The organism is Streptomyces melanogenes, from assembly GCF_014649795.1.
Classification (GTDB): Bacteria; Actinomycetota; Actinomycetes; order Streptomycetales; family Streptomycetaceae; genus Streptomyces; species Streptomyces noboritoensis.
Window position 1 is genome coordinate 178,897 of sequence record NZ_BMTS01000009.1, and the last position, 57,671, is coordinate 236,567.

The following is a 57,671-nucleotide window of genomic DNA, read 5'->3' on the forward strand; positions in this document are numbered from 1 at the left end:
GCCGTCGTTCTCGTCGTACATCAGCAGGAAGACGGTGTGCTTCCACACCTCGGGGTTGGCGAACAGCGACTGGAGGGCGGTGTTCACCCAGTGCGCGCCGTAGTCGGGGCTCGCGGCCGGGTGCTCGCAGAAGAGGTACGGCGCCACCAGCCACGACACCGTCGGCAGCGTGCCGTCCTTGCAGTGCTGGTCGAACGCGGTGAGGTCGAACTTCGTCATCGCGTTGACGTACCGGGGGTCGTCCTCGGGGAAGGCGTGGAACTGCTTGAAGTACGAGAGCCCGTTGTCGTCGTAGTCGCCGGTCCGGTCGTCCTTGCTGGGGTTGTGGTAGACGCGCCAGCTCACCCCGGCCTTCTGGAGGCGCTCGGCGTACGTCGTCCAGTCCGCGACCGGGTTGTCGGTGACCGGGGTGTTGTCCGTCCAGGGGCCGGTCGTGCCGTCCTTGCCGGGGCCGCAGGTGCCCGACCACAGATACAGCCGGTTGGGGTCGGTGGGCCCGGCCTGCGAGCAGAAGTAGCCGTCGCAGAGCGTGAACGCGTCGGCGAGGGCGTACTGGTAGGGGATGTCCTCGCGGGTGAAGTAGCCCATGGTGCGCTCGCCCTTGGCGGCCACCCACTTGTTCATCGCGCCGCCGTTGATCGCGGTGTGGCCGGTGCCCCAGTCGTGCGGCAGGCCGCCCGCGTTCTGCGCGTTGTACTTGGTGGTGTCCATCCGGAACGGCAGGACGAAGCCGTCGGCGCGGCCCGGGCTCGGCTGGCGGAAGACGGAGTCGCCGCCGGGGAGGGTCAGCGCCTGGCGGTCGTCGAAGCCGCGGACGCCGGAGAGGGTGCCGAAGTAGTGGTCGAAGCTGCGGTTCTCCTGCATCAGGATCACTACGTGCTTCACGTCCTCGACACTGCCCTCGGGACGCGCCCCGGTGGCAGCGGCGGCGGTCTCGGGCAGGCCGACGGCAGCGGCGGCGGCGGTCGCGGCGGACGCGCCCACGAAGGCGCGGCGGCTCAGCGGAGTCATGTCAGCGGTGTCCTTCGAAAGCTGGGGCGAAGAGCTCAGTGGAGGGTGAAGGTGACGGCCGGGGCGGCGTGGTCGGACGGCCAGCCGTTGGCGGCGGTGTCCGGCACCGGCCGGGGCCAGCCCGTGCAGAGCGTGTGCGCGGCCTCGACCTGGAGCGGCCCGGCGTACTGGACCTGGTCGATCCGGTCCTGCGGCTCATCGGGCCGCACCGGCGACCAGGTGGCCGCCGGTTCGCGCGCGGGGCGGGGGTGCGCCTCGCGGTGGGCGTCGCGCAGCCCGGCGGCGGCGAGCGCCACCGTGACCGGCCAGCGCAGCCGGGCGCCCCGGTCGAGGTGCGAGGGCGAGGCGAGCCCGGCGGCGAGGACGAGGGGGGTCCGCCGGGACGCCAGGTCCTTCTTCATCGCGGCGAGCAGCGCCGTGGCCTGCCGGTAGCGCGTGCTCTTCAGCTCGGCCGCCTCGACCTCGGCGGGCGAGCGCCCGTCGCGCAGCGCGTACGGGCCGTACCCGGCCTCGTCGAGCTGCGCGGCCCACACCCGTACCGCCCGGTCTCCGGGCAGCCGCAGGGTGGCGGCGACCGCCGGGACGTCCGCGACCGGCGCCGAGGCGTCGTCGAGCGGGAAGCGGCTGAGCAGCCCGACCCCGGCGGCCGTGTCATAGGCGTGCCAGCCCAGGGCGCGGGCGAGCGTGTCGGCCGAGGACGCGGCGGACTCCTGGAGCGCCACCACGTCGAGCCGCTGCCCGAGGACGAGCCGCAGCAGCTTCTCGTGCGGGTCGGCGGTGTGCGCGCCCGCGTCCCACAGGTTGAGCGACGCCACGGTCAGGCTCGGCCCCGCCCAGGCGCGCCGCACCGGCACCTGGACGGTGACCGTGTCGGAGCCGCCCGCGCTGTCCCTGACCGCGACCGTGACCCGGCCGGGGTGCGCGCCGGGCCGGGCGGGTGCGGTGCCGGTGACCGTCCCGTCGGCGGCCACGTTCAGCCAGGAGTCGCCGGAGAGGCGGCGGAAGGACGGGGTGCCGGACGGGTTGCCCGCCGGGCGGATCCACAGCGGGGCCAGCGCCACCGAGACGCGCTCGCCCGGCCCGTACGCGCCGGTCGTGAAGGCGTCGGTGACCGCGTGCGGCCGCACGACGGGCGGCCGGGCGGCGACGGTGAAGGGCGCGGTCCGGGCGAGGATCCCGTAGCCGTCCTTGGCCAGCAGGTAGGCGGTGTAGACGCCCTCGCCGAGGCCGGAGGTGTCGAGCGTGATGTCGCCGGACGCGACCGGCACGTACGACCAGACCAGGGAGGAGCCGGTGCCGGGGCGGCGGTCGCCGTCGTAGATCCCGATCCAGTTCTTCGGGTCGGGCGCGTCGGTGGCCCAGTGGAAGGCGAGCCGGTCGCCCTCGCGGGGCGAGGTGGGCGCGGTGAGGGTCAGGGTGGCGGCGGGGGCCGCGGCCGTTCTGAGGGGGGACACGGGGGGTCTGGTCCTCTCGGGCTGAGTTGGCTGGACAACTTCGCCCAGTCAGCCAGGACTTCCCGCCCGTGACGTGAACGGGACATGACCGGCGGCCGCAGATCCGGGGACGCGTCGGCGGGCACGCGCGCGTGGCCGCGGCGAGGGTGGAGAGGGCCGCGCGGACGGTGATCGGCGTCCGCCCCACAAACCGTTTAGTCGAGTGGCGACCCGGCCCCATAGGATTGGGCCCAAACCACACACACCCGAACCCCTGAGGATCGCTGCATGCCTGGCATTACGCGCGAGGAGGTCGCCCACCTCGCCCGGCTGGCGCGTCTGGAGCTGAAGAGCGAAGAGCTGGACCACTTCGCCGGACAGCTCGACGACATCATCGGCGCGGTCGCCCGCGTCTCCGAGGTCGCCGACCAAGACGTACCCCCGACCTCCCACCCGTTGCCGCTGACCAACGTCATGCGCGCGGACGAGGTCCGTCCGTCGCTCACCCCCGAGCAGGCGCTCTCCGGCGCCCCGGCCCAGGAGCAGCAGCGTTTCAAGGTGCCGCAGATCCTGGGGGAGGACTAATCACATGACGGACATCATCAAGCTCACCGCCGCCGAGATCGCCGCGAAGATCGCGTCCGGCGAGCTCACTGCCGTCGAGGTCACCGAGGCCCACCTGGCCCGCATCGAGGCCGTCGACGAGAAGGTGCACGCCTTCCTGCACGTCGACCGCGAGGGCGCGCTGGCGCAGGCCCGTGCCGTCGACGCCAAGCGCGCGGCGGGCGAGAAGCTCGGCCCGCTGGCCGGCGTCCCGCTGGCGCTGAAGGACATCTTCACCACCGAGGGCATCCCGACCACGGTCGGCTCGAAGATCCTCGAAGGCTGGATCCCGCCGTACGACGCGACGCTCACCAAGCGGCTGAAGGCCGCCGACGTCGTCATCCTCGGCAAGACCAACATGGACGAGTTCGCCATGGGGTCCTCCACCGAGAACAGCGCGTACGGCCCGACCGGCAACCCGTGGGACCTCACCCGGATCCCCGGCGGCTCCGGCGGCGGCTCCTCCGCGGCGCTCGCCTCCTACGAGGCCCCGCTCGCCATCGGCACGGACACCGGCGGCTCCATCCGCCAGCCCGCCGCCGTCACCGGCACCGTCGGCGTCAAGCCGACCTACGGCGCGGTCTCCCGCTACGGCATGGTCGCCTTCTCGTCCTCCCTCGACCAGGGCGGGCCCTGCGCCCGTACGGTCCTGGACGCGGCGCTCCTGCACGAGGTCATCGCCGGACACGACCCGCTCGACTCGACGTCCATCGACGCGCCGGTCCCGCCGGTCGTCGAGGCCGCCCGCAACGGCAGCGTCGAGGGCATGCGCGTCGGCGTCGTCAAGCAGTTCTCCGGCGAGGGCTACCAGGCCGGCGTCGTCCAGCGCTTCAACGAGTCGGTCGAGCTGCTCAAGTCGCTCGGCGCCGAGATCGTCGAGCTGGACTGCCCGTCCTTCGACCTGGCGCTCTCCGCGTACTACCTGATCGCGCCCTCGGAGTGCTCCTCCAACCTGGCCCGCTTCGACGCCATGCGCTACGGCCTGCGGGTCGGCGACGACGGCACGAAGTCGGCCGAGGACGTCACCGCCCTGACCCGCGAGGCGGGCTTCGGCGACGAGGTCAAGCGCCGGATCATCCTCGGTACGTACGCGCTGAGCTCCGGCTACTACGACGCGTACTACGGCAGCGCCCAGAAGGTCCGCACGCTCATCACGCGGGACTTCGAGAAGGCCTTCGAGCAGGTCGACGTGATCGTCTCCCCGACGACCCCGACCACCGCCTTCCCGATCGGCGAGCGCGCCGACGACCCGATGGCGATGTACCTCGCGGACCTGTGCACCATCCCGACCAACATGGCGGGCAACGCCGCCATGTCGCTGCCCTGCGGCCTCGCGCCGGAGGACGGCCTGCCGGTCGGCCTGCAGATCATCGCCCCCGCCCTGAAGGACGACCGCCTGTACAAGGTGGGAGCCGCCGTCGAGGCCGCCTTCGTGGAAAAGTGGGGCCACCCGCTGCTTGAGGAGGCTCCGTCGCTGTGAGCAAGGCACTGTCCAAGGCCAAGGGCTTCAAGAAGTCCAAGTCCGGTACGTACCTGTCCATCGGAACCACCGCCTTCGGCGCGTTCAGCGTGATCAAGCAGGCCAAGAAGGCCCGTCTGGAGCACGACACGCTGAAGCTGGTCGACGCTGCCGTGTCCGCCGCCGCCATCGTGACCGGCCTCGCGATCCTGTACCGCGAGCTGAAGCGCCTCGGCGACGACGACGTCCTGCTGGGCTGAGAGGGAAAGTTTCACCGTGACCGTCACTGAACTCCTGTCGTACGACGCGGCGCTCGCCGCGTACGACCCCGTCATGGGCCTCGAGGTCCATGTCGAGCTCGGCACCAAGACGAAGATGTTCTGCGGGTGCTCCACCGAGCTGGGCGCCGAGCCCAACTCGCAGACCTGCCCCACCTGCCTCGGCCTGCCCGGCTCGCTCCCGGTCGTCAACGCGATCGGCGTCGAGTCGGCCATCAAGATCGGCCTCGCGCTGAACTGCGAGATCGCCGAGTGGTGCCGCTTCGCCCGGAAGAACTACTTCTATCCGGACATGCCGAAGAACTTCCAGACCTCGCAGTACGACGAGCCGATCGCCTTCAACGGCTATCTGGACGTCCAGCTGGAGGACGGCGAGATCTTCCGCGTGGAGATCGAGCGCGCCCACATGGAGGAGGACACCGGCAAGTCGACGCACGTCGGCGGTGCCACCGGCCGCATCCACGGCGCCTCGCACTCGCTCCTGGACTACAACCGCGCGGGCATCCCGCTCATCGAGATCGTCACCAAGCCGATCGAGGGCGCGGGCGAGCGGGCCCCCGAGGTCGCCAAGGCGTACGTCGCCGAGCTGCGCGAGCTCATCAAGGCGCTCGGCGTCTCCGAGGCCCGGATGGACAAGGGCCAGATGCGCTGCGACGTGAACCTGTCGCTGCGCCCGAACGGCACCGAGAAGTTCGGCACCCGCAGCGAGACGAAGAACGTCAACTCGCTGCGCTCGGTCGAGCGCGCGGCCCGCTTCGAGATCCAGCGCCACGCGGCGGTGCTCTCGTCCGGCGGCACGATCGTGCAGGAGACCCGTCACTTCCACGAGGAGGACGGCTCCACCACCTCGGGCCGCATCAAGGACAACGCCGAGGACTACCGGTACTTCCCGGAGCCCGACCTCGTCCCGGTCGCCCCGGCCCGCGAGTGGGTCGAGGAGCTCCGCAAGGGGCTGCCCGAGCTGCCCCGGGTGCGCCGCAACCGGCTCCGCGAGGAGTGGGGCGTGTCCGAGCACGACATGCAGTCGATCCTCAACGCGGGCGCGGTCGAGCCGATCGTCGCCACCATCGAGGCGGGCGCGGACGCCGCGGCCGCCCGCAAGTGGTGGATGGGCGAGCTGGCCCGTAACGCCAACGAGCAGGGCGTGGCCCTGGACGAGCTGCCCGTGACCCCGGCGCAGGTCGCCCGGGTGGCGGCGCTGGTGGCCGCCGGCGACCTCAACGACAAGCTGGCGCGCCAGGTCATCGAGGGCGTCCTCGCGGGCGAGGGCGACCCGGACGCGGTCGTCGAGAAGCGCGGCCTGAAGGTCGTCTCGGACGAGGGCGCGCTCGGCGCGGCCGTCGACGAGGCCATCGCGGGCAACGCGGCCATCGCGGACAAGATCCGCGGCGGCAAGGTGCAGGCCGTCGGCGCCCTGGTCGGCGCGGTCATGAAGACCACCCGCGGCCAGGCGGACGCGGCCCGCGTCAAGGAGCTCATCCTGGAGAAGCTGGGCGTCAGCGAGGGCTGACCCCCGGCGGCTTCCCCACGTACGTAGTACGTGGACGAGTCGGCCCCCGTATCCAAGGGATGCGGGGGCCGAGTCATATGCCACGGTGGCGCGGAATCAAACCCTCCTGCCGGGTGACCTCGTTCCGGAACGTCTATAGGGTGCCGAGCGTGGACGGGCGAGAAGCGGTGAGAGTGCTCGGGCGCCGGACGGCGCTGCGGTATCTGGCGCTGGGGACGGCGGCCAGTGCGGTGTCCGCGTGCACCGGCGCGGGCGCGGCGGAGGGGCCCCGCAAGCAGGCGCTGAAGGCGTTCGTGAAGGGCGAGTGGGCCTACCGCTCGAACCAGAACCACCAGGGCGTCCTGACGGTCAATCCCGACGGGCACTGGTCTGTCACCCAATGGGGTGGAATGTCCGGTCAGTGGATGCTTGACGGTGCCGTCCTCTCGGTGAGCACCGACGCCCCGACGGGCGACGCGGAGTCCGAGGAGCAGGAGGCCTTCACGCTGACCAGCATGCCGGAGAAGGTCTCCCGGTCGTTCTCCGAGCTCTTCACGCTCTCCGGCGGCTGGTCGAGCATCGGCACCGCCGTCGAGGCGGGCTACAGCAAGGGCGTGCTGACCCTCGCCTTCCGGGGCGACGGCGCCGAGGACCTGCTCGTCACCTGCACCCGCCGCAAGTGACGCGAGGGGCCGCTGAGACTCCTGTTCGCACGGGCTCGGGCCTGCCCCTGTGCCCGCCCTGTGAGTAACCCCACGAAACGGGCAAACGATCACTATTCGCTGTCAGAGTTGCAGCGCGTAGAGGTCATGCGTTCTTTGCGGGCTGTTCAAGTCGTACGTCGTACCGGCTGTGGCTGTTCCCGGGCAAAGATCCACGAACCATCCAGGGAGCACATTCGTTGGCAGCCATCGCACGGTGGTGCATCAGGCACCGCCTCGTCGCCGTCCTGCTCTGGCTCCTCGCGTTCGGCGGCGCCACGGCCGCCACCGCCGTCGCCGGCTCCGCGTACTCCAACGACTACGAGGTCCCGGGCACCGAGTCCGGCCGTGCCACCGCCCTGCTGGACGCCGGATTCCACGGCGGCCGCGGCGGCGACACCGACACGGTCGTCTGGCGCACCGACGCCGGCTCCGTGCGCGCCCCCGACATCCAGCAGCGCATGTCCAAGGCCCTCGGCACGGTCGCGAAGCTCCCCGGCGTGGCCTCCGTGACCGGCCCGTACGGCCGTGACGGCGGCGCGCAGATCAGCGCGGACGGGCACACGGCCTACGCCACCGTCACCTTCGACCGGCCCGCCGACGAGATCCCCGAGGCCCAGGCGCGGGCCGTCGTCGACACCGCGCGCGCCGCCTCCGCCGACGGACTCCAGGTCGCGGTCGGCGGCAGCGCCGCAGCCCTCACCGAGACCAGCTCCGCGCACCTCAGTGAGATCGTCGGTGTGGTCGTCGCGGCCGTCGTCCTCTTCCTCGCCTTCGGCTCGCTCGCCGCCAGCATCCTGCCGATCGTCACCGCCGTGGTCTCCGTCGGCACCGCGTACGCCGGCATCGGGCTGCTCAGCCACGCCATGACCGTCGCCGACTTCGCGCCCATGCTCGGCCTGCTCATCGGCCTGGGCGTCGGCATCGACTACGCCCTGTTCATCGTCACCCGGCACCGCCGCGGCCTGCGCCAGGGGCTCTCGGTCGACGAGGCCGCGACCCGGGCCGTGGCGACGACCGGTCGGGCGGTGGTCTTCGCGGGCGCGACCGTCTGCATCGCGCTGCTCGGCATGCTCATCCTGCGGCTCGGCTTCCTCAACGGGGTCGCCGTCGCCGCCTCGCTGACCGTCGTCCTCACCGTCGCCGCGTCCGTGACGCTGCTGCCCGCGCTGCTCTCCCTCATCGGGACGCGGGCGCTCAGCCGCCGCGAGCGGCGCCGACTGGCCGAGCACGGGCCGCAGCCGGAGCTGCCCACCGGCTTCGCGGCCCGCTGGTCCGCCTTCGTGGAGCGCCGCCCCAAGCTGCTCGGCGCGGTCGCCGCCGTGGTGATGCTGGTGCTCGCCCTGCCCACGTTCTCGCTCCACCTGGGCACCTCCGACCAGGGCAACAACCCGGCGAAGTCCACCACCCGCACCGCCTACGACCTGCTCGCCGACGGCTTCGGGCCCGGCGTCAACGGGCCGCTCACCCTCGCCGCCAAGCTCGACGGCGCCGACGACCGGCTCGCCATGGAGCGGCTGCCCGACCTGCTGCGGTCGAGCCGGGGCGTCGCCTCGGTGGGCCCGGTGACGTACAACGCCAGCGGTGACACGGCCGTCCTGACCGTGGTGCCGGACTCGGCGCCGCAGTCCCAGGACACCAGCGCCCTCGTCGACCGGCTGCGCCACGAGGTGCTGCCGGGCGCCGAGAAGGGCACCTCGCTCGACGTCCACGTGGGCGGGGTGACCGCGAGCTACGACGACTTCGCGGGCGTGATCGTCGGGAAGCTGCCGCTCTTCGTCGGCGTGGTGATCACCCTCGGCTGCGTCCTGCTGCTCCTCGCCTTCCGCTCGATCGGCATCCCGCTCAAGGCCGCCGCGATGAACGTGGCGGCGGTGGCCTCCGCGTTCGGGATCGTCGTCGCGGTCTTCCAGCGGGGGTGGGGGAGCGAACTCCTCGGCCTCGGGGCGTCCGGCCCGATCGAGCCCTTCCTGCCGGTGATCATGGTCTCGGTGCTCTTCGGGCTCTCCATGGACTACCAGGTGTTCCTGGTCAGCCGGATGTACGAGGAGTGGCTGGAGACCGGCGACAACCGGCGGGCGGTCCGGGTCGGCCTCGCCGAGACCAGCCGGGTGATCAACTCGGCTGCCGTGATCATGATTTCGGTCTTCCTGGCGTTCGTGCTCAGCGGCGAGCGGGTGATCGCGATGTTCGGCATCGCCCTCGCGGCGGCCGTCGCCCTCGACGCGTTCGTGCTGCGCACCCTGCTCGTACCGGCCCTGATGCACCTGCTCGGCGGCGCCAACTGGTGGCTGCCCGGCTGGCTGGACCGGCGGCTGCCGCGGATCAGCATCGAGCCGCCCGAGTGCCGCCGTGCGACGATTCCGGTGCAGCGCACGAGCGAGCAGGTCGACGAGCTCGTGGGCTAGCCGTACGGGACCACGCACGACATACGAGGGAGCAGCGGGATGTTCGCGATATCGCTGGGGGACGACGGCGCGGAGCTGCGGCCACTGGAGCCGCACCACGCCGAGGAGTACCTCGCGCACATCGACCGGGGGCGTGACTTCATCGGGCAGTTCATCATGCTCGCCGAGGTCAGCAAGGACCTCGAAGCGGCGCGGGCGTTCCTCCAGGGGTACGCGGACAAGGCGGCCGCCGACACCGGGCGCGTCTACGGCATCTGGTCCAAGGGCACGCTCGTCGGCGGTGTCCTCTTCCGCACGTTCGACGCCCGGCTCGGCACCGCGGAGGCGGGCTGCTGGCTGGAGGAGTCGGCGGTCGGGCGCGGGCTCGTCACGCGCGCGGTCCGGGTGCTGATCGACTGGGCCGTCGACGCGCGCGGCATCGAGCGCGTGGAGTGGCTGGCCGCCTCCGGCAACACGGCGAGCATCAACGTGGCCAAGCGGCTGGGGATGTCGCGGGACGGGGTCCTGCGGTCGAACTACCCGTACCGGGGTGTACGGCAGGACACGGAGGTGTGGTCGGTGCTGGCACCGGAGTGGCGTGCGGCCCGGGAGGCGCACGCCGCGCGTTAAGGCGCCTCTCAGAAACGCCGCCTACCGTCCCCGGCATGACTGCCACCCCCGCCACCACCAAGACCGACAACGAAGCCGACGTCGAGGCGACGGCTGCCGAGGAGTCGGTGGCCGTCGTCACTGACGCGGCCACCGACACCGCCGCACCGACCCCGGACGGCGACGAGCTCGACGACGAGCTCGGCGACGACCTTCCGCCCGCCTCTCCCGTCCGTACCGCCATCGGCGCCGGTGCCGCCGCCGTCGTCTCCGGGGCGCTCGGCCTCGCCTCGCTCACCGGCACCTGGACGGGCAAGGTCCTCTCCGAGCGCGAGACCCTGCTCGGCCAGATCAAGACCGCCCAGGGCGGCTCGGCCTCCGCGCAGATCCACGAGATCTACGCCGACTCCTGGCACACCACCGCCGCCGTCAACGGCGGCTTCGCGCTGCTCGCCCTGCTCGTCGGCGCGTTCGTGCTCGCCCGCCCCGCGTTCGGCGCCCCCAACGCCCACCCGCAGCCCGGCTGGGTGCGGGCGGTCGCGCTCGGCGGCCTCGTCCTCGGCGCGATCGGCCTGCTGCTCTCCGTCGGGATGTTCTTCGACCTGTTCGCGACCCTGCCCTCGACCGGCTCCTGACGGCCCTGACTGCTCAGAGCGACGGGGGCGCCATCGTGAAGCGGGCGAGGACGGCGGCGCGCACGGTCTGGCGCTGAGGCTCCAGATCGAGCGCCGGAACACTCTCCGGCGCTCCGCCGCCGTACCCCGCCGCGCGCATCATCCCGGGCGCCGCCACCGGGTACGGCCGCGCCTCCTCGGCGCCCTCGTCGGCCAGTTCGAGCAGCGCCACCAGCTCGCTGCCGAGCGCCGTCGCGTACTCGCGGGCGCGCTCCACCGCCTGCTCGACGGCCCGCCGCCGGGCCTTCCCGTACGCGGGCGAGGCCGGGCGCAGGCCCCACCAGGGGCCGTCCACCCGGGTCAGTTCGAGCGAGGCCAGGCGCGAGGCGAGTTCGCCGAGCACCGTGAAGTCACCGAGCTCCACCGTCACCCGCACCTGCCCGTGGTACGCGCGCACCCGCTCGCCCCGGCCGAACTTGCCGAGTTCCGGGCTGACCGAGAACGAGCCCGTCTCCAGTTGCTCCACCGCCTCCCCGTACGACTTGACCAGGTCGAGGACGGCCGTGTTGCGGCGGGTGAGGTCTTCGAGCGCGGTACGGCGGTCGGTGCCGCGTGCGGTCACCGTCACGCCGAGCCGGGCGATCTCCGGGTCGACGTCGAGCACGGCCTCGCCCCGGACCGCGATCCGGGGGGCGTCGGGGGTGCCGTAGGGCAGGTGCGGGGACGGATCGGTCATCTCGGCTCCATGGGTCGGCTGGGTGCGCCCCACTCTTCCACCGGCCCGCCCCGTAAGGCATCCACTAAGGCATCCGCCCGGCATCCGAGCCCCCCTCCTTACGTCTAAGCACACCACCCCGCCGACCTGGGCGGATCTAAGGCCCCGCCGCCCTACGGATGCGGCACTCTCCCGATGTGCCGGGACCCCCTGGGAAGCGAGAGTTGAGGCATCGCAGGAAGCGATGGACCACCAACTCAAGCCCCACCAGGGGCACCAGGGAGCCCGAGATGTTCGAGTACGAGATGCACAAGGTGAACCAGGCCGAGCTTCTCCGCGAGGCCACCGCCCAGCGCCTGGTCCGCCAGGCCCGCCTCGCCCGCCGGGCCCGGCGGAACGCCGACCACGAAGGCGAAGGGCGGGTGACCCACCTCCGGGACCTGCGCGACCGTTTCGCGCACGCCGCCTGAGCGCCGCGGGACGTGCGATGACCTTGATCGTCACAACGGGTGCCGCGAGACCGGACGGCTGTGCGATGCTCGGCGACGTGGAGACCAGGTCTTTCAGCCCCGTGTTCGTCGGCCGCGCCGGTGAACTGACCGCCTTGACCGAAGCGCTCGCCCGCGCCACCGCGGGCGAGCCGCAGGCGTTGCTGGTGGGCGGTGAGGCCGGGGTGGGCAAGACCCGGCTCATCGAGGAGTTCACCAACGCCGCCTGCGACGCCGGAGCCGTGGTCGCGGTCGGCGGCTGTGTCGAGATCGGCGCCGACGGCCTTCCGTTCGCCCCCTTCTCCACCGCCCTGCGCACCCTGCGCCGTCGACTGCCCGACGAGCTCGCCGCGGCCGCCGACGGCCAGGAGGAGGAGCTGGCCCGGCTGCTGCCGGAGCTCGGCGAGGCCAGCCGGGAGACCGGCGAGGACGGCACCGCCCGCCTCTTCGAACTCACCGTGCGGCTCCTGGAGCGGACCGCCGCCGACCGCACGGTCGTCCTGGTCCTGGAGGACCTGCACTGGGCGGACGCCTCCACCCGCCATCTGCTCGCCTACCTCCTGCGCACCCTGCGGCGCGGCCGCCTGGTCGTCGTCGCCACCTACCGCGCCGACGACATCCACCGCCGCCACCCGCTGCGCCCCCTGATCGCCGAACTCGACCGGCTGCGCACCGTCCGGCGCATCGAGCTGTCCCGCTTCAACCGGGACGAGGTCCACCGCCAGCTCACCGGGATCCTTGCCGCCGAACCCGAACAGGCGCTGGTGGACGAGATCTTCGCGCGCTCCGACGGCAACGCCTTCTTCGTGGAGGAGCTGAGCGTCTGCCACGAGTCGGGCTGCGTCCCCGGCGGCGGCCTCAGCGAGTCCCTGCGCGACCTGCTGCTCGTACGGGTCGAGGCGCTGTCCGAGAACGCCCAGCTCGTCGTGCGCATCCTCGCCGAAGGCGGCTCCACCGTGGAGCACCCGCTGCTCGCCGCGGTCTGCGGGCTCGCCGAGGACGACCTCATCATCGCGCTGCGGGCGGCCGTCGGCGCCAACATCCTGCTGCCGACCGAGGACGGCGACGGCTACCGGTTCCGGCACTCGCTGGTCCGCGAGGCCGTCAGCGACGACCTGCTGCCCGGCGAGCGCTCCCGCCTCAACCGCCGTTACGCCCAGGCCCTGGAGGCCGACCCCGCGCTGGTCCGCGCCGACGTCCACGCCACCCGCCTGGCCAGCTACTGGTACTGCGCGAACGATGCCGCCAAGGCGCTGCCCGTCGTGCTGCGCGCCGCCGTCGAGGCCCGCAAGCGGCACGCCTACTCCGAGCAGCTGCGCCTGCTCGAACGCGGCATGGAGCTGTGGGACTCGGTCCCCGCCGACGTCCGCACCGACCTGCGCCCGCTGGACTACGCGGGCGCCTACCCCTCGTGCGGCACCTGCGACCCCGCCACCACCCCGCTCGGCTACCTCGACCTGCTCGCCGAGGCGGCCGTCGCGGCCCGCTTCAGCGGCGAGCGCGAGCGCGCCGTGAAGACGGCCAAGCGCGCGCTGCGGCTCATCGAGTCCGAGGAGAACGACGCCCCGCCGGGCACCCCCCACGGCGACCCGCTGCGCGCCGCCTGGTTCTGGACCGAGCTCGCCAAGCTGGTGCAGAGCCTCGGGCGCGGCGACGGCTGGGACGAGATCGCCACCGCCCAGGAGCTGGTGCGCGGACTGCCGCCGTCCGCCGTGCACGCGGCGGTCCTGGCCACCGCCGCGGGCTGGGGCATGCTGCACCGCCCCGGCCCCGAGTCGCTCGCCGCCGCCGAACGCGCCGTGGAGTACGCCCAGCTCGTCGACGCCGAGGAGATCGAACTCAACGCCCGGCTCACCCTCGGCAGCCTGATGGTCGACGCGGGCGACATCGAGGGCGGCCTCGCCGCGATGCGCGGCGTCATCGACCGCTCGCTCGAACTCGGCCTCGTCGGCGAGGCGGGCCGCGGCTATGTGAACCTCTCCTCCAGTCTCGAATCGGTCGGCCGCTCCCAGGAGGCCGCTCGGACCGCGGCCCAGGGCGTACAGGTCTCGCGCAAGTTCGGCCTCCTCGACAACGAGGCCTGGGCCGCCACCAACGAGTCCGACGCCCTGCTCAGCCTCGGCCGCTGGGAGGAGGCCACCGAGCGCGTCGAGTGGGTCCGGCGCTCCGGGGTGATGGGCAAGCCCAGGGGCTACTCCGCACTCCGCCTCGCCCAACTCTCCTTGCTGCGCGGCGAGTTGGAGCTCGCCGCCACCCGCCTCACCGACGCCGTCGGCCACTTCGGCGCCCGCGATCTGCTCCCGCAGAACGCCTTGCAGGTGGCCCGGGCCGAGCTCACCGTCGCCGCCGGGCAGGGCCGGTTCGCCTACGCGCGCGCCGTGCTCGCCCGCGCCGCCGAGGCCGGCTTCCCGCCCGGCACCCAGCGGTACGGCTGGCCGCTGCTGATCACCGCCGCCGCCGTGGAGGCCGATCTGCGCGGGCTGCCCGCCGCCGCTCCCGGCCGGGACGAGGCGGTGGCCCTGATCCGCTCGGCGGCCCGGACGATGCCCACCCCCAGCCCGGTCGCCAAGGCCTACGCCCTGTGCGTCGAGGCGGAGCTGGCCCGCGCCGACGGCCGGGACGACGCGGCCCGCTGGGAGGCGGCGGCCACCGCGCTCCAGCCCCTTGAGCGCCCGTACGAACTCGCCCGGGTCTGCCACCGGTGGGCCGCCGCGCTGCTCGCCGAGGGCAACCAGCGCGACAAGGTTGGCACACTGCTGCGGCAGTCGCACTCCGCCGCCGTACGCCTCGGGGCCCGCCCGCTGGTGGAGGAGCTGGAGCTGCTGGCCCGCCGGGCCCGGCTGCCGCTCACCGCGCCGGATCCCGCCGTCCCGGACGAGCCCGCCGACCCGGCCGGGGCGCTCGGGCTGACCAGCCGGGAGCAGGACGTCCTGCGCCTGGTCGCCGCGGGGCACAGCAACCGGCAGATCGCCGAGGAGCTGTACATCTCCCCGAAGACGGCCAGCGTGCACGTCTCCAACATCCTGGCCAAGCTGGGCGTCTCGGGCCGCGGCGAGGCCGCGGCGCTGGCCCACCGGCTCAACCTCTTCACGGAGAAGGTGGCCTGAGCGGGGGCGTGGGGTGCGGGGTGTGGCTTGGCGCGCCCCGTCCCCTGCACCAACGGCACCCCTTCGCCTACGTCACCTCCAGTTCCAGGATCTTGTCGTCGCCCGGCTTCGGGGTGCCCCGGCCGTCGGTCTCGCTGGTGACCAGGAGCAGGGTGTGCGGCCCCGTCGCTATCACCGTGCGCAGCCGTCCGTACGTGGACGTCAGGAACGCCTCGGGCTTCGCCAGCGCTTTGGTGCCGTCGAGCGGGATGCGCCACAGCCGTTCGCCGCGCAGGGACGCCATCCAGATGCTGCCCGCCGCGTACGCCACACCGCTCGGTGAGGCGTCCGAGGTCTTCCACTGCTCCACCGGGTCCACGAACCCCGGCTTGTTCCCCTTGCCCTCGACCAGCGGCCAGCCGTCGTTGTCGCCCGGCCCGATCACATTGAGCTCGTCCCAGGTGTCCTGGCCGAACTCCGAGGCCCACAGCCGCTTCGCGCCGTCCCAGGCGAGGCCCTGCACATTGCGGTGACCGTACGAGTACACCACCGAGTCCGCCTCGGGGTTGCCGTGCACCGGCTGGCCGTCCGGCGTCATCCGCAGGATCTTGCCGCCCAGCGACTTCTTGTCCTGGGCCAGGCCCCGGTCGCCCGTCTCGCCCGTGCCCGCGTACAGCATCTTGTCCGGGCCGAAGGCGATCCGGCCGCCGTTGTGGATGGTGCCCTTGGGGATGCCCCGCAGGATGGTGTCGGGCGCGCCGAGCTGCTCGCCCGCCGGGCGCTTCTCGTCGTAGATCATGCGGGCGATGCGGTTGTCGGACTCGGTGGTGAAGTACGCGTACACCTGGTGGTCCGAGGCGAACGCGGGGGAGAGCGCGAGGCCGAGCAGGCCGCCCTCGCCGCCCGGTTTCACCCCCGGCACGCTGCCGATCACCGTCTGTTTGCCGGCCGCGTCGATCCGGCTCACCGTGCCCTCGTCGCGCGAGGCGACAAGGAGGCCCCCGTCGGGCAGCGGGGCCACGCCCCAGGGCGACTTGAGGCCCTGGGCCACGGTTCTGGTGACCTTCACCGAGCCCTTCGGGGGTGGCAGATCGGCGGCGGGCGCGGAGGTGGACGCTCCCGGGGAGCCGGTCGCGGGCGTCGAGCGGGCGCCGCCGTCGGGCCGCGGTGCGGTCCCGGACGAGCACCCGGCCGCGAGCACCAGCGCGGCAGCGGCCAACAGGGCCGTCACAGCAGGACGTTGCACGGTACGCATTCCTTTCGAGCGGCTGCGGTCTCTACGGTACTTACACCGCCCGAGCCGCCCAGGTTCCCGATTCCCGATCGCCTTTCCCGGCCCCGGCCCTGCGGACCCTCAGTCCCACGACCCCCGGGCCCCCGGCAGCCGTTCGATCTCCGCCTCGTCCCGGTCCGTCAGCGCGAGCCCGGCCGCCGCCGCGTTCTCGCGGGCCCACTCCTCGCGCTTGGTGCCCGGGAGCGGGACCACGTGCGGGCCCCGGCCGAGCAGCCACGCCAGCGCGACCTGGGCCGGGGTCACCCCGTCCCCGTGGCGCGCCGCGACCCGGCGCAGCCCCGCCACCACGGGCTGGTTGGCCGCCATCATCTCGGCGGTGAAGCGGGGGTGCCGGGCCCGTACGTCGTCCGGCTCGAAGCCCTGGCCCGGGGTGAGCGTGCCGGTGAGGAAGCCGTTGCCGAGCGGCATCGCGGCCAGGAAGCCCACGCCCCGCGCCGCGCACCACGGCAGCAGCGCGTCCAGCGCCTCGCGCGCCCACACCGACAGCTCCGCCTGGACGGCGCTGACCGGGAAGACCTGCTGCACGCGCTCCAGTTGACGTATCGTCACTTCATAAGGGGCGCCGGACCGGCGGGCCGTCAGCGGGGCACCCGTGGCGCACACGCCGAGCGCCCGCACCTTGCCCGCCGTCACCAGCTCCGCCATCGCGCCCCAGGTCTCCTCGACCGGCACCTCGGGGTCCGCCCGGTGCAGCTGGTAGAGGTCGATGACATCGGTCTGGAGCCGCCGCAGCGAGGCGTCGCAGGCGCGCTTCACATAGCCGGGCCGCCCATTGGCCACCACATGCGCGTCGCCGCCCATCAGCAGGCCGCACTTGGTGGCGACGAAGGCGTCGGCGCGGCGCTCCTTCAGGGCCCGGCCCACCAGCAGCTCGTTCTTGAACGGGCCGTACATGTCCGCCGTGTCGAGCAGGGTGGACCCGGCGTCGAGCGCGGCGTGCACGGCGCGCAGCGAGCGGTCCCCGCGCTGCTGCGACGTGGTGTAACCCCAGCTCATCGGCATGCAGCCGAGGCCGATCGCGCCCACCTCCAGGGCTGCCGCACCGATAGTCCTGCGCTCCAACTCCCCGTACCCCTCCGAACAGCCCTGGGTGTGGCCCCCAAACTAACCTCTGGCCGCCGCCGGTCCTGACATAGCCTCCCGGCATGACTGCAGACGTGTGGCTCCCCCTCCCGGCCGACGAGGTCCCGGGCCTGCCCGACGGCCTCTCCTACCGCCTCTGGGACGGCGGCCCCGACTACCCCGCCGACCCCGCCGACTGCGCCTTCTACGTGGTCCCGTACATGAAGGGATCGGAGATCGCGGTGCGGCCGCTCGCCGCCATGACCGGCGTACGGGTCGTACAGACCCTGTCGGCGGGCATCGACCACGTACAGCCGGGCCTCGGCGCGCTGCCGACCGGCGTGCGGCTCTGCAACGCGCGCGGTGTGCACGAGGCGTCCACCGCCGAACTCACCCTCGCGCTGATCCTGGCCTCGCTGCGGGGGATTCCCTCGTTCGTCGCGGGGCAGGAGAAGGAGGAGTGGCGGTCCGGGTTCTATCCGGCGCTCGCCGACAAGTCGGTGCTGATCGTCGGGTACGGATCGATCGGCGCGGCCATCGAGGACCGGCTCGCGCCGTTCGAGTGCGCCCGGGTGGCGAGGGTGGCGCGCTCCTGGCGCACGACTGCGCGCGGTCCAGTGCATCCCCTCACCGAACTGCCCACACTCCTCCCGGAAGCCGACGTGGTGGTCCTCTCCACGCCCCTCACGGAGCAGACGAAGGGTCTGGCGGGCGCAGAGTTCCTGGGCCGCATGAAGGACGGGGCGCTCCTGGTGAACGTGGCCCGGGGCCCCGTCGTGGACACCAAGGCGCTCCTCGCGGAGCTGGAGAGCGGCCGCATCCGGGCCGCGCTGGACGTCACCGATCCCGAGCCGCTGCCCGCCGGACACCCGCTGTGGCATGCGCCGAACGTTCTGATCAGCCCTCATGTCGGGGGCTCCACTTCGGCGTTCCTGCCGCGCGCGAAGGCGCTGATCGCCCGCCAGGTGACCAAGTACGCGGCCGGGCAGCCGCTGGACAACATCGTCCTGACGACCGGGTAGGGCCGCCCCGCCTTCGATTCGCGACTCTGCGCACCGGTCCAAGTGCGGTCCGTGTCCGCAACTCCCGCGGTGGTCACGGAGCGTAGAGGAACTATGTCCCTGAGTGACGAGACTGGTGTATCGTCCCGACCGGGGGCTGCGCCGCGTGTCTGGCGGCGCGGGGGAGCGAATGTCACAGCGAGGGGGGCGACGGGCGATGCACGGCCAATGGACGAACGATCCGACGCGGCGGAGCCGCCGACGGCTACCCCGAGGCGCACGGGCGGGGCTCCCGAGGGGCCGCACCCGGCCCAGGATCCCGGTCCGGGCCCGCACCCGGATGCCGGCCAGGCCCCGGCCGCCGGCCAGGGCGGCCCGGCCGCCCTCCCCGACCGCCCGCCCGGCGGCCGCGAGGGCCCACCCGCCGGGCCGGGCGAGCGGTTCCGGAGTGCCCCGCACCCGTATCGCGTGTGGACCCGGAGGGGCCCGGTGAGCGCCGGTGCGGTGCTGCCCCACCGGCCCGTCCCCGGCGGCGGGACGGGTCTGGTCTCCCAGCTCGTCCTCGCGGTGGTCTGCGCGGGGTACGCGACGGGGGCGGCGCTCGGCTGGGGATCCTCGGAAGTCGCCGATGTGATGGGGGACTTCGGGCTCAGCGCCGCGGCGACGGCGGCCTCGGTCTCCTGCTTCCTCTACGCGCGCGGAGGCGCCGGGGAGGGGGAGAGCCGCTTTCGGCCCGCATGGCTCCTCTTCTCGTTCTCCTCCGCCATGGCGGCGAGCGGCAACGGAGTCTGGGGGTGGTACCAGGTGGTGCTCGAGCACCCGGTCCCCTCGCCCTCCATGGCCGACCTGTTCTTCCTGCTCTTCGCGCCGCCCGCGATCGTCGGTCTCCTCGTCCTGGCCAAGCGTCCGGTGACCCGGGCGGGCTGGGTCTGCCTGGCCCTCGACTCCTGGCTGATCGGCGGCTCGCTGCTGACCCTCTCGTGGAGCCTGGCGCTGGCGCACACCGCGCACTTCGAGGGCGCGAGCGTCGCCCGCGCCGCGCTGGCGCTGGCGTACCCGCTGCTCGACATCGTGCTCGTGAGCATGGTGCTCGCGCTGCACTTCCGGCGCTCCTCCGCCAACCGGTCGGCGATCAACACGGCCATCGCCGCGCTCGCCCTGACCGTGCTGTGCGACGCGCTGTACACCTCACCGCTGCTGCGCGCGCACTACCGCTCGGGCCAGCTCCTGGACGCGGGCTGGTTCGCCGCCTCGCTGCTGCTCGCCTACGCGCCGTGGGGCGCCCGCAGGCTCGCCCCGGGCCCTGCCGTGCCGCCACCGCCGCCGCCCCGGCGGCCGGGCGCGCTCCCGGCCAGCAGGCCGATTGCGGGCTCGCTGGGGGCGCTCACGCCGTACCTCGCGGCCGCCGTGTGCACCCTGGGGATCCTCTACAACGTGATCGAGGGCCGCCGGGTCGACCGCGTGGTGGTCTTCACCGGGTGCACGGTGGTGCTCGCGCTCGTCGTACGCCAGGGGATCATGCTCGTCGACAACATCGCGCTGACCCACGAACTGGCCCAGAAGGAGAACCACTTCCGCTCCCTGGTGCAGGGCTCCAGCGACGTCATCATGATCGCCGCGCCCACCGGGATACTGCGCTACGTCAGCCCCGCCGCCGCGGGCGTCTACGGACGGGATGCGGAGGACCTGGTCGGCTCCGAGCTGGCCTCCCTCATCCATCCCGAGGACCTGGGCCGGGTCGTGCACGAGGTGCGGCGCTTCCTGGCCGCGCCCCCGCTGGAGGAGCCGGCCGGCCGGATCGAGTGCCGCTTCCGCTCGGGCACCGGCGAGTGGCTGAACGTGGAGTCGACCATCAACCGCCACCAGGGCGGCCTCATCCTCAACAGCCGGGACGTCACCGAACGGGTGCGCCTGCAGGCCCAGTTGCAGCACAACGCCGAGCACGACCCGCTCACCGACCTGCCCAACCGGGCGCTGTTCACCGAGCGCGTCCGCCAGGCGCTGAGCGGCCGCCGCGCCTCCGACCCGGGCACGGCGGTGCTCTTCATCGACCTCGACGGCTTCAAGCAGGTCAACGACACCATCGGCCACCAGGCCGGCGACGAGCTGCTGATCCAGGCGGCCCGCCGCCTCCAGGACTCGGTGCGCGCCGGCGACACCGCGGCCCGCCTCGGCGGCGACGAGTTCGCCGCCCTGATCCTGGGCGACGGCAGCCGCGACCGGGCGGCCCGCCAGCGCCAGGTGCACGAGATCGCCGACCGGCTGCGCCTCACCCTCTCGCAGCCGTACCAGATCGACGGCAACGAGGTGCGGGTCGCCGCCTCCATCGGCGTCGCCTTCGCCGAGCGCGACGTCAGCGCCCGCGAGCTGATGCGCAACGCCGACCTCGCGATGTACCGGGCCAAGTCCGGCGGCAAGAACCGCGTCGAGATGTACGCGCCGCAGATGCAGGCCGAGGTCGTCCGCAAAACCGAGCTGGCCGCCCGGCTGCGCACCGCGCTGCACGAGGGCGAGTTCGCGCTGCTGCACCAGCCGGTGGTCAACCTCACCACCGGGCGGGTGGCCGCCGTGGCCGCGCAGGCGCGCTGGAGATCGGCCCAGGGCATCCTGTTCACCCCGGCCGAATTCCTCCGGGTCGCCGACGACAGCGAGCGGACCGCGGAGCTGGGCCGCTGGCTCCTCGAAGAGGCCGTCGAGCAGGCCGCCGAGCGCGGCAGGGCCGGGCACGACACCCCGGTCGCGGTCCGTCTCCCGGCCCGTCGCCTGCTCGACAAGTCGATGCCGCTGGGATCTGTGGAAGCCCTGCTGACCAGGCACGGACTGCCGTCGGGCGCCCTGGTGATCGAGCTGTCCGACAGCGACCCCAGGATCTCCTTCGACGACCTGGAGCGGCGGCTGGTGAGCCTGCGCCGGCTCGGCGTGCGGATCGCCCTGGACGGCTTCGGCAGCGGGTACGCGGCGATCAACGCCCTGCGCCGGCTCCCCATCGACGTACTGAAACTGGACAGGGGGCTGGTCGAGGGCGTGGTCGAGTCCGCCCGGCTGCACAAGATCACCAGCGGGCTGCTGCGGATCGCCTGCGACCTCGGGATGCAGTCCGTGGCCGACGGCGTGGACGTGCCGGAGCAGGTGCTGGCGCTGCGGGCCATGGGGTGCACCCACGGGCAGGGCATGGCCTTCTCCGGGCCGCTCGACGAGTACCGGCTGCGCAGGGCGCTGGTGCGGGGCACCTTCCCGGTGCCGGGCGGGGCCGCGTTGCCCGTGCTCAGCGGCCGGGCGCTGCCCTCCGTCCGGGTCAATCACTCAAATAGTGAGACACCCGTCCCACCCACTTGACACTACCGGGGCGCCGGGGGGAGGGTCATTGCCATGCGCACCCGAATTCTCGTACTTGGAAAGCGCGTCGGCTGAAGCCGGGCCCCCACGTGGGCCCAGTGGACCACACCCGACGCGCTCCCCTCGCTTGCCTCACGGCACGAGGGGTTTTTTGTTGCACCGGCACCCCTGAAGCACGACAGCGATCCCGACCAAACCCCCGCAAAAACCCTCAGCTTCGAGAAGAGAATGCGATGACCGAGCAGGCCACCGGGGCCCACCATCCGCAGCCGCGGGCCCGTAACGGCGGACACCAGGCCGCCACCGTCGAGCACGTCACGGGCGCGCAGTCCCTCATCCGCTCTCTCGAGGAAGTCGGGGCCGAGACCGTATTCGGCATTCCGGGCGGTGCCATCCTCCCGGCGTACGACCCGATGATGGACTCCACCCGGGTCCGCCACGTCCTGGTCCGCCACGAGCAGGGCGCGGGCCACGCCGCCACCGGTTACGCGCAGGCCACCGGCAAGGTCGGCGTCTGCATGGCGACCTCCGGCCCCGGCGCCACCAACCTGGTCACGCCGATCGCCGACGCCCACATGGACTCCGTCCCGCTGGTCGCGATCACCGGGCAGGTCTCCTCCAAGGCGATCGGCACCGACGCCTTCCAGGAGGCGGACATCGTCGGCATCACCATGCCGATCACCAAGCACAACTTCCTGGTCACCAAGGCCGAGGACATCCCGAGGACGATCGCGGAGGCCTTCCACATCGCCTCCACCGGCCGCCCGGGCCCGGTCCTGGTCGACATCGCCAAGGACGCCCTCCAGGCGCGCACCACCTTCTCCTGGCCGCCGCACATGGACCTGCCGGGCTACCGCCCGGTCACCAAGCCGCACGCCAAGCAGATCCGCGAGGCCGCCAAGCTGATCGTCCAGGCCAAGCGCCCGGTCCTGTATGTCGGTGGCGGCGTCCTGAAGGCCGGCGCCACCGCCGAGCTGAAGGTCCTCGCGGAGCTCACCGGAGCGCCCGTCACCACCACCCTGATGGCGCTCGGCGCCTTCCCCGACAGCCACCCGCTGCACGTGGGGATGCCCGGCATGCACGGTGCGGTCACCGCCGTCACCGCGCTGCAGAAGTCGGACCTGCTGATCGCGCTCGGCACCCGCTTCGACGACCGGGTCACCGGCAAGCTGGACAGCTTCGCCCCGTACGCGAAGATCATCCACGCGGACATCGACCCGGCCGAGATCGGCAAGAACCGCGAGGTCGACGTGCCGATCGTGGGCGACGCCCGCGAGGTCATCGCCGATCTGGTGCAGGCCGTCCAGGCCGAGCACACCGAGGGCCACACCGGTGACTACAGCGCCTGGTGGAACGACCTGAACCGGTGGCGCGAGACCTACCCGCTCGGCTACGACCAGCCGGACGACGGCAGCCTCTCGCCGCAGCAGGTCATCCAGCGCATCGGCGAGCTCGCCCCCGCCGACACCATCTACGCGGCCGGCGTCGGCCAGCACCAGATGTGGGCCGCCCACTTCATCAACTACGAGCGCCCGGCCACCTGGCTGAACTCCGGCGGCGCCGGAACGATGGGGTACGCGGTCCCGGCGGCCATGGGCGCCAAGGCCGGCATGCCGGACCGCCCGGTCTGGGCGATCGACGGCGACGGCTGCTTCCAGATGACCAACCAGGAGCTCACCACCTGTGCGCTCAACAACATCCCGATCAAGGTCGCCATCATCAACAACGGCGCCCTCGGGATGGTCCGCCAGTGGCAGACCCTCTTCTACAACCAGCGCTACTCCAACACCGTGCTGCACAGCGGCCCGGAGGCCACCGGCCTGGAGCCCAGCGCCGGCACCCGCGTGCCGGACTTCGTGAAGCTGTCCGAGGCCATGGGCTGCTACGCGATCCGCTGCGAGCGCCCGGAGGACCTGGACAAGGCCATCGAAGAGGCCAACTCCATCAACGACCGCCCGGTCGTCATCGACTTCATCGTCCACGAGGACGCCCAGGTGTGGCCGATGGTCGCCGCCGGCACCTCCAACGACGAGGTCATGGCCGCCCGCGGCGTCCGTCCCGACTTCGGCGACAACGAAGACGACTGAGAGAGCAGAGAGAGACCGTCACCATGTCGACCAAGCACACGCTCTCCGTCCTGGTGGAGAACACGCCCGGCATCCTCGCCCGGATCGCCGCGCTCTTCTCCCGCCGCGGCTTCAACATCGACTCGCTCGCCGTCGGTGTCACCGAACACCCCGACATCTCCCGCATCACCATCGTGGTCAATGTCGAGGACCTGCCCCTGGAGCAGGTGACGAAACAGCTCAACAAGCTGGTCAACGTCCTGAAGATCGTCGAACTCGAGCCCAGCGCTGCGATCCAGCGCGAGCTCGTCCTGGTGAAGGTGCGTGCCGACAACGAAACGCGCTCCCAGATCGTCGAGATCGTCCAGCTGTTCCGCGCCAAGACCGTCGACGTCTCGCCCGAGGCCGTGACCATCGAGGCCACCGGCGGCGCCGACAAGCTGGAGGCGATGCTCAAGATGCTGGAGCAGTTCGGCATCAAGGAGCTCGTCCAGTCCGGGACGATCGCCATAGGGCGCGGCTCGCGGTCCATCACCGACCGCAGCCTGCGGGCCCTGGACCGCACGGCCTGAACCCGCCCCCTCGCGGTTCCGTATCGCGAGACTTAAAACTTCCCGACGCATCCCCGCCGTACGGTGGGACGCAACACCAGCACACCAAGGAGATATCCCAGTGGCCGAGCTGTTCTACGACGACGACGCCGACCTGTCCATCATCCAGGGCCGCAAGGTCGCGGTGATCGGTTACGGCAGCCAGGGCCACGCCCACGCGCTGTCGCTCCGTGACTCGGGTGTCGACGTCCGCGTCGGTCTGCACGAGGGCTCCAAGTCCAAGGCCAAGGCCGAGGAGCAGGGCCTGCGCGTGGTCACGCCCGCCGAGGCCGCCGCCGAGGCCGACGTCATCATGATCCTGGTCCCGGACCCGATCCAGGCCCAGGTCTACGAGGAGTCCATCAAGGACAACCTGAAGGACGGCGACGCGCTGTTCTTCGGCCACGGCCTCAACATCCGCTTCGGCTTCATCAAGGCCCCCGAGGGCGTCGACGTCTGCATGGTCGCCCCCAAGGGTCCGGGCCACCTGGTCCGCCGTCAGTACGAGGAGGGCCGCGGCGTCCCGTGCATCGCGGCCGTCGAGCAGGACGCGACCGGCAACGGCTTCGCGCTCGCGCTCTCGTACGCCAAGGGCATCGGCGGCACCCGGGCGGGCGTCATCAAGACGACCTTCACCGAGGAGACCGAGACCGACCTGTTCGGCGAGCAGGCCGTGCTCTGCGGCGGTACGTCCGCGCTGGTCAAGGCGGGCTTCGAGACCCTCGTCGAGGCGGGCTACCAGCCGGAGATCGCCTACTTCGAGTGCCTCCACGAGCTGAAGCTCATCGTCGACCTGATGTACGAGGGCGGCCTGGAGAAGATGCGCTGGTCGGTCTCCGAGACCGCCGAGTGGGGCGACTACATCACCGGCCCCCGCATCATCACCGCCGACACCAAGGCCGAGATGAAGAAGGTCCTCACCGAGATCCAGGACGGCACCTTCGCCAAGAACTGGATGGACGAGTACCACGGCGGTCTGAAGAAGTACAACGAGTACAAGACCCAGGACGAGAACCACCTCCTGGAGACCACCGGCAAGGAGCTGCGCAAGCTCATGAGCTGGGTGAACGACGAGGAGGCGTAAGCCTTCACAAGGGGCCGCGGCGATGCGCCGCGGCCCCTTGTCCATCCCGTCCACACCCGGACGGGTGACATTCCGCCACGGCGGAAAACCCCGACTTGAGCACCACTACACTGCTGCTCAATACATCGCGTCAGGCCCACAGCGTCGTGCGTCTTCCACGCGGCTAGCACCCTCCACCGCCTGCGGCCGTCGGGACGGCCGTCCGCATTGGACTTGTGAGGACTCACGTGAGCTCGAAACCTGTCGTACTCATCGCTGAAGAGCTGTCGCCCGCCACCGTCGACGCCCTCGGTCCGGACTTCGAGATCCGGCACTGCAACGGAGCCGACCGCGCCGAACTGCTGCCCGCCATCGCCGACGTGGACGCGATCCTGATCCGCTCCGCGACCAAGGTCGACGCCGAGGCCATCGCCGCCGCGAAGAAGCTGAGGGTCGTCGCCCGCGCGGGCGTCGGCCTCGACAACGTGGACGTCTCCGCCGCCACCAAGGCCGGCGTGATGGTCGTCAACGCCCCGACCTCCAACATCGTCACCGCCGCCGAGCTCGCCTGCGGTCTGCTGGTCGCCACCGCGCGCAACATCCCGCAGGCCAACACCGCGCTGAAGAACGGCGAGTGGAAGCGGAACAAGTACACCGGCGTCGAGCTGAGCGAGAAGACCCTCGGCGTCGTCGGCCTCGGCCGCATCGGAGTCCTGGTCGCCCAGCGCATGTCGGCCTTCGGCATGAAGATCGTCGCGTACGACCCCTATGTGCAGCCCGCGCGCGCCGCGCAGATGGGCGTCAAGCTCCTCACCCTCGACGAGCTGCTCCAGGTCGCGGACTTCATCACCGTGCACCTGCCCAAGACCCCCGAGACCCTCGGCCTCATCGGCGACGAGGCGCTCCACAAGGTCCAGCCGCACGTGCGGATCGTGAACGCGGCGCGCGGCGGCATCGTCGACGAGGCCGCGCTGTACTCGGCGCTCAAGGAGGGCCGCGTCGCGGGCGCGGGCCTCGACGTGTACGCGAAGGAGCCCTGCACGGACTCCCCGCTCTTCGAGCTCGACCAGGTCGTCTGCACCCCGCACCTGGGCGCCTCCACCGACGAGGCCCAGGAGAAGGCGGGCATCGCGGTCGCCCGCTCGGTGCGCCTGGCGCTCGCCGGCGAGCTGGTGCCGGACGCGGTCAACGTCCAGGGCGGCGTCATCGCCGAGGACGTCAAGCCGGGTCTGCCGCTCGCCGAGCGCCTGGGCCGGATCTTCACCGCGCTCGCGGGCGAGGTGGCGGTCCGCCTCGACGTCGAGGTGTACGGCGAGATCACCCAGCACGACGTGAAGGTGCTCGAACTCAGCGCGCTCAAGGGTGTGTTCGAGGACGTGGTCGACGAGACCGTCTCGTACGTGAACGCCCCGCTGTTCGCGCAGGAGCGCGGCGTCGAGGTCCGCCTCACCACGAGCTCGGAGTCGCCGGACCACCGCAACGTGGTCACCGTGCGCGGCACGCTCTCGGGCGGCGAGGAGGTGGCGGTCTCCGGCACGCTGGCGGGCCCCAAGCACCTCCAGAAGATCGTGGCGATCGGCGACTACGACGTGGACCTGGCGCTCGCCGACCACATGGTCGTGCTGCGTTACGAGGACCGCCCGGGCGTCGTCGGCACGGTCGGCCAGATCCTCGGCGAGGCCGGGCTGAACATCGCCGGAATGCAGGTCGCTCGCGCGGAGGAGGGCGGCGAGGCCCTCGCGGTCCTGACGGTCGACGACAGCGTGCCGCAGCCGGTGCTGACGGAGGTCGCGGACGCGATCGGCGCGACGTCGGCGCGGTCGGTGAACCTGGTCTGAGACGGTTGCCCGCGCCCCTGACTACCTAGGGGCGCGGGGAACTGCGCGAGCAACCCAGCACGGTCCCCAGACGAACCCCGAAGTCCGTATACGCTTGTCTTAGACATCCGTCTGCGGGCCTAGTACGCTGCCCGCATGGGACACCGTGAGGATCTACTGGACGGCGCCAAGCGCTGCCTGCTGGAGAAGGGCTTCGCGCGCACGACCGCGCGGGACATCGTCAAGGAGTCGGGGACGAATCTCGCGTCCATCGGCTACCACTACGGATCCAAGGACGCGCTGCTCGCGCAGGCCTACATCGCCCTGGTCGAAGGGGTCTCGGACGCCTTCGACGCCCCCGAGCAGGTCGCGGCCACCGAGCCCGGCTCCCTGGAGCGCTTCCAGGAAGTCTGGTCGAACATCATCGCCACCATGGAGCAGCCCGGCTCGATGTGGCACCTCAGCATGGAGATCGTCGTCATGGGCGACCAGCTGCCGGGGGTCCGCGACCATCTGGCACAGGCCCAGCGCGAGGGCGCGCGCGGCATCATCCCCATGTTCATGGGGGGCGAGGAGGCCGAGGTCGGCGACGACGAGGTCGACACGCTCGGCAAGCTCTACATGACGATGATGATGGGGCTCATCGCCCAGTGGACCTTCGACCCCGGCACCGCGTCGAGCGCGGCCGAGCTGACCGAGGGCCTGCGGCGGCTCATCGCGGCGGCCGGACCCGCCAAGCCCTCACAGGCGTGACGCCTTCAGCGCCATGTGCAGCAGCAGCCGGTCCTCGCCCTCGTCGAGGTCGAGGCCGGTGAGCTGCTCGACCCGGGAGAGCCGGTAGTAGAGGGTCTGGCGGTGGATGCCGAGCGCCGCCGCCGTACGGCCCGCCTGGCCCGCGCAGTCGAGGAACACCTCGGCGGTGCGGGCCAGTTCGGTGTGCGAAGGGGTGAGCAGGGCGCGGACCGCCACGTCCTGGGGCGCGGTGTCGGGGAGCGCGGTCAGCAGCCGGTACGGGCCGATCGCCGCCCACTCCGCGACCGGGCCGAGCCCGGGCTCGGCAAGCGCCGCCCGGGCCGCCGAGGTGGCCTCGTGCCAGGAGGCGGGCAGCTCGCCCAGGCCCCGGCGGGCCAGCGCGACCCCGGCGGCGGCGCCCGGCCCCGCCGTGGCGCGCAGCCGTTCGGCGGCGGTCAGCGCGGGCGCGAGCGCGTCGGCCGAGCGGAGCCGGACGAGCGCGCCCAGCGCCTGGGCGGGCGGGGCCGGTGAGGGCTCGCCCTCCTCGCCGTGCGCCCCCCATGGCACCGCGCACAGCGCCGCCGTCCCGGGGACGGTCCGTACCGACGGGGTCTCCTGGGGCCAGGGGCTGACGCAGACCACCGCGTGCAGGCCGTCCGCGTCCGGGCCGAGCGCCGCGCGCAGGGCCGCCGTCGCCATGTCGCGCTGCCAGCCCCGCCCGGCGGTCAGCGCCGCCCGGAACTCGCGCGAGAGGTCGGCGCCCGCCTGGGTCTCGTCGGCGAGCAGCCCGCCGATCCGGGCGGCCACCTCCATCGCGGCGGTCAGCCGGTCCTCGGCCGGGCCCGGGTCGGCGTCGAGCAGCCATACGTAACCGAGCACCACACCCCGGTGGCGGACCGGCAGGCAGACGCGGTCGCGGAAGACGCCCGCCTCGGGGGCCGCCGGGATGCGGACCGGGCCGGTCGCGCGGGTGATGCCGAAGCCCTCGAACCAGGCGCGGACCGCCGGGGTGGAGCGGCGGGTCAGGATCGAGCGGGTGCGCACCGGGTCCATGGCCGAGTCGTCCTCGGAGTCGTGCGCACCGAACGCGATCAGCCCGAAGTCCCGGTCCTCCAGGGTCGCGGGGGCACCGAGCAGCGCCGAGATCTCATCGACCAGGTCCTGGTAGTCGCCCTTCACAGCAGCCATTCTCGCGCATATCGGCGCCGCCTTCAGACATCTGTCTGAGATGCGGGGCACGGATGCGTGACAGGTGTCGATGGCAGAGGATCGGAAGGATCCTTAGGTTTCACGGTGGTTCTCCGTGCCGTTCCCGGATCGTCGGGTTTCGGCCCCCTGCTACCCCTTTCCATGGAGGTGCCCCGTGCTGGGTCCCGTGATCCTCGCCGCGTCGCGCAGCGACAAGATGCGCCGTTTCATCTCGGCCGCGCCCGGCACCAAGCAGGTCGTCGACCGCTTCATCGCCGGGGAGACGGTCGAGCAGGTCGTGCCGATCGTCAAGGACGCCGCGGGCAAGGGCCTGGAGGTCACCCTGGACGTGGTGGGCGAGGACATCACCACCGTGGAGCAGTCGTACGCCGCGCGCGACGCCTACCTCCAGCTGATCGAGCGCCTCAAGGACCTGGACCTGGGCACCCGCGCCGAGATGTCCGTGAAGCTCTCCATGTTCGGCCAGGCGCTGGAGGGCGGCCACGAGCTGGCCCTCGCCAACGTCCGCCCGGTCGTCGAGGCCGCCGCCGCCATCGGCACCACGGTCACCCTGGACGCCGAGGACCACACCACCCTCGACTCGATGTTCGCCATCCACGAGGAGCTGCGGAAGGACTTCCCGCAGACCGGCTGCGTCATCCAGGCGTACCTCTTCCGCACCGAGGACGACGCCCGCCGACTGTCCGCCGCCGGCAGCCGCGTCCGGATCGTGAAGGGCGCCTACAAGGAGCCCGCCTCCGTCGCGTACCAGGACAAGGGCGAGATCGACAAGGCGTACGTCCGCATCCTGAAGATCCTCATGGACGGCGAGGGCTACCCGATGATCGGGTCGCACGACCCGCGCCTGATAGCCATCACCCAGGAGCTCGCGCGGCGCGCCGGGCGCAAGCTGGACGAGTACGAGTTCCAGATGCTGTACGGCATCCGCAGCGACGAGCACGTGCGCCTCGCGGCCGAGGGCCACCGGATGCGCGTCTACACGGCGTACGGCACCGACTGGTACGGCTACTTCATGCGCCGTCTGGCGGAGAAGCCCGCCAACCTGCTCTTCTTCGCCCGCTCCATCCTCACCAAGGGCTGAGCCCACCACCCCTCATCAAGGAGTTCAGAGACTCATGGACGCTGTGACCCAGGTCCCCGCTCCCGTCAACGAGCCGGTGCACGGCTACGCCCCGGGTTCGCCCGAGCGTGCGCGCCTCGAAGCCAAGCTCAAGGAGCTGGCCCAGAACCCGATCGAGCTGCCGATGACCATCGGCGGCGAGAAGCGGATGGGCGGCGGCGAGCGCTTCGACGTCGTGCAGCCGCACAACCACCAGTCCGTCATCGGCACCTACGCCAACGCCACCACCCAGGACGCGCAGGACGCCATCGACGCCGCCCTCGCCGCCGCCCCGGCGTGGCGCGCGATGGCCTTCGACGACCGCGCCGCGATCATCCTGCGCGCCGCCGAGCTGCTCGCCGGCCCCTGGCGCGAGACGCTGGCCGCGTCCACGATGCTCGGCCAGTCGAAGACCGCCCAGCAGGCCGAGATCGACACCCCGTGCGAGCTCGTCGACTTCTGGCGCTTCAACGTGCACTACGCCCGCCAGATCCTGGCCGAGCAGCCCCCGGCGAACTCCCCGGGCGTGTGGAACCGCATGGACCACCGTCCGCTGGAAGGTTTCGTCTACGCGATCACGCCGTTCAACTTCACGGCCATCGCGGGCAACCTGCCGACCGCCCCGGCCCTGATGGGCAACGTGGTCGTGTGGAAGCCGTCCCCGACGCAGACCCACGCCGCCGTGCTGCTGATGCAGCTCCTGGAGGAGGCCGGGCTGCCCAAGGGCGTCATCAACCTGGTCACCGGCGACGGCCTGGCCGTCTCGGAGATCGCGCTGAACCACCGCGACCTGGCGGGCATCCACTTCACCGGTTCCACCAAGACCTTCCAGCACCTGTGGAAGACGGTCGGCACCAACATCGAGAAGTACCGCACCTACCCGCGTCTGGTCGGCGAGACCGGCGGCAAGGACTTCGTCGTCGCGCACCCCAGCGCCGACCGCGCGATCCTGAAGACCGCCCTGACCCGTGGCTCCTTCGAATTCCAGGGCCAGAAGTGCTCCGCCTCCTCGCGTGCGTACGTCCCGGCGTCGATCTGGAACGACGGCTTCAAGGAGGAGTTCGCGGCCGAGGTCGACGGCATCACCATGGGTGATGTCACCGACCTGTCGAACTTCATCGGCGCCGTCATCGACGAGCGCTCGTTCGCCAAGAACAAGGCCGCGATCGACCGCGCCAAGGCCGACGCCTCCTGCACGATCGTGGCCGGCGGCACCTACGACGACTCGGTCGGCTACTTCGTCCGCCCGACCGTCATCGAGTGCTCGGACCCGGAGAACGAGGTCTTCACGACCGAGTACTTCGGCCCGATCCTGGCGATCCACGTCTACGAGGACGACAAGTACGACGAGATGCTGGCCCAGATGGAGTCGGTCTCGGACTACGCCCTCACCGGCTCGGTCATCTCCGGCGACCGTGCGGCGGCCGCGTACACGATGGACAAGCTCCGCTACGCGGCGGGCAACTTCTACATCAACGACAAGTCGACCGGTGCCGTCGTCGGCCAGCAGCCCTTCGGTGGCGGCCGCGCCTCGGGCACCAACGACAAGGCGGGCGCCCCCCAGAACCTGATGCGCTGGACGCTGACCCGCGCCATCAAGGAGACCCTGGTCCCGCCGACCGACTACACGTACCCGCACATGGGCTGACGTCTGGTCACTTCTGAACCCCGCCCCCGTCCTTGGTCCCCCAACCGAGGACGGGGGCGGTTTCCATTTGGGGCCTACGGGCTTACAGCCTGCGGGTCAGGAAGTCGTCGATCAGCGAGGCGATCTGGGCCGCGTGGGTCTCCAGGGCGAAGTGGCCGGTGGGCAGGAGGTGGACCTCCGCCTCGGGCAGGTCGCGCAGGAAGGCGAGCGCCCCGGCCGGGACGAAGATCTCGTCGTGGGCGCCCCAGGTCGCCAGGAGCGGCACCTGGGAGTCGCGGAAGTACTCCTGGAAGGCTGGGTAGAGCGCGAAGTTGGAGCCGTAGTCGGCCATCAGGTCGAGCTGGACGGCGTCCTGTCCCTCGCGGGCCATCAGGGCGGCGTCGTAGTGGTACGCGTCCGGGCTGACCAGGGACGGGTCCGGGAGGCCGTGCAGATACTGCCACTTGATGCCCTCCAGGGAGCTGATCTCCCGCACCGGCGCCTCCGTCTCGGGCGTGCGCTCGGCGATCAGGGCGAGCGGCGCCTCCCACGCCTCGCCCAGGCCCTCGGTGTACGCGTTGCCGTTCTGCGTGACGATCGCCGTGATGCGCTCGGGGTGCGCGAGGGCGAGCCGCAGCCCGATGGGGGCGCCGTAGTCCTGGATGTAGAGCGCGAACCGGGTGAGGCCGAGCTGCTCGGTGAACTCCCCGGTGAGGGCGGCCAGGTTGGCGAAGGTGTACGCGTACTCCTTCGCCGACGGCGCCGAGGAGTAGCCGAAGCCGAGGTGGTCCGGGGCGATCACGTGGTAGCGCGCGGCCAGCTTCGGGATCAGGTCGCGGAACATGTGGGAGCTGCTGGGGAAGCCGTGCAGGAGCAGCAGGGCGGGGGCGTCGGGCGAGCCCGCCTCCCGGTAGAAGATCTCCTGGCCGCCGACGACCGCCGTCCGGTAGTGGATCCGCTCCGCGCTCATGTCTAACCCCTCAAAGCTTGTTTACCGGTTGTCGTGGTGTGCGAGTAGCCAACCACGGATCGGTGTAACCGGTCAAGTGTCTTTGAGGGGTTAGAAGAATGGGCGGGAGTCAGATCTCCACCAGCACCTGCTCCAGCGACTTCCGTACGAGGTCGGGGACTTCGCAGCCCTCGGCCGGATAGCCGACCGGGATCACCGCGAACGCCTTCTCGTTCACGGGGCGGCCCAGCACCTCGCGCAGGAACCGCATCGGGCTCGGCGTATGGACCAGTGCGGCAAGTCCGCTCTGGTGCAGGGCGCTCAGGAGCATCCCGACCGCGATCCCGACCGACTCGTCCACGTAGTAGTGCTTGTGCTTGGTGCCGTCCTCGGCCAGCCAGTACCGCTGCTGGAAGACCACGATCAGGGCCGGGGCGTCGGTCAGATGGCTCTTCACGGCGTCCGTGCCCAGCGGGCGCAGCGCCGCCAGCCACTCCTCGCCGAGCCGGCCGTCGTAGGAGACGCGCTCCTCGTGCTCGGCCGCCTCCCGTATTCGGCGCCGTATCTCCGGATCGCGCACCAGGACGAAGGTCCAGGGCTGCTGGTGCGCGCCCGAGGGGGCGGTCGCCGCGCAGGCGACGGCGTCCCGGACGGCCTGCTCGGGGACCGGGTCGGGGGAGAACTGGCGTACCGTACGGCGCTGCCCCATCGTCTCGCGCAGCGCCGCCGCGCGCGCCAGGGACTCGGCGGCGGGCATCCGGTCGGGGCGGTAGGGGACCGGGCGGTAGGGCTCGCCGTGGGTCGGGGTCCACTGCTGCTCTGTCGTCGGTGACATGGAAGCGAGTCTGGAGCAGCCGTGCCCGGCGCGGAAGGACGCGAAGCGGCCTGCCACAGTGGGCGCATGACTGAGTCTCAGCACACCGCGCACACCTCGCAGCTCGGCCCGGACGGCCTGCCGAGAATCCGCGAACTGCTCGACACCGCCTTCGGCGGGGACTTCAGCGACGAGGACTGGGACCACGGGCTCGGCGGGGTCCACTCGTTCCTGGACGACGAGAAGGGGCTCGCCGCGCACGGCAGCGTGATCATGCGCCGGGTGCTGCACGGCGGCCGGTCCTACCGCGTCGGCTACGTCGAGGCCGTCGCCGTGCGCGAGGACCGGCGCCGCCAGGGGCTCGGCGGGCGGGTGATGGCCGCCCTGGAGCACGTGATCGACGAGGCGTACGAGTTCGGCGCGCTCTCCGCATCCGACGAGGGCGCCGAGCTCTACCGGGCGCGCGGCTGGCAGGTCTGGCCCGGGCGGATCGAGGTGCTGAGCCCGGCCGGGGTGGTGCGCCTCGCCGAGGAGGAGGGCACCACCTACGTCCGCCCGGCCGCGGGCGGGCGGCTGCCCGACCCGGCGCGGCCGCTGGTCTTCGACTGGCGCGACGGCGACGTGCTGTGACGGCGGTTCGGGGCTACAGGACGCCCGCGTCCCGGGCCGTCCACACCGACGGGTACAGCGGGCGGAAGCCCAGCTCGTCGCGGATCCGCAGGGTCGACACGATCGTGTAGAACGGGTCCGGGTCGGTGCGCCGCGCCAGCTCCGGCGGCACCTCCACGCCGTTGAGCTGGTGCAGCTCGACCGCCGTCACCGGGCAGTCGTCCGCGATGTTGTACTTGCGGCCCGCCACCCCCGGCGCGTACAGCAGCCGCGTCAGGCCCTGCGCCACGTCCGCGTGGTGCACCATCGGCAGCCGCTGGGCCGCGGCCCACTGGCCCGCCCAGTGCACCGAGTAGGCCAGGTGCGGGTCGCCCTCGCCGTAGACGAAGGCGAGCGCGCCCACGCGCACGTCCAGACCGTGCTCGCGGTGCAGGGCGAACAGGCCCTCCTCGGCGGCCGCCTTGGACTCCGCGTACGTCCCCCACAGCGGGCCGCCGGGCAGCGGCGCGTCGTCCTCGGTCAGCGGACGCCCGCGCCCCAGGCCGTACGCCAGGTTCGACGACACCTGCACGAACCGGCTCACCCCGGCCTCCAGCGCCGCCCGGCCGAGCGAAATCGCCGCGTCGTGGTTGACCGCGCGGTTCTCCTCGTCCGGCACGTTCCGGTACGCCACCGCGAGGTTCACCACCGCGTCCACCCCGGCCAGCGCCTTCGCCACGGACTCCTCGTTCCGCACGTCGCCGACCGCCACCTCATGGGCGCCGAGGGCGGCACCGCGTGCCTCGTCGCGCACCAGGACCCGCACCACGTCGGCCCGCTGGACCAGCCTCGGCACGAACCGCCGGCCGACCTCGCCCGTCGCCCCCGTCACCAGAATCCGCATTGCCCGCTCCTCTCGGTTGCCTGGCCCCAGCGTGGCGCGAGGCGGCCGGCGGCGGGAGGGACGTCCTCATCCAGGGAGCGGGACTCCCTGGATACGGACCGTGGTCACCGGCATGCTGAGGGAGTGGACAGAGAAGAACTCGCGGACTTCCTGCGGCACTGCCGGGCCCGTCTCGAACCGTCGGACGTCGGCCTCGCGGCCGGGCCCCGGCGGCGGACGGCCGGGCTGCGCAGGGAAGAGGTCGCCCAGCTCACCGGGATGTCGGCGGACTACTACACCCGGCTGGAGCAGGCCCGCGGCTCGCGCCCGTCCCGGCAGATGCTGACCGCGCTGGCGCGGGCGCTCAGGCTCAGCCGGGACGGGCGCGACCACCTCTTCCACCTCGCCGGGGAGGAGCCCCCGCGCGAGCGGCACGGCTCGGTCCACGTGCGCCCCGGTCTGATGCTCATCCTCGACCGGCTGCACGACGCGCCCGCGCAGGTGATGAGCGACTGGGGCGAGGTGCTCGCCCAGAACGCGATGGCGGCCGCCCTGGTCGGTGAGTCCGCGCCCGGCCGGAACATTATCCGCGGCTACTTCACCGAGCCCGCGCTGCGCGCCCTCTTCCCGCCCGAGGACCAGGCCGAGCACGCCCGCAGCCACGTCGCCCAGCTGCGGGCGGTGCTCGCGGCCCGCCCGGACGACCCGGAACCGGCGGCCCTTGTGGCCGAACTGCGCGCGGTCAGCGAGGAGTTCTCGACGCTCTGGGACGAGCACGAGGTGGAGACGCGGCACGCCAAGGTGAAGCGGTTCGTCCACCCCGTGGTCGGTCTCCTGGAGCTGGACTGCGAGGTGCTGCTGAGCTCCGGCGAGGGGCAGTTCCTGGTGGTGCACTCGGCCCGCCCCGGCACGGAGGCCCACCAGCGGCTCGAACTGCTGCGGGTGGTGGGCCTCCAGGATCTGACGGTCAGCCGCTGACCGAGGCCGCGCCGGTCTCGATGTGGCCGGTGTAGCGCCGCGACCACGTCGGGTCGACGTCCGCCGTGACCGTGTAGTCGTACCACCCGTTGTGGTACGCCACCGCGTTGAAGAAGTCCTCGGTCGAGCCGCCCGCCGGGACCTGGTACGTCCAGGGGCCGTCGGTGCGGTAGTTGTTCGCCTTGACGGTGAAGGTGACCGCGGCCGACGAGGTGTTGGTCAGCTTGAACCAGATCGCCATCTTGCCGGTGCCGCTCTCCACCCCGTACCGGGCCGCCACCTCGATCGCCTTGCCCGCCTTGGTGGCGTCCCCGGTGAACCGGCGCTGGAAGCGGTTGGGCCCGACCATGGTGAAGTCGTACGCGCCGCCGCCGAACCCGGTGCCGATGTGGAAGTAGTCGGTGGCCGTGCCGCCCGCGTCGACCGTGTACTGCCAGGGCGTGGTGTCGCGGTACGCGTTGGGGTGGATCGAGAGGTGCGCGGCGGCGGAGGCGGGGGCGCCCTGGTTGGCCATGGTGAACCAGGCCAGGATCTTCCCTGCGGCACCGAACTCGAAGTGGTCGAGGTTGCCGTTCGGCTGGTACGGCAGCGCGCGGGCCGGGCGGGTGCCGGGCTCCTGCGCGGGCAGCGCGTTGTTCTGCGGCGCGGGGTTGGGCAGCGGGGCGCAGTTCACCCCGAGCGCCTTGGTGGCGGGCAGCCCCGAGGGCACTCCGTACACCGGGTTCGCGAAGTCGAAGACGCCGGTCAGGTCGCCGGTGACCTTGCGGCGCCAGGCGCTGATGTTGGGGCAGGCGGCCGGGGTGCCGAGCGCGGCCGTCCAGGTCTCCAGGAAGCGCAGCACCGACGTGTGGTCGAAGACCTCGGAGGAGACCCAGCCGCCGCGCGTCCACGGCGACATGACCAGCATCGGCACCCGGAAGCCGAGCCCGATCGGGACGCCGCCGAGGAACTCGCCCGCCGCGCCCGCCGGGGGAGAGGGCGGCGGCACGTGGTCGAAGAAGCCGTCGTTCTCGTCGTAGTTGAGGAACAGGACGGTCGAGTCGAACACCTCGGGGTTCGCGGCGAGGGCCCGGTAGACCAGGTCCACGAAGTGCGCGCCGTCGCCGGGCGGGGCGTACGGGTGCTCGGAGAACGCCTGGTTGGCCACCACCCAGGAGACCTGGGGGAGGGTGCCCGCGAGCGCGTCCGCCTTGATCGCGGCGGCGATGTCGTCGGGCGTGGAGCCGGTCGCGGCCGGGACCGAGGACATGCCCCGGTCGTGCAGCGGGTTCCCGGCCGGGGCGTCGGTGAACTTCTTGAAGTACGCCAGGCCGTTGTCGCCGTAGTTGTCATTGGCCTTCTGGTAGACCTTCCAGCTGACCCCGGCCCGCTGGAGGGCCTCCGCGTACGCCTCCCAGGTCAGTCCGGACTCCTCGCCGCCGTCCTTGCTGGCGGCGTCGACCTTGCCGCTCCACAGGAAGGTGCGGTTGGGGCCGGTGGCGCTGAGCGCCGAGCTGAAGTAGGCGTCGCAGATGGTGTAGTTGTCGGCGAGCGCGTAGTGGAACGGGATGTCGTCGCGGTCGAGGTAGCCGAGCGAGCGGACGTTGCCGACGCCGGCGACCCAGTTGTCCAGGCGCCCCTTGTTCCACGCCGAGTGCTGCGAGGTCCAGCTGTGCGGCAGGTCGCCGGTGCACTGGGCGAGCGTCTTGCCGTCGGCGCCGCCGGAGGCCGGGGTGGAGCTGAGCTTCCACGGGTACTGGCGGCTCAGACCGTTGGGCTGGTTGAAGACGGGCTGGCCGCCGGAGAGCAGGATCCCGCTGCGGTCGCCGAAGCCGCGCACGCCCCTGAGGCGGCCGAAGTAGTGGTCGAAGCTGCGGTTCTCCTGCATCAGGATCACCACGTGCTTGACGTCCCCGACCGTGCCGGTGGCCGAGGCGGCCGCGGCGCTCCCGGCCGTGACCGCGGCCCCGTCGGCCGCCTCGGCCGTGCCGGGCAGCACGGCCCCGGCCGCCACACCCGCGCCGAGCGCCACGAATCCCCTACGACTGATCGGCGTCATCCGCCCGCCCCTTCACTCCCCGGTGCCCCTGCGGCACATCGAGCGCAAGGGTGCGGGTGACCAATGGTCTGGAGCTAGACCTCTCCAGGGAGGGAATCGTGAACACTCGGTCAACGGGCGGGTTTTGGCTGTTCACAAGCGTGTGCGTAGGTCGCGCTCAGGCATCCTCGACGCCCCGCGCGACCTCCCGCTTGATGCGCTGCCAGGCCAGGGCCACGCCCACCGGGGCGGCGACCGCCGCGCCGATCAGCGCCGGGTAGGCCACCGAGTCGCCGCCGTAGTGGACCGCGGTCGCGGTCGCCGTGCCCGAGACGACCGCCGCGGCCACCATCTGCTTGACCTTTCCGCGGTACCGATCGCTGAGGAAGAGCTGCTTGGCGGGCGGCGCCACCAGCTCGTCGAGCCCGGCCGCGGGACCGGCGCTCGCCGCCTTGGGGCGCTTGAAGTACATGAAGAACATCCACTGCCCGCACAGCTCCCAGCCGTCCGGGGCCAGCCCGGCCGTCACCGACTCGCGCTCGGCCGTGTTGTTCCCGGTCTCGCGCCGGTACTCCCACCGCATCGCCGCCGCCGGGTCGCGGCGGCAGACGAACCGGCCGAGCCGGTCCAGGCCCTCGACCTCCCAGCCCTGGTCGCCGTAGTGGTTGAGGTACTTGCGGTCGGTGTAGATGTCGGCGGTCCACTTCCAGGTCTCCGCCTCGGCGCCCGGCTCCTGGGCCCGGCCCCCGGTGAGCCGGGCCGCGAAGTCCTCCGGCGCGCCGAACTCCTCGTACGGATCGGTGGACCCGGACTCCGTCAGATAGCCGGTGAGCTCGGCGACGTTCGCCGCCACCTCGCCCGGCGGCATCCCCGAGGCGCGCAGCTTCTCGGCGAGGGCCCGGAAGTAGTCCTTCTGCTCGCTCATGACGGTCGTCCCCCTGGTGTCGCGCTGGTCAGCATGGTCTGTACGGAGGTGTGGAACTCCAGCCAGGACGCGCCCTGTTCGGCGAGCGCCCGGTGGCCCTCCTCGGTCAGCCGGTAGTACCGGCGGCCCGGCCCGCGCTCGGCGGCGCGGAACTCCCCGACGGCGAGCCCGGCCTCTTCGAGCCGGTTCAGTACGGGGTAGAGCGTCCCGCCCTTGATCTCCCCGAGCCCGGCCGCGGCCAGGGTCTTGGAGATCTCGTAGCCGTAGCTCTCGCCCCCGGTGAGACAGGTGAGGACGAGGAGGTCGAGGACGCCCTTGAGCCAACTGGATCTGCGGTCTGCGGCCATGCGTGTATTCCAGCACTAGCTAGGTAGGAATGCAAACTAGGTGCCGTGCCTCACTAGGTTTCGTACCTCACTGGGTTGCGGTGTCGAGGCCGGTGTCCGACGCGGCGTATCACTCGCCCACGCGGATCAGCATCTTCCCCGTGTTGCCGCCGCGCAGCATGCCGATGAAGGCGTCCACCGTCCGCTCGATCCCGTCGACCACCGTCTCGTCCGACACCACCCGCCCCGACCGCAGGTGCGGCACCAGGAACTCCTCCAACTCGCCCTGTACGTCACGGTGGTTGCGCACCAGGACGCCCTCCAGGCGCAGGCTCTTCTCCACCACCGAGTAGAGGTTGCGCGGGGCCGCGGGCGGCGAGGCGAGGTCGTTGTACTGGGCCACCGCGCCCACCCAGGCGATCCGCCCGTGGTCGCGCAGCGCCGAGATCGCGCCCTCCAGATGGTCGCCGCCCACGTTGTCGACGTATGCGTCGATGCCGTGCGGGGCCGCCTTCGCCAGCTGCTCGCCCACCGGGCCGTCGTGGTAGTCGAAGGCGGCGTCGTAGCCGACCGCTTCCGTCAGGAAGTCCACCTTCGCGGCCGATCCCGCGCTGCCCACGATCCGGCCGGCGCCCAGTAGCCGCGCGATCCGGCCCGCCGCCGTGCCGACGCCGCCCGCGGCCGCCGAGACGAACAGGTCCTGGCCGGGCCGCAGTTCGAGGGTGCGGGTGAGCGCCACGTACGCGGTGAGGCCGGTGCCGCCGAGGATGCCCAGATGCGCGGAGAGCGGCACGCCCTCGTACGACGTGATCGTGCGCGTCCCGTCCACGCCCAGCGTGACCAGCGCGTGGGTGCGCCAGCCCTGCCGGTGGAAGACGAGGTCGCCCTCGCGCAGGCCGGGGTCGAGGGAGGCGACGACCCGGCCGAGCGCACGGCCCTCCAGCGGCGCGTTCAGCGGGTCGAAGTCCATGGCCTCGCGGTGGTACGGGTCCACGGAGAGGTAGAGGTTCTGCACGAGGGCGGTGCCGGGCGCGGGCTCGGGGACCGGGCCCCGCACGAAGGCGAAGTCGTCGGGGGAGGGCAGGCCCTTGGGGCGGGCGGTCTGGTGCACGGTGAGCGAGGTCGTCGTCATGGGGGAGACGCTAGGAAGGAATGCGCGGGCCGGGCAGGGGGTTGCGTCGATGGAACCGCCCGATCCATCGATTTCGCTCATACGTCCAGGTGGGAGCCCTGATGCCGAACGACCTCGCCCCGCGTGAACTGCGTGTGCTCGCCGCCGTCGAGCAGGAGCGCAGCTTCTCCGGGGCCGCCGTGGCGCTCGGTATGACCCAGTCGGCGGTGTCGCACTCGGTGCGGTCGAGCGAGGCCAAGATAGGCGCGCTGCTCTTCGAGCGGGGCCGCGGCGGTGCGATCCCGACGCCCGCGGGGGCCAGGGCCGCCGGGTACGCCCGCCGGGTGCTGCGGATGCTCGACGTGCTGGCGGCCGAGGCGCGCGGCGCGGCGCCCGACCCGGCGGGGGACACCGTGGCGGGGCCGCTGCGGATCGCGGCGTTCCGCAGTGCCGCGCTGCATCTGCTGCCGCCCGCCCTGGAACGGCTCACCGCCCGGCATCCCGGGATCACCCCGCAGGTCCGGGTGGTGCGGGAGCTGGGGCCGGGGACGGTGGGGGAGGTGGCGGCGGGCCGTGCGGACCTGGGCATCGCGACGATCGGGACCAGCTCGCCGGTGCCGCCGGGGCTGGTCGGGGATGTGTTGCTGGAGGAGGGGTACGCGCTGGTCCACCCCTCGGGGCACCCGGCGCCGCGCTCGCTGCCGCTGGTCGACTGGATGGAGAACTGCTCCTCGTACACCCGGGAGTGGTGGGCCGAGCAGGACTGGATCCCGGCGGCGACGGTTCAGGCGGAGGACGACGGAGCGGTGCTCTCGATGGTGAGCAGTGGTTTCGGTATGGCGATCATGCCGGAGCTGTCGCTGACCGGAGCGCCGCACACGGTCGAGATCACTGATCTCGGAGTGGAGCGGCCGACGCGGTCCGTGGGCTATGTGACCACGCCCGAGCTCGCCGGGACGGTCGCCGTCCGCGCGCTCATCCGGGAGCTGCGGGCGCTGCGGCGGTGAGGTGGCGGTGACATGGAGGTGGGGCGCCGTCTCAGATAGTAGGAAGTCCGAGTAATTGTGGAGACAGAAGCGGAGTCCTCCCTTAGCTTTGTAGAAGCCGAACGTCTCGCTAGATCCAGCGAATGGCGGTCGCGAGCGCGGTGCCCCTTGGCAGGCAACCCCTGCGGCAGCGCTCCCCGCCCCTTCCGGCGCCTCGATATCCCCGTGATCTCAAGGAGTCGATCCCTCATGTCCGAGACGACGACCGTCCGCCGTGTCCGTCACGCTTCCCGTACGAACGAATCCGACCGTAAGAACGCCGCCGCCGCCCTCCAGCGTGCGCTTGACCGGAGGGACAACGGCGGCTCAACCGGGCACTAGGCGCGCGGGAGCGCCCCTTAACGCCCGCGCTCGATCTCGAAGTGGTCGATTCTCGCGCCCGACTCCGCCAGGGCCGTCACCGTCATTCTGGGGTGGTGGCCCGCCTGGACCTCCACCGCCAGGAACGAGTAGCCGGTGAAGCGGACCCGGGACCACTCCACGGTCTCGGTCTCCTTCTGACGGCCCTTGACCCAGTGGTAGCTCGCGACGCTCTCCTGGTCCTTGACGTGGCCCTCGTAGCTGTCGGGGGCCGGGAAGTCGTAGAGCGAGCGGCCCGCGCCGCCGGCCGTCACGTACACGATGCCGTCCCGCGTCGGGTCGGTGCGCTCGCCGATCGGGACCTTGCGCCCGACCGTGTTTGCCTTGATCGCGTCCGTGCGCTCGTACACATGGTTGTGGCCGTTGATGACCAGGTCCACCTGGTGCTTCTCGAAGAGCGGCACCCAGGACTCGCGCACCCCGCCCTCGGAGGCGTGCGCGTTGGTGGTCGAGAAGGCGCAGTGGTGGAAGAAGACCACGATGAAGTCGACGTGCCGGTCGGCCCGCAGCTCGGCCAGGCGCTTGTCGAGCCACTGGGTCTGCTTGCCGCCGCTGATCCCGTAGTTGGCGGGGATCTCGTACGAGACGTCGTTGGCGTCCAGCGCGACCACGCCGACGTTGCCGTGCACGAACGAGTACACGCCGGGCTGGTTGACCGGGTCCGGGCCGTTGTCCGGCAGCGACCAGCGGGCGTTCTGGCCGCCGTAGCCGTCGGGCGAGTACCAGGCCTCCATGTCGTGGTTGCCGGTGGTCACCATCCACGGCACGGTCTTGGCGACCGACTCGGTCTGCGCCAGGAACTGGTCCCAGGTGCGGGCGTCGTAGCTGTCGCCGGAGGTGCCCGAGCCGGACGGGTCGGCGTAGCAGATGTCGCCCGCGTGCAGGTGGAACGCCGGGTTCTGACCGAGGATCAGCTGGTCGTTGCCGAGCGCGTGGTAGCTGACGCCCTGGTCGCCGAAGGCGGTGAAGGTGAACGACTCGGCGCGCTCGGGCGCGGTGGTGAAGGTGCCGAGCGTGCCCAGGTTGCGCGGGTCGGCCGGGTCGAAGCCGTCGTGGCCGACGCCGTAGTAGTACGTGGTGCCCGGCCGCAGCCGCTCCAGGCCCGCGTGCACGTAGTACTGCTCGGCCGCCGCGATCTTCCCGCCGTTCAGGACGGGCGTGGTGAGGTGGCGCACCTCGGCGCCGATCCGGTGGCTGAGCGCCCACGGCTTGAGCCCGATCCGGATGTACGGCCGCCGCACCGCGAACGGGACCTGCCAGGAGACCGTCATCCGGGTCTTGGGGTCCGCGCCGTACGCGAGGTGCCGCCCGAACGGGGCCACCAGCGAGCCGTCCACCTCGGGGCCGCGCGAGGTGAGCACGGTGGGCGCGGCCTGGGCGGGCGACGACGTGGCGAGTCCGGTGCCCACCCCGGCACCGGCGATCGCGGCGGTCGCCACGGAAGTACGCAGTACCCCGCGCCGCGTCAGCCGCGTACGCAGGTACTCGTGCTGCTCGGCCATGCTCATACGGCCGGCGAGCTTCTCGGGTATACCGAAACGAGGGATGTCCATGGCCGGAAACGTCCTCTCCTCAGACGACGCGAATCTCACCACCGGGTGAACGGGGCGCGTACAGCTCCCCATGCAACTCCCCGGAATCTCCCCGCACATCACCCCTGACAGCCATTCGGCGGCCGCCCGGAGGGGCTATGGCGATGGCTCGCCCCGGACCCGAGCCACGCAGGGATGTCCGCATGATGGACTCAACGTGTCAATGAATGGGACGCGGAGTACGGTGCATTCATGTCTCGCAGCATCGATCTCGCAGTGATCCCCGGTGACGGCATCGGCCAGGAAGTGGTGGCCCAGGGCCTCAAGGTCCTCAATGCCGTCCTTCCAGCGGACGTGAAGCTGGAGACCAAGGAGTACGACCTCGGCGCCCGGCGCTGGCACCGCACCGGCGAGACCCTGCCGGACGCGGAGCTCGACGCGCTGAAGACGCACGACGCGATCCTGCTCGGCGCCATCGGTGACCCGAGCGTCCCGTCCGGCGTCCTGGAGCGCGGTCTGCTGCTGAAGCTGCGCTTCGCCTTCGACCACTTCATCAACCTGCGCCCGTCGAAGCTGTTCCCGAACACCGAGACCCCGCTCGCCGGCCGCCCCGACATCGACTTCGTCGTCGTCCGCGAGGGCACCGAGGGCCCGTACACGGGCAACGGCGGCTCGCTGCGCACCGGCACCCCGGCCGAGGTCGCCACCGAGGTCAGCGTGAACACGGCGTACGGCGTGGAGCGCGTGGTGCGCGACGCGTTCGCCCGCGCCCAGGCCCGGCCGCGCAAGAAGCTGACGCTGGTCCACAAGAACAACGTCCTGGTCTTCGCCGGGCACCTGTGGAAGAACATCTTCGACACGGTGGCCGAGGAGTACCCGGACGTCACCACCGACTATCTGCACGTCGACGCCGCGACGATCTTCTTCGTCACCCAGCCCGAGCGGTTCGACGTGATCGTCACCGACAACCTCTTCGGCGACATCCTCACCGACCTCGCCGCGGCCGTGACCGGCGGCATCGGCCTGGCCGCGTCCGGCAACATCAACCCGACCGGCGCGTTCCCCTCGATGTTCGAGCCGGTCCACGGCTCCGCGCCGGACATCGCGGGCCAGGGCAAGGCCGACCCGACCGCCACGGTCCTCTCGGTCGCCCTGCTGCTGCGCCACCTCGGTTACGAGGCCGAGGCGGCCCGGATCGAGGACGCCGTCCAGGCCGACCTGGCCGCGCGGGACGGCTCCGCCCGTACCACCGACGAGATCGGCGACGCGCTCGCCGTACGCGTATCGGGCTGACCCGAGCGCTCTTCCCCAAGAAAGCCGCCGGGTCGCACCAGCACCCGGCGGCTTTTCCTGTACGGCCCCGGGGTGCCACCATCAGTCCCTGGGCCGCGAGCACACCGTTTCTGTCATGGTCCCGCACGAGCGATAATCGAACGTGGGACCGCGGCATGCGGAGAAGCTCGGACGTCCCGGCAGCAGCCGGGGCGGCGTGAGCGCGGTCCGACCCACACAACCGGTGAAGGACACGCAACCATGACGACGCCCACGATCGAGCTCAAGCCGTCCGCGAACCCGCTGTCGGACGCGGAGCGTGACGCGATCCTGGCCAGCCCCGGATTCGGCCGCCACTTCACCGACCACATGGTGACGGTCAAGTGGACCGAGGGCCGCGGGTGGCACGACGCGGAGCTCACTCCGTACGCGCCGCTGTCGATGGACCCGGCGAACATGACGCTGCACTACGCGCAGACGATCTTCGAGGGTCTGAAGGCCTACCGTCAGCCCGACGGTACGGTGGCGACCTTCCGCCCCGAGGCCAACGCGGAGCGCTTCCGCTCCTCGGCCCGCCGGATGGCGATGCCCGAGGTGCCGACGGAGCTGTTCATCGCCGCGTGCGACGCGCTGATCCAGCAGGACAAGGGCTGGGTGCCGTCCTCCGGCGAGGCCTCCCTCTACCTGCGCCCGTTCATGATCGCGAGCGAGGTCGGGCTGGGTGTCCGCCCGGCCAACGAGTACCTCTTCATCGTCATCGCCTCGCCCGCCGGGGCCTACTTCCCGGGCGGCGTGAAGCCGGTCTCGGTCTGGCTCTCCGAGGAGTACGTGCGCGCCGTCAAGGGCGGTACGGGCGCGGCCAAGACCGGCGGCAACTACGCCGCGTCCCTGGTGGCCCAGGCCGAGGCGGCCGAGCACGGGTGCGACCAGGTGGTCTGGCTGGACGCGGTGGAGCACCGGTGGATCGAGGAGATGGGCGGGATGAACCTGTACTTCGTGTACGGGGACCGCATCGTCACTCCCGAGCTGACGGGGTCGCTGCTGCCGGGGATCACCCGTGACTCGCTGCTGAAGATCGCGCGGGATCTGGGGTACACGGCGGAGGAGGGGCGGATCTCCACGGAGGACTGGAAGCGGGACAACGAGGCGGGGACGCTGACCGAGGTGTTCGCTTGCGGCACGGCGGCGGTGATCACGCCGGTGGGGTCGGTGAAGTCGGCGCGCGCCAACTGGACGCAGGGTGACGGTGAGCCGGGTGCGGTCACGATGCGCCTGCGCAAGGCGCTCCTGGACCTCCAGACGGGTGTCACGCCGGACACGCACGGCTGGATGCACCCCCTGGGCTAAGGGGTTTCAGCCCCCACCCCGCCCCTTCCCCAAACCCTCCGGGGGTGGGGGGAGGGGCGGAGGTGTTTTCCCGGGGGCGACGCCCCCGGACCCCGGGCGGGGCCTGCGGCCCCTGCACCCCGCTTCGGGGCTCCGCCCCGGACCCCGTTGCCCCGTTCGTCTGCGGACCGTGCTGGGTTGCTCGCGCAGTTCCCCGCGCCCCTAGAAGCGCCACTTCGGGCCGCCCCGGGGATTGCCGCGGAGCGGCATTCTTAGGGGCGCGGGGAACTGCGCGACCAGCTACCCACCGGAGCCGCGGATGAACGGGACCTCAGCCCACCTCCACCCCCGGAGGGTTTAGGGAAGGGGCGGGGTGGGGGACTCTCCCCCAGGTCAGCGCCGCGTACGCCGCACCCCCCACCACCCCCGACAGCAGGAAGCTGCAGTCCACCCCGCCGGTGAAGCGCAGCAGCGGGCCCGACCACTGCGGCAGGGACACCGCCAGCAGACCCGCCCCCGCGCCCAGCGCCCACGCGAGCACGGCCCGCCAGTTCCACCCGCCCCGGTACCAGTACGCCCCGCCCCGCGACCGGCGGTTGAAGACCTGGAGGGCGTCCGCGTCGTACACCCCCCGGCACCGCACGAAGCCGATCAGCGTGATGACCGCCCACGGCGTGCCGATCGCCGTGAGGAGCAGCACGAAGGACGTCATCGCGGCCTGTGCGTCCCACGCGTAGTGGCCCGCGAAGACGCACACCGTCGCGACCCCCGCCACCGCGAACGTCGCCTGCGTACGCGACGCACGCGGCAGGATCGCGTCCAGGTCGAGCCCCATCGAGTACAGCATCAGGCCCGCGTTGCCCACCGAGCCCGCCGACGCGGCGAGGAGGAGGGGGACCAGGTACCAGCCCGGGGCCGCCGCGACCAAGGGGCCCGCGTAGTCCGTCGCCGCCCGCGCCGCGTACGCCGTGAACGTGCCGAACAGCTGCGGCACCAGCAATCCGGCCGTCAGCCCCAGCCACGTCGCGTGCAGCACCCGGCGCGGGGTGTGGCGCGACGGCGAGATGTAGCGCGTGTAGTCGCCCAGGAGCGTGATGAAGGCGATCGGGCCGCTCAGCCCGGCCGCGACCAGCGCGAGCAGCCACGTCGGCCAGAACGAGCCGAGGAGGTAGCCGCCCGCGTCGGGCAGCGCGCCCGTCGTGAAGTGCGGGGCGTACGCCGCCACCCCGAGGATCAGCAGCGCCGTCATGCCGACCGCGAGGACCCGGGACAGCCGCAGCAGCACCCGGTACCCGTACACCGCGCCGACCACCGTCGCCGCTGCGAGCACCGCGTACACCACGGCGTACGAGACACCGCCCGTGGGCAGCCCGAACAGCCGGTGCAGGACGCCCGTCATCGCGTCCCCGCCGATCCACACCGTCAGCGCGGTGTAGCCGAGCGAGAGCAGCAGTCCCACCACCGAGCCGACGAGCCGGCCCCGTACCCCGAACTGCGCGCCCGACGACGTCGACAGGTTCGTCGCCGTGCGCAGCGATACCAGCGCCAGCGGGGCCGTCAGCAGCGTGCCGACCAGCGTGCCCGCGACGACCGCGCTCACCGACGCCCACCAGCCGAGGCCGAAGGAGACCGGCAGCCAGCCGAAGACGATCACGCCGAGACAGAGGTTGGAGCCGAGGAGGATCGACACCAGATCGCGCGGACCGCTGGTGCGCTCCGCCTCCGGGATGGTGTCGACTCCGCGCTGTTCAATCGGCATGGGCTGCCCCTGAGTCCTCTTGATGGCTTGGTTTGGCCTGGGTGGCTCGAATGCGGTGGTTCTTTGTTTGAGTGACGTTCAATGTGTGGCATCGCCGCGCGCTCGTCAACCCCCTTGGCTCATGACAGAGCGCGATATGTGTGGTTAGAGTGTTGTTCAAATAGGAGGTGTGCTGGCGTGCGACTTACCCCCACGGAACGTGACCGGCTGCTGCTCTTCGGTGCCGCCGAGCTCGCGCGGGCCCGCCGGGCCCGAGGGCTGCGGCTGAACGTGCCCGAGGCGACCGCGCTGATCGCGGACACCGTCTGCGAGGCGGCCCGCGACGGGCGGCGGCTCGCCGAGGCGATCGAGGCGGCCCGCTCGGTGCTCGGGCCCGACGACGTCCTGCCGGGCGTCGCGGACGTGGTCACCGAGGTGCACGTCGAGGCCGTCTTCGACGACGGTTCGCGGCTCGCGGTGGTCCCGGCGCCCATCCACGGCGCCGCCGGGCTCGGCGAGGACGCGCCCGGCGCCGTCCTGCCCGGGCCCGAGGGCCCCGAACAGCAGCCCGCCGTCCGGCTCGCCGTGCGCAACACCGCGGCCGTCCCGGTCAGCGTGACCTCGCACTTCCACTTCTTCGAGGCCAACCCGCGCCTCGACTTCGACCGCGCCGCCGCGTACGGGATGCGGCTGTGCGTCCCGGCCGGGTCGTCGGTCCGGTTCGACCCGGGCGGCGAGGGCGAGGTCGGGCTCGTCCCGATCGGCGGCGCGCGGATCGCCATCGGCTTCGCCGGGCTCGTCGACGGGCCCCTGGACGCGCCCGGCGCCAAGGAGGAGGCCCTGCGCAGGGCCGCCGCCTGCGGCTATCTGGGCGCCGGCACCTCGGAAGGGACCCCCGCATGAGCAAGCAGACCCGGCACAGCGACCACTGCGCGCCCGGCAGCCGGCACATCGACCCGGACGAGTACGCGGCCGTCTTCGGGCCCCGCGCGGGCGACCGGATCCGGCTCGGCGACTCGGGACTCGTCGTCCGCGTCGAGTCCGACTCGCAGCACCCGGGGGACGAGTTCCTCGCCGGGTTCGGCAAGACCGCCCGGGACGGGCTGCACCTGAAGGCCGCCGCCGTCCGCGAGACCTGTGACGTCGTGATCAGCAACGTCGTGGTGATCGACGCGGTACAGGGCATCCGCAAGGTCTCCATCGGCATCCGCGAGGGCCGTATCCACGCCATCGGGCGGGCCGGGAACCCGGACACCCTCGACGGCGTGGACGTCGTCGTCGGCACCGGGACCAGCATCGTCTCCGGCGAGGGGCTCATCGCCACCGCCGGAGCCGTCGACACCCACGTCCATCTGCTCTCGCCGCGCATCATGGAGGCCTCGCTCTCCTCCGGCGTCACCACGCTCATCGGCCAGGAGTTCGGCCCGGTGTGGGGCGTCGGCGTCAACTCGCCCTGGGCGCTGCGCAACGCGTTCGCCGCCTTCGACGCCTGGCCCGTCAACATCGGCTTCCTGGGCCGGGGTTCGTCCTCCGGCGGCGCCCCGCTGGTGGAGGCGCTCGCCGAGGGCGGCGCCTGCGGATTCAAGGTGCACGAGGACATGGGCGCGCACACCCGCGCCCTGGACACGGCGCTGCGGGTCGCCGAGGAGCACGACGTCCAGGTCGCGCTGCACAGCGACGGTCTGAACGAGTGCCTGTCGGTCGAGGACACCCTGCGCGTCCTCGACGGCCGTACGATCCACGCCTTCCACATCGAGGGCTGCGGCGGCGGCCACGTCCCCAACGTCCTGAAGATGGCGGGCGTGCCGAACGTCATCGGCTCCTCCACCAACCCGACCCTGCCGTTCGGCCGGGACGCGGTCGCCGAGCACTACGGGATGATCGTCTCCGTCCACGGCCTCAAGCCCGACCTGCCCGGCGACGCCGCCATGGCCCGCGACCGCATCCGGGCCGGGACGATGGGCGCCGAGGACGTGCTGCACGACCTGGGCGCGATCGGCATCACCTCCTCCGACGCCCAGGGCATGGGCCGCGCGGGCGAGACCGTGCGCCGCACCTTCGCCATGGCCGGGAAGATGAAGGCCGAGCTCGGGCCCCTGGAGGGCGACGGCGAGGGCGACGACAACGCGCGCGTGCTGCGCTACATCGCCAAGCTCACCATCAACCCCGCCATCGCCCACGGCCTGGCCCACGAGATCGGCTCCATCGAGGTCGGCAAGCTGGCCGACCTCGTGCTGTGGCGGCCCGCCTACTTCGGCGCCAAGCCGCAGATGGTGCTCAAGTCCGGCTTCCCCGCCTGGGGCGTCACGGGCGATCCCAACGCGGCCACCGACACCTGCGAACCCCTCGTCCTCGGCCCGCTCTTCGGCGCCCACGGGGCGACCCCCGCCGAGCTCTCCGTCGCCTTCGTGGCCCGCGCCGCCCTCGACCAGGGGAGCGATCTGATGCCCACCCGCCGGCGCCGGGTCGCCGTGCGCGGCACCCGTGGCATCGGCCCCGCCGACCTGGTGTTCAACTCCCGCACCGGAGCCGTCGACGTGGACGGCCGCACCGGTCTGGTCACTCTCGACGGCGACCCGCTGCGCTCCGAGCCCGCCGACTCCGTCTCCCTCAACCGCCTCTACTTCCTGTAAGGACCCGCCTGATGTCTGCTGCCGCCGACGGCTTCCGCATGCCCGCCGAGTGGGCCCCGCACGAGCGCACCTGGATGGCGTGGCCGGGCCCCAACGTCACCTTCCCGAACGAGGCGGAGCTCGCCGAGTCCCGCGCCGCCTGGGCCTCCGTCGCCCGCGCCGTGCGCCGCTTCGAGCCGGTCACCGTCGTCTGCGGCCCCGGCCAGAGCGCGGCGGCGGCCGCCCTGCTCGGCCCGGACATCGACCTCGTGGAGCGCGAGCTCGACGACGCCTGGATGCGCGACATCGGCCCCACCTTCCTGACCAACGGCACCGAACTCGCCGCCGTGGACTGGACGTTCAACGGCTGGGGCGCCCAGGACTGGGCCCGCTGGGAGCACGACGCCAAGATCGGCGCGTACGTCTCGGACCTCGCCGGGGCCCGTACGTACACCTCCCGCCTGGTCAACGAGGGCGGGGCGATCCACGTCGACGGCGAGGGCACGGTGCTGCTCACCGAGTCCGTGCAGCTCGGGCCCGAGCGCAACCCCGGCTGGACCCGCGAGCAGGTCGAGGCGGAGATCCACGGGATGCTCGGCACCCGCAAGGCGATCTGGCTGCCGCGCGGCCTGACCGCCGACTACCCCCCGCACGGCTACGGCACGCTGGGCCACGTCGACATCGTCGCCGCGTTCGCCCGCCCCGGCGTGGTCGTCGCCCACACCCAGCCGGACCCGGCCCACCCCGACCACGAGGTGTGCAAGGAGAACGTGGCGCTGCTGCGGAGCCAGACCGACGCCCGGGGCCGCGGCATCGAGGTCGTGGAGGTCCCCGCCCCGACCGTCCTCACCGACGACCACGGCTGGGTCGACTACTCGTATATCAACCACTACCTCTGCAACGGCGGCGTCGTCCTGTGCGGCTTCGACGACCCGAGGGACGAGAACGCGGCGGGCATCTTCCGCCGTCTCTTCCCCGAGCGGACCGTCACCCTCGTCGACGCACGTACGATCTTCGCTGGGGGCGGTGGCATCCACTGCATCACCCAGCAGCAGCCCAGGGTGTGATCAGCCGGGGTGTGATCCAGGAGGAAGAGGACATGGCCGGTCCGGCCCGCGCGCGCAAGAACGCGCCGCCGCGCGAGGAGGTGCTGGCCGCCGCCATGGCCACCATCGCGGAGCGCGGCCTGGACGGGTTGACCATGGCCGGGCTCGGCCGCGAGGTCGGCATGTCCAGCGGCCACCTCCTCTACTACTTCCGCAGCAAGGACGAGCTGCTCCTGGAGACCCTGGAGTGGAGCGAGGGCCGCCTCGGCGGCGAGCGCCGTGCCCTGCTCTCCGCGCCGGGCACGGTCCGCGAACGCCTGGACGCCTACGTCGACCTGTACGTGCCGGACGGCGCCCGCGACCCGCACTGGATCCTGTGGCTGGAGGTCTGGAACCGCTCGCAGAGCGCTGCCACCGACGCTGCCGCCCGCGCCCGCCAGGCCGCCATCGAGGGCGCCTGGCACCGCGACCTGGTCGCGATCATCGCGGAGGGCGTCTCGCGCGGCGAGTTCCGCCCGGTCGACGCCGACCGCTTCGCGGCCCGGCTGCGCGCGCTGCTCGACGGCTTCAGCGTGCACGTGGCGGTCGGCATACCGGGCACCGGACGGCCCCAAGTGCTCGACCACGTGAGGGAGTTCGTGGACGAGTCGCTGACCGGTCCCTGAACACAACGTACGCAAGTACGCCTTATCGTTGCGTCCGCAAGCCTTGTCGGCCGGATCGAGCTGGGCCACCGTGATCTTCCATGGGACGAGAGCAGTGGAAGAAGATCTGGGTCGGCTCGGCCGGGAACATGGTCGAGTGGTTCGACTGGTTCGTGTACGCCACGTTCGCGGTGTACTTCGCGGACGCGTTCTTCCCGAAGGGGAACGACACCGCGAACCTGATGAACACGATGGGGATCTTCGCCGTCGGCTTCTTCATGCGGCCGGTCGGCGGCTGGCTGCTCGGCCGCATCGGCGACCGGCGCGGCCGCAAGGCGGCGCTGACCCTCACCGTCACCCTGATGTCCGCCTCGGCGATCCTGATCGCGGTGGCGCCGACGTACGGGGTGGCCGGGTACGGCGGAGTGGCGGTCCTGCTGGTCGCCCGACTCCTCCAGGGCCTGTCGGTGGGAGGCGAGTACGCGGCGAGCGCGACCTACTTGACCGAGGCGTCGGACCCCCGCCGCCGCGGCTTCGCCTCCAGCTTCCAGTACGTGTCGATGACCGCGGGCCAGCTCGTCGGCCTCGGCCTCCTGATCGTCATGCAGCACACGATGTCCGAGCATGCGCTGCACAGCTGGGGTTGGCGGATCCCGTTCATCGTGGGCGCGCTCGGCGCGGCGATCGTCTTCTACCTCCGGCGCAACATGCTGGAGACCGAGGTGTACGAGGAGTCCGGCGCGGCGCTCGACGAGGACCGGGGCACGCTGAAGGCGCTGTGGGGCCACCGCAGGGAGGCGTTCCTGGTCATCGCGCTGACGATGGGCGGCACGGTCGCGTACTACACGTACACCACGTATCTGACGAAGTTCCTCTCCAAGAGCGCGGGCATGCCGAAGCCGACGGCGTCGCTGGTGTCGTTCTGCGCGCTGTTCGTCTTCATGTGCCTCCAGCCGCTGGCGGGCATGCTGTCCGACCGGATCGGCCGTCGTCCGCTGCTGATCACGTTCGCGGTCGGCTCGACGTTCCTGACCGTGCCGATCATGACGATGCTCAAGCACGCGGGCACGTTCTGGCCGGCCTTCGGCCTGGCCCTGCTCGCCCTGGTGGTGGTGACGGGCTACACGTCCATCAACGCCTGCGTGAAGGCGGAACTGTTCCCGACGGGCATCCGCGCCCTGGGAGTGGCCCTCCCGTACGCCATCGCCAACGCCCTGTTCGGCGGCACGGCGGAGTACGTGGCGCTCTGGTTCAAGAAGGCGGACATGGAGTCCGGCTTCTACTGGTACGTGGCGGGCTGCGCGGCGGTGTCGCTGGTGGTGTACCTGACGATGAGGGAGACACGAACGATCGACCTGAATCGTGTCTCTGCCCCTGCTGAACTGTTGCCGTCCGCTGTGGGCAGCAGTTCCGCTGGGGCGGAACGGGTGGGCACAGCGGACCACCGGCCCGCACCTGAACGGGGGTCTGGGGCGGAGCCCCAGGGGAACGGGGTGCCCGCATCCTGAGACCCCGGGCCACGCCGTGTTGCCTCTGTGGCAGACTCAGGACCGTGCTCGCTTTCATCATGATTATGGACAGCAGCGCGCCGGTCCGCAGTGACCGCTGAACCCGCGGCAAACCCCCGCGGCAGCGGACATCGTGCCCCAGACCCGCGCGCAGACCCTTCGCACCCGCGAGGGGTTTTTTCGTTTCCCGGCCCACCACGGCCGGACGCGAGCCGCACGCGATGATGGGGGCAAGTGGAGCCAGAGAATCCGGAGCCACTCACCCGACAGGAGTCACACCAGCATGACGGCCAACGAGGCACCTGAAGAGAGCCATCGCGTCGACGACACGTTCCACGTCTTCGACACCACGCTGCGCGACGGCGCCCAGCGCGAGGGCATCAACCTCACCGTCGCGGACAAGCTGACGATCGCCCGGCACCTGGACGACTTCGGGGTGGGGTTCATCGAGGGCGGCTGGCCCGGGGCCAACCCCCGCGACACGGAGTTCTTCGCCCGCGCCAAGCAGGAGATCGACTTCAAGAACGCCCAGCTGGTGGCGTTCGGGGCGACCCGCCGCCCGGGCGGCAGCGCGGCCACGGACCCGCAGGTCAAGGCGCTGCTGGCGTCCGGAGCGCCGGTGATCACGCTGGTCGCCAAGTCCCACGACCGCCATGTCGAGCTCGCCCTGCGCACCACGCTGGACGAGAACGTGGAGATGGTCCGGGACACGGTCTCCTACCTGCGCGAGCAGGGCCGGCGGGTGTTCGTCGACTGCGAGCACTTCTTCGACGGGTACCGGGCCAACCCCGAGTACGCCAAGTCGGTCGTCCGGGCCGCGAGCGACTCCGGCGCCGACGTCGTCATCCTCTGCGACACCAACGGCGGCATGCTGCCCGCCCAGATCCAGGCCGTGGTCTCCACGGTCCTCGCCGACACCGGTGCCCGGCTCGGCATCCACGCCCAGGACGACACGGGCTGCGCCGTCGCCAACACGCTGGCGGCGGTGGACGCGGGCGCGACGCACGTGCAGTGCACGGCCAACGGCTACGGCGAGCGCGTCGGCAACGCGAACCTGTTCCCGGTGGTGGCGGCGCTTGAGCTGAAGTACGGCATGAAGGTCCTGCCCGAGGGCGCGCTGCCTGAGATGACGCGCATCTCGCACGCGATCGCCGAGGTGGTGAACCTGACGCCGTCGACGCACCAGCCGTACGTGGGTGTCTCCGCCTTCGCGCACAAGGCGGGTCTGCACGCCTCGGCGATCAAGGTCGACCCGGACCTCTACCAGCACATCGACCCGGGCCTGGTCGGCAACCGCATCCGGATGCTGGTCTCCGACATGGCGGGCCGCGCCTCCATCGAGCTCAAGGGCAAGGAGCTCGGCGTCGAGCTCGGCGACGACCGCGAGCTGGTCGGCCGGGTCGTGGCCCGGGTCAAGGAGCGCGAGCTCAAGGGCTACACGTACGAGGCGGCGGACGCGTCCTTCGAACTCCTCCTGCGCGCCGAGGCGGAGGGCCGGGCCCGCAAGTACTTCCGCATCGAGTCCTGGCGCGCCATCGTCGAGGACCGCCCCGACGGCACGCACGCCAACGAGGCGACGGTGAAGCTGTGGGCCAAGGGCGAGCGGATCGTGGCGACGGCGGAGGGCAACGGCCCGGTCAACGCGCTCGACCGCGCCCTGCGGGTCGGCCTGGAGCGCATCTACCCCCAGCTGGCCAAGCTGGAACTCGTCGACTACAAGGTCCGCATCCTGGAGGGCCGCCACGGCACGGACTCCACGACGCGGGTCCTGATCACGACGACGGACGGCGCGGGGGAGTGGGCGACGGTCGGCGTCGCGACGAACATCATCGGGGCGTCGTGGGGAGCGCTGGAGGACGCGTACACGTACGGCCTGCTCCGGGCCGGGGTGGAGCCGACGGAGTAGCCGCCGGGGGGGGTGCCCCGGACCCCTTGCGGGGCCTGCGGCCCCTGCACCCCGCTTCGTTCGTCTGCGGGCCGTCTGTGGCTGGTCGCGCAGTTCCCCGCGCTCCTGAGATGCCGCTGCGCGGCAATCCCCCTGGGTGCCCCGAAGGGGCGCATCCAGGGGCGCGGGGAACTGCGCGAGCAACCCAGCACGGTCCGCAGACGAACTGGTCCCCCGGAGGGTTTAGGGAAGGGGCGGGGTGGGGGCTAAAGGGCGTTTGTCCGGTTCGTCGGGGAGTCCGGTAGCGTCGGACGTATGAGGTCCCGCGTTTTGCTCGCACTCTCCGCCGCCGCACTCGCCGCGCTGGCGACCATCGCCCCCGCGGCCGCCGCCCCCGCCGCATCCGGCGTCGCCGAAGTCGCCGCCGCGCTCAAGAAGGCACCGGTCTACGTCGACCCCGGCGCCGCCGGCCAGCTCTCGGCCGCCCAGGCCGACGCGCTGGCCAAGAAGATCAAGGACGCCGACAAGCCGCTCTTCGTCGCCGTGCTGCCCGCGACCGCCGCGTTCCCGAAGGACACCCTCCTGCGGAACCTCCGTACGGACACCGGCGTCACCGGCCTCTACGCCGTCCGCCTCGGCGACGCCTTCAACGCCGGAGCCGACCGCAAGGTCATGTCGCCGCAGGCCGTCGACAACCTGAAGACGGCCGTACGCGCCCCCGGCACCGCCACGGACGCGTCGACCCAGCTCAACGCGTTCGTCGACCAGGCCCTGCCCTCGATGCGCGGCCACGCCCCGGCCTCCTGGGGAGGCGGCTCCAACGACAAGGGTGGCGTTTCCACCACCGCCCTCATCACCACCGGCGCGGTCGTCGTCGCGGGCGGCGCCGGCGCGTACGCCCTGGTCCGGCGCAGCCGCAAGAAGAAGGCCGAGGAGGAGCGGGCCGCGCTCCAGCGGCTCCAGGTGGTCGTCGACGAGGACATCACCGCGTTCGGCGAGGAGCTCGACCGGCTCGACTTCCATCCGGCGGAGGCGGGCGCCGACGACGCCATGCGCGCCGACTACGAGCGCGCGCTCGACTCGTACGAGACCGCGAAGACGCTGATGGCGGCGGCCCGGCACCCCGGTGACGTACGCGGGGTGACCCAGGCCCTGGAGGACGGGCGGTTCTCGCTCGCCGTGCTGGCGGCCCGGCGCGAGCACAAGCCGCTGCCCGAGCGCCGCGCCCCCTGCTTCTTCGACCCGCGCCACGGCCCTTCGGTCGAGGACGCCGACTGGTCCCCGGCGGGCGGCGCCCCGCGCCAGGTCCCGGTCTGCCTCGCGGACGCGACGCGTCTGCGGGACGGCCAGGACCCGCTGGTGCGCGAGGTCGACACCGACGGCGGCCGCCGTCCGTACTACGACGCGGGTCCGGCGTACGGGCCCTGGGCCGGCGGCTACTTCGGCGGCGGCATCCTGCCCGGCCTGCTCATGGGCACGATGCTCGGCTCGATGCTCTCCACCCCCGCCTACGCGGCCGACTACGGCGGCTCCGACTTCGCGGGCCAGAGCTACGACGGCGGTGACGTCTCCGGCTCCGACTTCAACTCGTCCGACTTCGGCGGCGGCTGGGGCGGCGGTGGCGGAGACGGCGGCGGCGGTGGGTTCGACGGGGGCGGCGGCTGGTAGGGGTTGCCCGGCTACCGTTACGCGGCCTTGATCGCCGAGATATCGAAGGTCAGCTTGACCTTGTCGCTGACCACGACACCACCGGTCTCCAGCGCCGCGTTCCAGGTCAGGCCCCAGTCCGAGCGCAGGATGTCGGCGCTGCCCTCGAAGCCCACGCGCTGGTTGCCGTAGGGGTCGGTGGCCGAGCCGTTGAACTCCAGGTCGATGGCGAGCGGCTTGGTGACGTCCTTGATGGTGAGGTCGCCGACGATCCGGAACTTGTCGCCGCCGAGCTGCTGGGCCTCGGTGGAGCGGAAGGTCATCAGCGGGAACTGCTCGGCGTCGAAGAAGTCGCCGCTGCGCAGGTGGTTGTCGCGGTCGCCGATGCCGGTGTCGACGGAGGCGATCTTCACGTCGATGACGGCGGCGGAGGCGGCGGGGTCGGTCCCGTCGAGGGTGAGGGTGCCCTCGTGCTCGGTGAACGAGCCGCGGACGTTGGTGACCATGGCGTGACGCACGGTGAAGCCGATGCTGCTGTGCGCCGGGTCGATGGTGTACGTGCCGGTCAGGGCGGCGAGGGCCGGGTCGACGGGGGCGATGGTCGTGGTCGTGTCGTTGCTCTTGCGGGCGAAGATTCCCATGGCTGCTGCTCCTTCGGGGCGGTCGGTTGAATGTTCAACAAGAGCGACTGTAGA

Annotated in this window: 47 protein-coding genes (1 of these 47 running past the window's edge); 31 read left to right on the top strand and 16 right to left on the bottom strand. The window is 71.9% G+C overall.

What is annotated here, in order from left to right; translation table 11 throughout:
- Both IE252_RS20925 and IE252_RS20930 read right to left on the bottom strand, forming a co-directional pair.
- On the bottom strand, positions 1-1,011 hold the 5' portion of the coding sequence (locus IE252_RS20925) for a phosphocholine-specific phospholipase C (protein ID WP_190090973.1). 966 nt of this gene lie to the left of the window's left edge; only the first 1,011 of its 1,977 coding nucleotides appear in the window; it begins with the start codon at positions 1,009-1,011; the stop codon falls past the left edge of the window.
- A gap of 35 nt (positions 1,012-1,046) precedes the next feature.
- A complete protein-coding gene (locus IE252_RS20930; protein WP_190090974.1) occupies positions 1,047-2,465 on the bottom strand; it encodes an endonuclease/exonuclease/phosphatase family protein in 1,419 nt (472 codons plus the stop codon).
- 267 nt (positions 2,466-2,732) lie between these two features.
- On the opposite strand from IE252_RS20930, the gene gatC reads away from it, so the two are divergent.
- From gatC to IE252_RS20970, 8 genes are all read left to right on the top strand, one after another.
- The gene (gene gatC, locus IE252_RS20935; RefSeq protein ID WP_007266718.1) at positions 2,733-3,029 is read left to right on the top strand and encodes an Asp-tRNA(Asn)/Glu-tRNA(Gln) amidotransferase subunit GatC; all 297 of its coding nucleotides are present in this window, start codon (positions 2,733-2,735) and stop codon (positions 3,027-3,029) included.
- A gap of 4 nt (positions 3,030-3,033) precedes the next feature.
- Positions 3,034-4,527: an Asp-tRNA(Asn)/Glu-tRNA(Gln) amidotransferase subunit GatA gene (gatA, locus tag IE252_RS20940; protein ID WP_190090975.1), complete on the top strand. Its 1,494-nt coding sequence runs from the start codon at positions 3,034-3,036 to the stop codon at positions 4,525-4,527.
- The gene (locus IE252_RS20945; RefSeq protein ID WP_101390265.1) at positions 4,524-4,766 is read left to right on the top strand and encodes a hypothetical protein; all 243 of its coding nucleotides are present in this window, start codon (positions 4,524-4,526) and stop codon (positions 4,764-4,766) included. Before gatA ends, IE252_RS20945 begins: the two co-directional genes overlap by 4 nt.
- Positions 4,767-4,782: 16 nt before the next feature.
- On the top strand, positions 4,783-6,294 hold the full coding sequence (gene gatB, locus IE252_RS20950; RefSeq protein WP_190090976.1) for an Asp-tRNA(Asn)/Glu-tRNA(Gln) amidotransferase subunit GatB: 1,512 nt from the start codon (positions 4,783-4,785) through the stop codon (positions 6,292-6,294).
- 149 nt (positions 6,295-6,443) lie between these two features.
- Positions 6,444-6,956, top strand: a complete 513-nt coding sequence (locus tag IE252_RS20955) for a hypothetical protein (protein ID WP_190090977.1) — start codon at positions 6,444-6,446, stop codon at positions 6,954-6,956.
- Between the two features lie 218 nt (positions 6,957-7,174).
- The gene (locus IE252_RS20960; protein WP_190090978.1) at positions 7,175-9,382 is read left to right on the top strand and encodes an MMPL family transporter; all 2,208 of its coding nucleotides are present in this window, start codon (positions 7,175-7,177) and stop codon (positions 9,380-9,382) included.
- Positions 9,383-9,421: 39 nt separating this feature from the next.
- A complete protein-coding gene (locus IE252_RS20965; RefSeq protein ID WP_190090979.1) occupies positions 9,422-9,991 on the top strand; it encodes a GNAT family N-acetyltransferase in 570 nt (189 codons plus the stop codon).
- Positions 9,992-10,026: 35 nt separating this feature from the next.
- Positions 10,027-10,605 carry a hypothetical protein gene (locus IE252_RS20970; protein WP_190090980.1) on the top strand — a complete coding sequence of 193 codons (579 nt, stop codon included), beginning with the start codon at positions 10,027-10,029 and terminating at the stop codon, positions 10,603-10,605.
- 13 nt (positions 10,606-10,618) lie between these two features.
- On the opposite strand, the gene IE252_RS20975 is transcribed toward IE252_RS20970, so the two are convergent.
- Entirely contained in the window at positions 10,619-11,320 is a 702-nt protein-coding gene (locus IE252_RS20975; RefSeq protein ID WP_190090981.1) for an SIMPL domain-containing protein, read from the bottom strand.
- Between the two features lie 269 nt (positions 11,321-11,589).
- Between IE252_RS20975 and IE252_RS20980 the strand changes: the two genes are divergently transcribed.
- Positions 11,590-11,769 carry a hypothetical protein gene (locus IE252_RS20980; protein WP_190090982.1) on the top strand — a complete coding sequence of 60 codons (180 nt, stop codon included), beginning with the start codon at positions 11,590-11,592 and terminating at the stop codon, positions 11,767-11,769.
- On the top strand, positions 11,766-14,894 hold the full coding sequence (locus tag IE252_RS20985) for a helix-turn-helix transcriptional regulator (RefSeq protein WP_506417292.1): 3,129 nt from the start codon (positions 11,766-11,768) through the stop codon (positions 14,892-14,894). The genes IE252_RS20980 and IE252_RS20985 overlap by 4 nt, the downstream gene beginning before the upstream one ends.
- Before the next feature lie 67 nt (positions 14,895-14,961).
- On the opposite strand, the gene IE252_RS20990 is transcribed toward IE252_RS20985, so the two are convergent.
- Positions 14,962-16,119 (bottom strand): PQQ-dependent sugar dehydrogenase, encoded by a 1,158-nt coding sequence (locus IE252_RS20990; protein ID WP_373298585.1) that lies wholly within the window; start codon positions 16,117-16,119, stop codon positions 14,962-14,964.
- Between the two features lie 108 nt (positions 16,120-16,227).
- Positions 16,228-17,229, bottom strand: a complete 1,002-nt coding sequence (locus IE252_RS20995) for an aldo/keto reductase (RefSeq protein WP_190090984.1) — start codon at positions 17,227-17,229, stop codon at positions 16,228-16,230.
- 83 nt (positions 17,230-17,312) lie between these two features.
- On the opposite strand from IE252_RS20995, the gene IE252_RS21000 reads away from it, so the two are divergent.
- From IE252_RS21000 to IE252_RS21030, 7 genes are all read left to right on the top strand, one after another.
- A complete protein-coding gene (locus tag IE252_RS21000) occupies positions 17,313-18,251 on the top strand; it encodes a 2-hydroxyacid dehydrogenase (protein ID WP_190090985.1) in 939 nt (312 codons plus the stop codon).
- A 468-nt stretch (positions 18,252-18,719) separates the two neighbouring features.
- Positions 18,720-21,566, top strand: a complete 2,847-nt coding sequence (locus tag IE252_RS21005; protein WP_190091117.1) for a putative bifunctional diguanylate cyclase/phosphodiesterase — start codon at positions 18,720-18,722, stop codon at positions 21,564-21,566.
- 233 nt (positions 21,567-21,799) lie between these two features.
- Positions 21,800-23,653: an acetolactate synthase large subunit gene (locus tag IE252_RS21010; RefSeq protein ID WP_190090986.1), complete on the top strand. Its 1,854-nt coding sequence runs from the start codon at positions 21,800-21,802 to the stop codon at positions 23,651-23,653.
- Positions 23,654-23,676: 23 nt separating this feature from the next.
- Positions 23,677-24,204: an acetolactate synthase small subunit gene (gene ilvN, locus IE252_RS21015; protein ID WP_067164603.1), complete on the top strand. Its 528-nt coding sequence runs from the start codon at positions 23,677-23,679 to the stop codon at positions 24,202-24,204.
- A gap of 100 nt (positions 24,205-24,304) precedes the next feature.
- Positions 24,305-25,306 (top strand): ketol-acid reductoisomerase, encoded by a 1,002-nt coding sequence (ilvC, locus tag IE252_RS21020; RefSeq protein WP_190090987.1) that lies wholly within the window; start codon positions 24,305-24,307, stop codon positions 25,304-25,306.
- Positions 25,307-25,533: 227 nt separating this feature from the next.
- Positions 25,534-27,123, top strand: coding sequence for a phosphoglycerate dehydrogenase (serA, locus tag IE252_RS21025; RefSeq protein ID WP_190090988.1), 1,590 nt, complete (start codon positions 25,534-25,536; stop codon positions 27,121-27,123).
- A 135-nt stretch (positions 27,124-27,258) separates the two neighbouring features.
- Positions 27,259-27,855: a TetR/AcrR family transcriptional regulator gene (locus tag IE252_RS21030; protein WP_190090989.1), complete on the top strand. Its 597-nt coding sequence runs from the start codon at positions 27,259-27,261 to the stop codon at positions 27,853-27,855.
- Here IE252_RS21030 and IE252_RS21035 read toward each other — a convergent pair.
- The gene (locus IE252_RS21035; RefSeq protein WP_229848686.1) at positions 27,844-29,013 is read right to left on the bottom strand and encodes a PucR family transcriptional regulator; all 1,170 of its coding nucleotides are present in this window, start codon (positions 29,011-29,013) and stop codon (positions 27,844-27,846) included. The genes IE252_RS21030 and IE252_RS21035 overlap by 12 nt on opposite strands.
- Before the next feature lie 184 nt (positions 29,014-29,197).
- On the opposite strand from IE252_RS21035, the gene IE252_RS21040 reads away from it, so the two are divergent.
- Both IE252_RS21040 and pruA read left to right on the top strand, forming a co-directional pair.
- Positions 29,198-30,124: a proline dehydrogenase family protein gene (locus tag IE252_RS21040; protein ID WP_190090991.1), complete on the top strand. Its 927-nt coding sequence runs from the start codon at positions 29,198-29,200 to the stop codon at positions 30,122-30,124.
- 34 nt (positions 30,125-30,158) lie between these two features.
- Positions 30,159-31,790 (top strand): L-glutamate gamma-semialdehyde dehydrogenase, encoded by a 1,632-nt coding sequence (gene pruA / locus IE252_RS21045; RefSeq protein ID WP_190090992.1) that lies wholly within the window; start codon positions 30,159-30,161, stop codon positions 31,788-31,790.
- An 82-nt stretch (positions 31,791-31,872) separates the two neighbouring features.
- Here the strand turns inward: pruA and IE252_RS21050 are convergent, their stop codons facing one another.
- Positions 31,873-32,739, bottom strand: coding sequence for an alpha/beta fold hydrolase (locus tag IE252_RS21050; protein WP_190090993.1), 867 nt, complete (start codon positions 32,737-32,739; stop codon positions 31,873-31,875).
- Positions 32,740-32,848: 109 nt separating this feature from the next.
- Positions 32,849-33,553, bottom strand: a complete 705-nt coding sequence (locus IE252_RS21055; RefSeq protein WP_190090994.1) for a nitroreductase family protein — start codon at positions 33,551-33,553, stop codon at positions 32,849-32,851.
- Positions 33,554-33,619: 66 nt separating this feature from the next.
- Between IE252_RS21055 and IE252_RS21060 the strand changes: the two genes are divergently transcribed.
- Positions 33,620-34,162, top strand: coding sequence for a GNAT family N-acetyltransferase (locus IE252_RS21060; protein WP_190090995.1), 543 nt, complete (start codon positions 33,620-33,622; stop codon positions 34,160-34,162).
- Positions 34,163-34,175: 13 nt separating this feature from the next.
- Here IE252_RS21060 and IE252_RS21065 read toward each other — a convergent pair whose 3' ends face one another.
- On the bottom strand, positions 34,176-35,024 hold the full coding sequence (locus tag IE252_RS21065; protein ID WP_190090996.1) for an NAD-dependent epimerase/dehydratase family protein: 849 nt from the start codon (positions 35,022-35,024) through the stop codon (positions 34,176-34,178).
- A gap of 123 nt (positions 35,025-35,147) precedes the next feature.
- Between IE252_RS21065 and IE252_RS21070 the strand changes: the two genes are divergently transcribed.
- Positions 35,148-35,981: a helix-turn-helix transcriptional regulator gene (locus tag IE252_RS21070; RefSeq protein WP_190090997.1), complete on the top strand. Its 834-nt coding sequence runs from the start codon at positions 35,148-35,150 to the stop codon at positions 35,979-35,981.
- Here IE252_RS21070 and IE252_RS21075 read toward each other — a convergent pair.
- From IE252_RS21075 to IE252_RS21090, 4 genes are all read right to left on the bottom strand, one after another.
- Complete coding sequence (locus IE252_RS21075; RefSeq protein ID WP_190090998.1) at positions 35,971-38,019, bottom strand: phosphocholine-specific phospholipase C; 2,049 nt, start codon at positions 38,017-38,019, stop codon at positions 35,971-35,973. The genes IE252_RS21070 and IE252_RS21075 overlap by 11 nt on opposite strands.
- Positions 38,020-38,176: 157 nt before the next feature.
- Positions 38,177-38,923, bottom strand: coding sequence for a hypothetical protein (locus IE252_RS21080; protein ID WP_229848672.1), 747 nt, complete (start codon positions 38,921-38,923; stop codon positions 38,177-38,179).
- On the bottom strand, positions 38,920-39,270 hold the full coding sequence (locus IE252_RS21085; RefSeq protein WP_190090999.1) for a PadR family transcriptional regulator: 351 nt from the start codon (positions 39,268-39,270) through the stop codon (positions 38,920-38,922). Before IE252_RS21085 ends, IE252_RS21080 begins: the two co-directional genes overlap by 4 nt.
- 109 nt (positions 39,271-39,379) lie before the next feature.
- Positions 39,380-40,381, bottom strand: a complete 1,002-nt coding sequence (locus IE252_RS21090) for an NADP-dependent oxidoreductase (protein WP_190091000.1) — start codon at positions 40,379-40,381, stop codon at positions 39,380-39,382.
- 101 nt (positions 40,382-40,482) lie between these two features.
- On the opposite strand from IE252_RS21090, the gene IE252_RS21095 reads away from it, so the two are divergent.
- The gene (locus IE252_RS21095; RefSeq protein ID WP_190091001.1) at positions 40,483-41,367 is read left to right on the top strand and encodes a LysR family transcriptional regulator; all 885 of its coding nucleotides are present in this window, start codon (positions 40,483-40,485) and stop codon (positions 41,365-41,367) included.
- Between the two features lie 377 nt (positions 41,368-41,744).
- Here the strand turns inward: IE252_RS21095 and IE252_RS21100 are convergent, their stop codons facing one another.
- Positions 41,745-43,319 (bottom strand): purple acid phosphatase family protein, encoded by a 1,575-nt coding sequence (locus tag IE252_RS21100; protein ID WP_190091002.1) that lies wholly within the window; start codon positions 43,317-43,319, stop codon positions 41,745-41,747.
- A gap of 231 nt (positions 43,320-43,550) precedes the next feature.
- Between IE252_RS21100 and IE252_RS21105 the strand changes: the two genes are divergently transcribed.
- Both IE252_RS21105 and IE252_RS21110 read left to right on the top strand, forming a co-directional pair.
- Positions 43,551-44,591 (top strand): 3-isopropylmalate dehydrogenase, encoded by a 1,041-nt coding sequence (locus tag IE252_RS21105; RefSeq protein ID WP_190091003.1) that lies wholly within the window; start codon positions 43,551-43,553, stop codon positions 44,589-44,591.
- Between the two features lie 240 nt (positions 44,592-44,831).
- Positions 44,832-45,917 (top strand): branched-chain amino acid aminotransferase, encoded by a 1,086-nt coding sequence (locus IE252_RS21110; protein WP_190091004.1) that lies wholly within the window; start codon positions 44,832-44,834, stop codon positions 45,915-45,917.
- Between the two features lie 310 nt (positions 45,918-46,227).
- Here IE252_RS21110 and IE252_RS21115 read toward each other — a convergent pair whose 3' ends face one another.
- Positions 46,228-47,655 carry a cytosine permease gene (locus IE252_RS21115; protein ID WP_190091005.1) on the bottom strand — a complete coding sequence of 476 codons (1,428 nt, stop codon included), beginning with the start codon at positions 47,653-47,655 and terminating at the stop codon, positions 46,228-46,230.
- 177 nt (positions 47,656-47,832) lie between these two features.
- Here IE252_RS21115 and ureA point away from each other — a divergent pair, with 177 nt between their 5' ends.
- From ureA to IE252_RS21150, 7 genes are all read left to right on the top strand, one after another.
- Complete coding sequence (gene ureA / locus IE252_RS21120) at positions 47,833-48,537, top strand: urease subunit gamma (RefSeq protein WP_190091006.1); 705 nt, start codon at positions 47,833-47,835, stop codon at positions 48,535-48,537.
- Complete coding sequence (locus tag IE252_RS21125) at positions 48,534-50,267, top strand: urease subunit alpha (protein WP_190091007.1); 1,734 nt, start codon at positions 48,534-48,536, stop codon at positions 50,265-50,267. Before ureA ends, IE252_RS21125 begins: the two co-directional genes overlap by 4 nt.
- 11 nt (positions 50,268-50,278) lie before the next feature.
- On the top strand, positions 50,279-51,313 hold the full coding sequence (locus IE252_RS21130; protein ID WP_190091008.1) for an agmatine deiminase family protein: 1,035 nt from the start codon (positions 50,279-50,281) through the stop codon (positions 51,311-51,313).
- A 32-nt stretch (positions 51,314-51,345) separates the two neighbouring features.
- Positions 51,346-51,957, top strand: a complete 612-nt coding sequence (locus IE252_RS21135) for a TetR/AcrR family transcriptional regulator (protein WP_190091119.1) — start codon at positions 51,346-51,348, stop codon at positions 51,955-51,957.
- 80 nt (positions 51,958-52,037) lie between these two features.
- Positions 52,038-53,444 carry an MFS transporter gene (locus IE252_RS21140; RefSeq protein WP_190091009.1) on the top strand — a complete coding sequence of 469 codons (1,407 nt, stop codon included), beginning with the start codon at positions 52,038-52,040 and terminating at the stop codon, positions 53,442-53,444.
- A 283-nt stretch (positions 53,445-53,727) separates the two neighbouring features.
- Entirely contained in the window at positions 53,728-55,350 is a 1,623-nt protein-coding gene (gene cimA / locus IE252_RS21145; RefSeq protein WP_190091010.1) for a citramalate synthase, read from the top strand.
- A 294-nt stretch (positions 55,351-55,644) separates the two neighbouring features.
- Positions 55,645-56,997: a hypothetical protein gene (locus IE252_RS21150; protein ID WP_190091011.1), complete on the top strand. Its 1,353-nt coding sequence runs from the start codon at positions 55,645-55,647 to the stop codon at positions 56,995-56,997.
- Positions 56,998-57,014: 17 nt separating this feature from the next.
- On the opposite strand, the gene IE252_RS21155 is transcribed toward IE252_RS21150, so the two are convergent.
- Positions 57,015-57,617, bottom strand: a complete 603-nt coding sequence (locus IE252_RS21155) for a YceI family protein (RefSeq protein ID WP_190091012.1) — start codon at positions 57,615-57,617, stop codon at positions 57,015-57,017.
- Positions 57,618-57,671 lie beyond the last annotated feature (54 nt).

Coding starts and splice junctions, on each gene's coding strand:
- IE252_RS20980 (WP_190090982.1), top strand. CDS start 11,590: ATGTTCGAGTACGAGATGCACAAGGTGAACCAGGCCGAGCTTCTCCGC.
- IE252_RS21125 (WP_190091007.1), top strand. CDS start 48,534: ATGAGCAAGCAGACCCGGCACAGCGACCACTGCGCGCCCGGCAGCCGG.
- IE252_RS21065 (WP_190090996.1), bottom strand. CDS start 35,024: ATGCGGATTCTGGTGACGGGGGCGACGGGCGAGGTCGGCCGGCGGTTC.
- IE252_RS21000 (WP_190090985.1), top strand. CDS start 17,313: ATGACTGCAGACGTGTGGCTCCCCCTCCCGGCCGACGAGGTCCCGGGC.
- IE252_RS21130 (WP_190091008.1), top strand. CDS start 50,279: ATGTCTGCTGCCGCCGACGGCTTCCGCATGCCCGCCGAGTGGGCCCCG.
- IE252_RS21140 (WP_190091009.1), top strand. CDS start 52,038: ATGGGACGAGAGCAGTGGAAGAAGATCTGGGTCGGCTCGGCCGGGAAC.
- IE252_RS21150 (WP_190091011.1), top strand. CDS start 55,645: ATGAGGTCCCGCGTTTTGCTCGCACTCTCCGCCGCCGCACTCGCCGCG.
- IE252_RS21115 (WP_190091005.1), bottom strand. CDS start 47,655: ATGCCGATTGAACAGCGCGGAGTCGACACCATCCCGGAGGCGGAGCGC.
- IE252_RS21090 (WP_190091000.1), bottom strand. CDS start 40,381: ATGACGACGACCTCGCTCACCGTGCACCAGACCGCCCGCCCCAAGGGC.
- IE252_RS20965 (WP_190090979.1), top strand. CDS start 9,422: ATGTTCGCGATATCGCTGGGGGACGACGGCGCGGAGCTGCGGCCACTG.
- IE252_RS21100 (WP_190091002.1), bottom strand. CDS start 43,319: ATGGACATCCCTCGTTTCGGTATACCCGAGAAGCTCGCCGGCCGTATG.
- gatA (WP_190090975.1), top strand. CDS start 3,034: ATGACGGACATCATCAAGCTCACCGCCGCCGAGATCGCCGCGAAGATC.
- IE252_RS21080 (WP_229848672.1), bottom strand. CDS start 38,923: ATGAGCGAGCAGAAGGACTACTTCCGGGCCCTCGCCGAGAAGCTGCGC.
- IE252_RS21075 (WP_190090998.1), bottom strand. CDS start 38,019: ATGACGCCGATCAGTCGTAGGGGATTCGTGGCGCTCGGCGCGGGTGTG.
- IE252_RS21105 (WP_190091003.1), top strand. CDS start 43,551: ATGTCTCGCAGCATCGATCTCGCAGTGATCCCCGGTGACGGCATCGGC.
- IE252_RS21135 (WP_190091119.1), top strand. CDS start 51,346: ATGGCCGGTCCGGCCCGCGCGCGCAAGAACGCGCCGCCGCGCGAGGAG.
- ilvN (WP_067164603.1), top strand. CDS start 23,677: ATGTCGACCAAGCACACGCTCTCCGTCCTGGTGGAGAACACGCCCGGC.
- IE252_RS20975 (WP_190090981.1), bottom strand. CDS start 11,320: ATGACCGATCCGTCCCCGCACCTGCCCTACGGCACCCCCGACGCCCCC.
- pruA (WP_190090992.1), top strand. CDS start 30,159: ATGGACGCTGTGACCCAGGTCCCCGCTCCCGTCAACGAGCCGGTGCAC.
- IE252_RS21010 (WP_190090986.1), top strand. CDS start 21,800: ATGACCGAGCAGGCCACCGGGGCCCACCATCCGCAGCCGCGGGCCCGT.
- IE252_RS21050 (WP_190090993.1), bottom strand. CDS start 32,739: ATGAGCGCGGAGCGGATCCACTACCGGACGGCGGTCGTCGGCGGCCAG.
- IE252_RS21055 (WP_190090994.1), bottom strand. CDS start 33,553: ATGTCACCGACGACAGAGCAGCAGTGGACCCCGACCCACGGCGAGCCC.
- IE252_RS21030 (WP_190090989.1), top strand. CDS start 27,259: ATGGGACACCGTGAGGATCTACTGGACGGCGCCAAGCGCTGCCTGCTG.
- gatC (WP_007266718.1), top strand. CDS start 2,733: ATGCCTGGCATTACGCGCGAGGAGGTCGCCCACCTCGCCCGGCTGGCG.
- IE252_RS21095 (WP_190091001.1), top strand. CDS start 40,483: ATGCCGAACGACCTCGCCCCGCGTGAACTGCGTGTGCTCGCCGCCGTC.
- IE252_RS21110 (WP_190091004.1), top strand. CDS start 44,832: ATGACGACGCCCACGATCGAGCTCAAGCCGTCCGCGAACCCGCTGTCG.
- IE252_RS21060 (WP_190090995.1), top strand. CDS start 33,620: ATGACTGAGTCTCAGCACACCGCGCACACCTCGCAGCTCGGCCCGGAC.
- IE252_RS20970 (WP_190090980.1), top strand. CDS start 10,027: ATGACTGCCACCCCCGCCACCACCAAGACCGACAACGAAGCCGACGTC.
- IE252_RS21085 (WP_190090999.1), bottom strand. CDS start 39,270: ATGGCCGCAGACCGCAGATCCAGTTGGCTCAAGGGCGTCCTCGACCTC.
- cimA (WP_190091010.1), top strand. CDS start 53,728: ATGACGGCCAACGAGGCACCTGAAGAGAGCCATCGCGTCGACGACACG.
- IE252_RS21155 (WP_190091012.1), bottom strand. CDS start 57,617: ATGGGAATCTTCGCCCGCAAGAGCAACGACACGACCACGACCATCGCC.